Source organism: Gilliamella sp. B2838, assembly GCF_026536185.1.
Classification (GTDB): domain Bacteria; phylum Pseudomonadota; class Gammaproteobacteria; order Enterobacterales; family Orbaceae; genus Gilliamella.
The window spans coordinates 57,672-115,342 of record NZ_JAFNOO010000008.1 but is presented as its reverse complement, the minus strand read 5'-3'; the positions used below and the strand labels follow the sequence as shown (position 1 = coordinate 115,342).

General features: G+C 35.8%; 41 protein-coding genes, 1 pseudogene and 1 CRISPR repeat array. Of the genes and pseudogenes, 24 read left to right on the top strand and 18 right to left on the bottom strand.

Going from position 1 to position 57,671, the window contains the following annotated elements; translation table 11 throughout:
- Position 1 precedes the first annotated feature (1 nt).
- From aroA to prfC, 4 genes are all read right to left on the bottom strand, one after another.
- Positions 2-1,285, bottom strand: a complete 1,284-nt coding sequence (gene aroA, locus J3U63_RS09570) for a 3-phosphoshikimate 1-carboxyvinyltransferase (protein WP_416379533.1) — start codon at positions 1,283-1,285, stop codon at positions 2-4.
- Between the two features lie 19 nt (positions 1,286-1,304).
- Positions 1,305-2,177, bottom strand: a complete 873-nt coding sequence (locus J3U63_RS09565) for a helix-turn-helix domain-containing protein (RefSeq protein ID WP_267332486.1) — start codon at positions 2,175-2,177, stop codon at positions 1,305-1,307.
- Between the two features lie 100 nt (positions 2,178-2,277).
- Positions 2,278-5,151: a pitrilysin gene (gene ptrA, locus J3U63_RS09560; protein WP_267332485.1), complete on the bottom strand. Its 2,874-nt coding sequence runs from the start codon at positions 5,149-5,151 to the stop codon at positions 2,278-2,280.
- A gap of 590 nt (positions 5,152-5,741) precedes the next feature.
- On the bottom strand, positions 5,742-7,334 hold the full coding sequence (gene prfC, locus J3U63_RS09555) for a peptide chain release factor 3 (RefSeq protein ID WP_267371392.1): 1,593 nt from the start codon (positions 7,332-7,334) through the stop codon (positions 5,742-5,744).
- A 188-nt stretch (positions 7,335-7,522) separates the two neighbouring features.
- On the opposite strand from prfC, the gene ilvY reads away from it, so the two are divergent.
- Complete coding sequence (gene ilvY, locus J3U63_RS09550; protein ID WP_267332483.1) at positions 7,523-8,428, top strand: HTH-type transcriptional activator IlvY; 906 nt, start codon at positions 7,523-7,525, stop codon at positions 8,426-8,428.
- 113 nt (positions 8,429-8,541) lie between these two features.
- Positions 8,542-10,623: a 3-hydroxybutyrate oligomer hydrolase family protein gene (locus J3U63_RS09545; protein WP_267332482.1), complete on the top strand. Its 2,082-nt coding sequence runs from the start codon at positions 8,542-8,544 to the stop codon at positions 10,621-10,623.
- Positions 10,624-10,659: 36 nt separating this feature from the next.
- Here the strand turns inward: J3U63_RS09545 and J3U63_RS09540 are convergent, their stop codons facing one another.
- From J3U63_RS09540 to fsa, 3 genes are all read right to left on the bottom strand, one after another.
- Positions 10,660-11,271: an ACP phosphodiesterase gene (locus J3U63_RS09540; RefSeq protein WP_267332481.1), complete on the bottom strand. Its 612-nt coding sequence runs from the start codon at positions 11,269-11,271 to the stop codon at positions 10,660-10,662.
- Between the two features lie 17 nt (positions 11,272-11,288).
- Positions 11,289-12,077 carry a siderophore-interacting protein gene (locus tag J3U63_RS09535; protein ID WP_267371390.1) on the bottom strand — a complete coding sequence of 263 codons (789 nt, stop codon included), beginning with the start codon at positions 12,075-12,077 and terminating at the stop codon, positions 11,289-11,291.
- Positions 12,078-12,228: 151 nt separating this feature from the next.
- Entirely contained in the window at positions 12,229-12,891 is a 663-nt protein-coding gene (gene fsa / locus J3U63_RS09530) for a fructose-6-phosphate aldolase (protein WP_267332479.1), read from the bottom strand.
- A gap of 303 nt (positions 12,892-13,194) precedes the next feature.
- Between fsa and J3U63_RS09525 the strand changes: the two genes are divergently transcribed.
- Positions 13,195-14,013, top strand: a complete 819-nt coding sequence (locus J3U63_RS09525) for a helix-turn-helix transcriptional regulator (protein WP_267348275.1) — start codon at positions 13,195-13,197, stop codon at positions 14,011-14,013.
- 17 nt (positions 14,014-14,030) lie between these two features.
- On the opposite strand, the gene J3U63_RS09520 is transcribed toward J3U63_RS09525, so the two are convergent.
- Positions 14,031-14,768 (bottom strand): LysR family transcriptional regulator, encoded by a 738-nt coding sequence (locus tag J3U63_RS09520; protein WP_267344848.1) that lies wholly within the window; start codon positions 14,766-14,768, stop codon positions 14,031-14,033.
- A 107-nt stretch (positions 14,769-14,875) separates the two neighbouring features.
- Between J3U63_RS09520 and J3U63_RS09515 the strand changes: the two genes are divergently transcribed.
- From J3U63_RS09515 to J3U63_RS09490, 6 genes are all read left to right on the top strand, one after another.
- On the top strand, positions 14,876-15,403 hold the full coding sequence (locus tag J3U63_RS09515; RefSeq protein WP_267332476.1) for a DUF4865 family protein: 528 nt from the start codon (positions 14,876-14,878) through the stop codon (positions 15,401-15,403).
- 147 nt (positions 15,404-15,550) lie between these two features.
- A complete protein-coding gene (locus tag J3U63_RS09510) occupies positions 15,551-16,045 on the top strand; it encodes a MarR family transcriptional regulator (RefSeq protein ID WP_267332475.1) in 495 nt (164 codons plus the stop codon).
- An 18-nt stretch (positions 16,046-16,063) separates the two neighbouring features.
- Complete coding sequence (gene hlyD / locus J3U63_RS09505) at positions 16,064-17,053, top strand: secretion protein HlyD (protein ID WP_267332474.1); 990 nt, start codon at positions 16,064-16,066, stop codon at positions 17,051-17,053.
- A 10-nt stretch (positions 17,054-17,063) separates the two neighbouring features.
- Positions 17,064-18,794 carry an ATP-binding cassette domain-containing protein gene (locus J3U63_RS09500; RefSeq protein WP_267371389.1) on the top strand — a complete coding sequence of 577 codons (1,731 nt, stop codon included), beginning with the start codon at positions 17,064-17,066 and terminating at the stop codon, positions 18,792-18,794.
- Positions 18,791-19,909 carry an ABC transporter permease gene (locus J3U63_RS09495; protein ID WP_267371387.1) on the top strand — a complete coding sequence of 373 codons (1,119 nt, stop codon included), beginning with the start codon at positions 18,791-18,793 and terminating at the stop codon, positions 19,907-19,909. The genes J3U63_RS09500 and J3U63_RS09495 overlap by 4 nt, the downstream gene beginning before the upstream one ends.
- A gap of 19 nt (positions 19,910-19,928) precedes the next feature.
- Positions 19,929-21,044 carry an ABC transporter permease gene (locus J3U63_RS09490; protein WP_267344842.1) on the top strand — a complete coding sequence of 372 codons (1,116 nt, stop codon included), beginning with the start codon at positions 19,929-19,931 and terminating at the stop codon, positions 21,042-21,044.
- Between the two features lie 698 nt (positions 21,045-21,742).
- Here J3U63_RS09490 and J3U63_RS09485 read toward each other — a convergent pair.
- Together J3U63_RS09485 and proP are read right to left on the bottom strand one after the other, a co-directional pair.
- Positions 21,743-23,338 (bottom strand): hypothetical protein, encoded by a 1,596-nt coding sequence (locus J3U63_RS09485; protein ID WP_267371384.1) that lies wholly within the window; start codon positions 23,336-23,338, stop codon positions 21,743-21,745.
- A gap of 583 nt (positions 23,339-23,921) precedes the next feature.
- A CRISPR array of direct repeats spans positions 23,922-24,249; the repeat unit is 28 nt; unit sequence TTTATAAACCACCTATACGGCGTTAATC.
- 500 nt (positions 24,250-24,749) lie between these two features.
- Positions 24,750-26,255 carry a glycine betaine/L-proline transporter ProP gene (gene proP / locus J3U63_RS09480; RefSeq protein ID WP_267343475.1) on the bottom strand — a complete coding sequence of 502 codons (1,506 nt, stop codon included), beginning with the start codon at positions 26,253-26,255 and terminating at the stop codon, positions 24,750-24,752.
- Between the two features lie 849 nt (positions 26,256-27,104).
- Here proP and J3U63_RS09475 point away from each other — a divergent pair.
- Positions 27,105-27,962: a neutral zinc metallopeptidase gene (locus J3U63_RS09475; RefSeq protein ID WP_267367542.1), complete on the top strand. Its 858-nt coding sequence runs from the start codon at positions 27,105-27,107 to the stop codon at positions 27,960-27,962.
- Positions 27,963-27,984: 22 nt separating this feature from the next.
- Positions 27,985-28,770: a 5'/3'-nucleotidase SurE gene (gene surE / locus J3U63_RS09470; RefSeq protein ID WP_267371382.1), complete on the top strand. Its 786-nt coding sequence runs from the start codon at positions 27,985-27,987 to the stop codon at positions 28,768-28,770.
- A 63-nt stretch (positions 28,771-28,833) separates the two neighbouring features.
- On the opposite strand, the gene J3U63_RS09465 is transcribed toward surE, so the two are convergent.
- Positions 28,834-30,027: an MFS transporter gene (locus J3U63_RS09465; protein ID WP_267333458.1), complete on the bottom strand. Its 1,194-nt coding sequence runs from the start codon at positions 30,025-30,027 to the stop codon at positions 28,834-28,836.
- Between the two features lie 256 nt (positions 30,028-30,283).
- Here J3U63_RS09465 and J3U63_RS09460 point away from each other — a divergent pair, with 256 nt between their 5' ends.
- Positions 30,284-32,602, top strand: a complete 2,319-nt coding sequence (locus tag J3U63_RS09460; RefSeq protein WP_267371379.1) for a zinc/cadmium/mercury/lead-transporting ATPase — start codon at positions 30,284-30,286, stop codon at positions 32,600-32,602.
- Between the two features lie 73 nt (positions 32,603-32,675).
- Here the strand turns inward: J3U63_RS09460 and birA are convergent, their stop codons facing one another.
- Genes birA through murB form a run of 3 tightly spaced genes read right to left on the bottom strand, consistent with a single transcriptional unit; the run spans position 32,676 to position 35,770 of the window.
- Positions 32,676-33,632 carry a bifunctional biotin--[acetyl-CoA-carboxylase] ligase/biotin operon repressor BirA gene (gene birA, locus J3U63_RS09455; protein ID WP_267333456.1) on the bottom strand — a complete coding sequence of 319 codons (957 nt, stop codon included), beginning with the start codon at positions 33,630-33,632 and terminating at the stop codon, positions 32,676-32,678.
- On the bottom strand, positions 33,625-34,749 hold the full coding sequence (locus J3U63_RS09450; RefSeq protein WP_267333455.1) for an MFS transporter: 1,125 nt from the start codon (positions 34,747-34,749) through the stop codon (positions 33,625-33,627). The genes birA and J3U63_RS09450 overlap by 8 nt, the downstream gene beginning before the upstream one ends.
- 10 nt (positions 34,750-34,759) lie before the next feature.
- Complete coding sequence (murB, locus tag J3U63_RS09445) at positions 34,760-35,770, bottom strand: UDP-N-acetylmuramate dehydrogenase (RefSeq protein ID WP_267371377.1); 1,011 nt, start codon at positions 35,768-35,770, stop codon at positions 34,760-34,762.
- A 596-nt stretch (positions 35,771-36,366) separates the two neighbouring features.
- Here murB and J3U63_RS09440 point away from each other — a divergent pair.
- The 10 genes from J3U63_RS09440 (at position 36,367) to J3U63_RS09395 (ending at position 49,515) form a co-directional block, all read left to right on the top strand.
- Positions 36,367-37,596, top strand: a complete 1,230-nt coding sequence (locus J3U63_RS09440) for a phosphopentomutase (RefSeq protein WP_267333453.1) — start codon at positions 36,367-36,369, stop codon at positions 37,594-37,596.
- Between the two features lie 54 nt (positions 37,597-37,650).
- Entirely contained in the window at positions 37,651-38,367 is a 717-nt protein-coding gene (gene deoD / locus J3U63_RS09435; protein WP_267333452.1) for a purine-nucleoside phosphorylase, read from the top strand.
- Positions 38,368-38,591: 224 nt separating this feature from the next.
- A complete protein-coding gene (locus J3U63_RS09430; RefSeq protein ID WP_267333451.1) occupies positions 38,592-39,845 on the top strand; it encodes a nucleoside permease in 1,254 nt (417 codons plus the stop codon).
- 359 nt (positions 39,846-40,204) lie between these two features.
- Positions 40,205-41,368 (top strand): adenosine deaminase, encoded by a 1,164-nt coding sequence (add, locus tag J3U63_RS09425; RefSeq protein ID WP_267333450.1) that lies wholly within the window; start codon positions 40,205-40,207, stop codon positions 41,366-41,368.
- A 33-nt stretch (positions 41,369-41,401) separates the two neighbouring features.
- Positions 41,402-43,402, top strand: coding sequence for a bifunctional 2',3'-cyclic-nucleotide 2'-phosphodiesterase/3'-nucleotidase (locus J3U63_RS09420; protein WP_267371374.1), 2,001 nt, complete (start codon positions 41,402-41,404; stop codon positions 43,400-43,402).
- 4 nt (positions 43,403-43,406) lie between these two features.
- Positions 43,407-43,802, top strand: a complete 396-nt coding sequence (locus tag J3U63_RS09415; protein WP_065568119.1) for a cytidine deaminase — start codon at positions 43,407-43,409, stop codon at positions 43,800-43,802.
- A 163-nt stretch (positions 43,803-43,965) separates the two neighbouring features.
- Positions 43,966-45,267, top strand: coding sequence for a pyrimidine-nucleoside phosphorylase (locus J3U63_RS09410; RefSeq protein WP_267333448.1), 1,302 nt, complete (start codon positions 43,966-43,968; stop codon positions 45,265-45,267).
- Between the two features lie 29 nt (positions 45,268-45,296).
- Positions 45,297-46,982, top strand: a complete 1,686-nt coding sequence (gene ushA, locus J3U63_RS09405) for a bifunctional UDP-sugar hydrolase/5'-nucleotidase UshA (RefSeq protein ID WP_267333447.1) — start codon at positions 45,297-45,299, stop codon at positions 46,980-46,982.
- 144 nt (positions 46,983-47,126) lie between these two features.
- Positions 47,127-48,674, top strand: coding sequence for a YjjI family glycine radical enzyme (locus tag J3U63_RS09400; protein ID WP_416379570.1), 1,548 nt, complete (start codon positions 47,127-47,129; stop codon positions 48,672-48,674).
- Complete coding sequence (locus tag J3U63_RS09395) at positions 48,649-49,515, top strand: YjjW family glycine radical enzyme activase (protein WP_267333445.1); 867 nt, start codon at positions 48,649-48,651, stop codon at positions 49,513-49,515. The genes J3U63_RS09400 and J3U63_RS09395 overlap by 26 nt, the downstream gene beginning before the upstream one ends.
- Before the next feature lie 406 nt (positions 49,516-49,921).
- On the opposite strand, the gene J3U63_RS09390 is transcribed toward J3U63_RS09395, so the two are convergent.
- The 3 genes and pseudogenes from J3U63_RS09390 to J3U63_RS09380 all read right to left on the bottom strand — a co-directional run.
- Positions 49,922-50,413 carry a hypothetical protein gene (locus J3U63_RS09390; RefSeq protein ID WP_267333444.1) on the bottom strand — a complete coding sequence of 164 codons (492 nt, stop codon included), beginning with the start codon at positions 50,411-50,413 and terminating at the stop codon, positions 49,922-49,924.
- A gap of 62 nt (positions 50,414-50,475) precedes the next feature.
- Positions 50,476-51,798, bottom strand: coding sequence for a hypothetical protein (locus J3U63_RS09385; RefSeq protein ID WP_267346671.1), 1,323 nt, complete (start codon positions 51,796-51,798; stop codon positions 50,476-50,478).
- Positions 51,799-52,597: 799 nt separating this feature from the next.
- Positions 52,598-54,763, bottom strand: a pseudogene (locus tag J3U63_RS09380) (Tex family protein); the annotation flags it as partial.
- Between the two features lie 42 nt (positions 54,764-54,805).
- On the opposite strand from J3U63_RS09380, the gene greB reads away from it, so the two are divergent.
- Together greB and J3U63_RS09370 are read left to right on the top strand one after the other, a co-directional pair.
- On the top strand, positions 54,806-55,291 hold the full coding sequence (gene greB / locus J3U63_RS09375; protein WP_267333441.1) for a transcription elongation factor GreB: 486 nt from the start codon (positions 54,806-54,808) through the stop codon (positions 55,289-55,291).
- Between the two features lie 151 nt (positions 55,292-55,442).
- On the top strand, positions 55,443-56,546 hold the full coding sequence (locus J3U63_RS09370) for a YcbX family protein (RefSeq protein WP_267371372.1): 1,104 nt from the start codon (positions 55,443-55,445) through the stop codon (positions 56,544-56,546).
- Here J3U63_RS09370 and J3U63_RS09365 read toward each other — a convergent pair.
- A complete protein-coding gene (locus J3U63_RS09365; RefSeq protein WP_267333439.1) occupies positions 56,536-57,108 on the bottom strand; it encodes a cell division protein ZapC in 573 nt (190 codons plus the stop codon). The two genes, J3U63_RS09370 and J3U63_RS09365, sit on opposite strands and share 11 nt — an antisense overlap.
- Between the last annotated feature and the right edge of the window lie 563 nt (positions 57,109-57,671).

The following is a 57,671-nucleotide window of genomic DNA, read 5'->3' as shown; positions in this document are numbered from 1 at the left end:
ATTAATATTCGCTTAATCGTTCAAATTGTTCAAAGTAGTCTGGAAAAGTTTTCATAGTGCATTTAGGATCTAATATGGTCACCGGCGTATCGGATAGTGCAACTAACGAAAAACACATTGCAATGCGATGATCGTTATAGGTTTCGATTTTAGCATGCGTTAATTTTGCAGGCGGAACGATAGTAATATAATCAGGTCCCTCTTCAACCGTAGCTCCAACCTTCCGCAGTTCAGTTGCCATCGCATATAAGCGATCGGTTTCTTTCACTCGCCAATTGTAAATATTACGAATTGTCGTCGATCCTTTGGCAAATAAAGCAGTCGTGGCAATAGTCATTGCTGCATCGGGAATATGGTTCATGTCCATATCAATACCGTTTAATTCCCCCCGAGTACATTCAATATAATCATCTGCCCAAATCACTTTAGCACCCATTTTTTCAAGTACATGTGCAAATTGGGTGTCGCCTTGTAAACTTTTTTTACCTATACCGGTAACACGCACTGTACCGCCTTTAATTGCCGCTGCGGCTAAAAAATAAGAAGCGGACGAAGCATCACCTTCGACTAAATAATTGCCAGGAGATTGATAACATTGTTTGGCTTTAATGGTAAATTTTTGATAATCATGATTGGTAACTGTGACACCAAAAATTGCCATCATTTTGATTGTAATATCAATATAAGGTTTCGAAACTAAATCACCAATAATGGTAATTTCGGTATCTTTATCCGCTAGCGGTGCAGTCATTAATAAAGCGGTTAAAAACTGACTTGAAACCGTTCCATCAACGTTGATATTACCCCCGCTAAAACCACCATGAATATGCAGTGGCGGGTAACCTTCGTTTTCAAGATAGTCAATTTTAGCACCACCTTGACGTAAAGCATCCACTAAATGCCCTATTGGGCGCTCTTTCATACGAGGTTCGCCTGTTAATATAATATTATTGTTACCCAAACATAATGCCGCTGTTAATGGACGCATCGCTGTGCCAGCATTTCCCAGAAACAATTCCAAAGGGTAAGTCACTTGCAAGTGACGACCGATGCCCTGAATATCACAAATAGTACGATCATCAGATAGTTGATATTTAATACCTAAAGCCTTTAAAGCATCAAGCATGTAACGGACATCATCACTATCAAGCAAATTGGTCAAACGAGTATTACCTTTACTCAGTGCGGATAATAGTAATGCTCGATTAGAGACACTTTTTGACCCAGGTAAATTGATTGTCCCATTAATTTTTTTTATCGGTTGTAATGTTATAGATAACATAATCACTCTCTATAAATATTTTTTAAAATTTTTCTAGCGTCGCTTTTAACAAATCTATAGCTTGCTTATCTTTAGCACTATTTTGCCATAATTTATCAAATAAAGAACGATATCGCTTGATTGCATCAAATGATGAAGTAATTGAAGCAATACCCGTTGTCACATTGGGTAATTCCCCCAAACGAAATGGACTCATCGCTAAAGAGATCGGATTTTGATCTTGATAAAAGATTTGAAAAGCTATTGACGGAATAGCCTGCTCAGTAATAGCAATTGTTGGCGCATAAGATTGGTGTTCTAAAAGTTCAATTAAATGATAAACTTCTTGACGTGCTAATAACATTCTTTCCGATTTTTTCCCCGGCGAAATGGTTAAATTACCGACTAAACCAATATGCAAAAAACGCTCAACATTGCGTAAACTAATTAAATTAATCACTTTAGGAACAGACTGATAAAATTGCGTTTTACGATGTTTCAAAATTGATAAACTCACCGCATATTTATCTGAATCAATCGCTTCACCAGACTCCTCAAGCATCATGGCCAAATGCGATAAATAGTGTGGTGAAGTTAGCAAAAAAGAGAAGGGATCAAAGTGTGAATAAATATGGGTTGATTGTTCTTCCAACTGACGCATACGTTCAAAAAACCCTTCGCCACTTGAATAATATTCCGTATCAATACCAAGTAGGCTCGCTAAAGAAGTGTCTAACAATAGTGCTAATCGCTCTAATGTTTCAATTTTAACGATTTCACCTTTTTCTAAGCGATAAACTGCAGCTCTTGAAATTCTTAAACTCTCAGCTACATCTTCGGCTTTAAGTGAGGCGGCAATACGATAAGCGCGTAATCGCTGCCCTATTGCCAAATAATCAATTGCTTCACTAATCATAATTGACTCAAAATTTTCGAATCTTGGCAGTGTATCACAAGGTGATAACAATGCCAATTTTCGCTAAAAATGTTTAAGGTAACATCCACATTTTAGTCAACTATTTTAGCAAAACATCTTGTAAGTTTGATGCATCTGCAAATTCAGTATATTCAGTAATCGCTTCTGGTTTTTTCGAAGCTTGTGACGCTTGCCCTAATACTTGCGAAGCAAACACCAAACCTTTTTGTTTAACAATAGCGTTATTATAAAAATCAATTAAGTCTTGCTTATCAATTTTTTTCACTTCGGCTATTTTCTTATCGCGTGAATCAAACGAAAAATTCGATAAACGATAATCAGCCAGATAGCGTTCTAATTCTTCATTTAACGTTTGAGGTGGCATTGTCAATTCCTCAAGCACCGCCTTTTTATATTGCTCTATATCATTTTTGGATAATGCTTGTAATTTTTGCAGCATAATTGGATAAAAATGCTGATAACGTCCTAGCAAATAGGCTGGGTCGTATTGATTACTTTGTATAATAAAGCTAATACCTGAAGAATCGCCTACTGACATTGATACAGCAAAAACGGCATAACCTAACTGTTCATTAGATCGTAATTGATCGAAAAACCAAGGCGATATAATCTTCGAAAGCGTATAACTCAAGATGCGGCTCGAATTTCGATCATAATTAGTCGGAATATAGCTCATCATTAAAGCATTATCAGTTGCTTTCGCCGTTTGAGTAATGCGTGCTGTTAATGGTGCATTTATTTTAAGGTTATCAATTGGTGTAAATTGAGCGTTAGACACAAATTTTTCTTGAATTTTATGATAAAGATCTAACGAGCGTTGATTCGATAAATTACCTAAACTTAGCATATAAGGAACTGAATGCGTCATTAGCGCATCACGATAAGCTACAATATCGTTAACACTGATATCTGCTGTGATTTGTCTTCTTAAATTACGTTCATAATAGTGAGGTAATACAGACAATGCATTGACAGGATTGGCGGCTAACTGATAACTATTCGCATGCTCAATTGCATCTAATTTTTGGATATACCACGATTTAGCTAAGGCTAAACTTTGTTCATCAACAATTATTTGCTGATACCGATTAAGTACCGCTAATACCATTTCGGGAAGGTGCTGATTAAAACCATCAGCTGTCACCATCAAACCATTATCACGGCTAGTCGACAATTCAATACCAGCCACATTAGCTTGGAATTGAAGTTGTGCTAGATTACGACTAACAAGATAATCGAGCAAATCAAACGCAACTTGAGATTTAGCATCACTAAAAGCTTGATCATTACGTAATGAAACGACAATTGCGGCTTTAGGTTCTTGACCAAAATATTGGCTAACAAAATGGATATGATTACCGCGCTTATTAAATTCTAAAGGCTCAGATTGATTGCTATTTGGGTTAACAATCGTAAAATCATCTGGAATATAAGGATTGAGTTCAGGTAAAGTAAACGAAAAGCTTTTTGCTAAATTCGACCAATTTGATTTTTGTTCACTAGTTATAGCATCAATTTTATAAGGTGCTTCAACAAAATAGGCAACTTTATCGGTAGGTTGATTTGGTGCAATGGTCCAAATTCTAGCATTATCTGGCGTTAGGCTCTTTAAACGGTTTACTATCGCATCTTTATCAAAATGCGATGCAATAAAGTCAGCGTTTAAAATATTTTGGATTGGATAAAGCAACATCTGATCTGATAGCCATTCAACATAAGACATATCTCGTTCAATATCTTGGTATTTAAATTCAAGTGCTAATACTTTTTTAAGTTCTTCGTAATAAGTATCCTTTACCCCATCTTTTTGTATTAATTGTAAGTAATTGAAAATAGCTGCTATCACTTTATCTTTTTGAGCAAGGCCGTCATCAGTCAAACTTACATTAATGCTCAAAACACCACTATTACCATAACGAATAGGATCGCTTGATGCACTAATGTTTTCAATCAATCCTTGCTTTTGTAATTGTTCTGACAATGTGTTTTGACTACGATTGCTAATTAAATAAGCAATATATTCATCACTTTTATCGGCAAATTTAACTAAATTATTTTCAATTGGAAATTGTAAAAGCATCAATTTTTTAGGCTGAGCGGGTAACATAGTAATTTGTTTAGCTAATACGTCACTTGGCATAGCGGTTTGATCAACTTTTGGGGCTTGAATATTTTTATTAGGAATTTGACCAAAAGTAGTTTCAGCAAGTTTTGCCAATTTATTAATAGATTGATTGCTATAAACAACCCCGACCATAATGTTAGCTGAGTAATAATTATTATGAAAATTAACTAACGCATCGTGTAATTTACTCGTTGATTTATCACTTAGCGTTTCTAAATTTCCCCCTGAAAATTGTGACGCAGGGTGCTTTTGATTAATTGTTTCAGAATCAACTTGTCCAATACGAAAACCATCATTCGATCTGGCCATTGTCAGTTCAGCATTAACGGCATTTCGCTCTTTATCTGCAAATTTTGGATCTAAAACAGGATTAGCAATCGCTTGAGCTAAATAATCTAACGCATGATTAAATGCGCCATTTTCCACCTCAAAATAAAATGCAGTTCTATATGAAGCAGTACTCGCATTATAACTACCCGCATGGCGATTTAAGAATTGAGAAAAACTAGCGGGTTCAGGATACTTTTTAGACCCCATCAAGACCATATGTTCGGTATAGTGAGCTAAACCTTGTTGATCGGCAGGATCTTGTAAAGAGCCAACAGGTAAGGCGAGCGAGGCTAATGATTTCACAGCTTTAGGATCGGATACTAATAATACACGCATTTTATTGGCTAGTTCGATGACTTCGTATTGGCGATTATCGCGATCACTTTGTTGAACCTTTTCTAATAAAACGGGATGTGAAAGTTTGTTTTCAATCGCAAAAGAGGAATTGAAGTAAAAAAAAGCTAGCACAATTAAGAGCGTTATTTTTATCTTATGCATATATTCTCCGCCTAAAATGTCATATTCTATGATGAATTTAATAAATTACTAAAAAAGAAAACTGACAGCAGTTTCTAGTAATTTTTTCAAAAATTTAATCCTATAAATTTATCTGATTAAAAATTGAGGTGTAAGTTTTCTATTATCTATCTTAACTAAAAGATAATCTAGTAATTCATAATATGAAAGCACAATGTATCACTAATCTATTAGGGCAATTTACTCACCACATTTTTGACGACATGACTAGATTAAAAAAGGTTTGGTTAAATGTAAGTCATCAACTAAGTCAAAAGTTGCGTTCAATAACAATATTGGATTGAGATAGAAAAACGAGTCAATTACAACGTAATCGATCTTGATTTTCTTGGTCGACTATTTATCTAAAAATCAGGCACTTTAAATCTTGTCGTAAATGTTGACAGTCAACTGGTCAGCCATGTTATTGCAATAAATTGAGTCATCAAAGTACCAATACTAGAACTGACAGTCGCTTTTATTTTATATTGTTTCAATTTCTCTACAATATAAAAAAGCTGGGAAAACCCAGCTCTTTATTTTTTTAAACAACAATGGAGAAATAATAACAATTAATGTTCCCGTGTTTTTCTAAATTCGACATCTGGATAACGTTCTTGAGTTAGATTTAAGTTAACCATACTTGGCGCAATATAGGATAAATTATCCCCCCCATCTAACGCTAAATTTTGCTCACATTTGCGTTTAAACTCTTCGAATTTCTTCGCGTCACTACATTCTACCCAGCGTGCGGTGGTCACATTTACCGGTTCATAAATGGCTTCAACATTATATTCAGATTTTAATCGAGCAACGACCACATCAAACTGAAGTACACCAACTGCCCCGACAATTAAGTCATTGTTGGCTAATGGTCGAAATACCTGCACAGCACCCTCTTCAGACAATTGCACTAATCCTTTTAATAATTGCTTTTGTTTTAGCGGATCTTTTAAACGAATTCGGCGAAATAGTTCCGGGGCAAAGTTAGGAATACCGGTAAACTTAAGATCTTCACCTTGGGTAAAGGTGTCACCAATTTGAATAGTACCATGATTATGTAATCCGATAATATCACCCGCATAAGCCTCTTCTACATGTTCACGATCACCGGCCATAAAGGTTAATGCATCAGAAATATTGACATCTTTAGCAAGACGAACATGACGCAATTTCATACCTTTTTCATATTTACCCGACACAATGCGCATAAATGCCACGCGGTCTCGGTGTTTTGGATCCATATTGGCTTGAATCTTAAAGACAAAACCACTAAATTTTTCTTCGCTAGATTCGACTTTTCGCTTATCCGTTTGACGAGCTTGCGGTGGCGGAGCCCAAGCCGTTAAGCCATCTAACATATGATCAACACCAAAATTACCTAATGCAGTACCAAAAAAGACGGGGGTTAAATCACCGGATAAAAATGCTTGTAAATCGAACTCATTCGATGCGCCTTGCACTAATTCAAGCTCTTCACGAAGCTGAGCGGCTAAATCATCGCCAACAGTTTTATCCAATTCAGGATTAGTTAACCCTTTAATAACACGGACTTCTTGAATGGTATGTCCTTGACCTGTTTGATATAGATAAGTTTCATCTTTGGCTAAATGGTACACACCTTTAAATAACTTGCCACAACCAATAGGCCAAGTAATCGGTGCACACATAATATTGAGCTCGTTCTCAACTTCATCGAGTAATTCTAAAGGATCACGAATATCACGATCTAACTTATTCATAAAAGTCAAAATCGGCGTATTACGTAAACGCGTTACTTCCATTAATTTACGCGTACGATCTTCAACCCCTTTTGCTGCATCAATCACCATTAAACAACTATCAACGGCCGTTAAAGTTCGATAAGTATCTTCTGAGAAGTCTTCATGCCCTGGGGTATCAAGTAAATTGACTAGACATTGATTATAAGGAAACTGCATGACAGAAGTTGTAATCGAAATACCACGCTGCTTTTCCATCTCCATCCAGTCGGATTTAGCGTGCTGGGCATTCACACCTCGACCTTTTACCGTTCCAGCTGTTTGAATGGCATGACCAAATAGCAACACTTTTTCTGTAATGGTTGTTTTACCAGCATCGGGATGTGAAATAATAGCAAAAGTGCGACGCGCATTTACTTCATCTAAATAAGCTTGTTCTGTCATAAAATTAACGATAATTATCCTGCACAAAAATAATCGGGCATTTTAACAGAACTTGTTAATTTTTACCATTGCAGTTATTTGCGTTATTGGTTTATCTATGCATAATGTTTGCATAAACTAGTATTGATTAGGTGCTGTTTTGCAAGTTTGCAAAAAAACCTAGCTTTCAGTATAAATTGGATTTTGTTATGAATATTCGTGATTTAAAATTGTTCTTACATTTATGCGAAACATGCCATTTTGGTATGACCGCCGATGCTATGCATGTAAGCCCTTCGACGTTATCCAGACAAATACAACGCTTAGAAGAACATTTTGGTCATGCCCTTTTTATTCGTGATAATCGCCAAGTACAAATAACGCAAGAAGGGGAAAAGGTAAAACGTTTTGCCCAGCAAGTAATCAGTTTGCATCAGCAAGTGCGCCAAGAATTAGATCAATCCAATCAACAATTAGTTGGCGAATTAACCCTATTTTGTTCAGTAACAGCCGCTTACAGCCATTTACCTGAAATACTTGACCGCTTTCGAATTAATTATCCTCTTGTAGAAATTAAACTCTCAACCGGCGATGCGGCAGATGCGGTTGAAAAAATCCAGTCCAATCAAGTCGATTTAGCCATTGCAGGCAAACCAAAACAATTACCTTCAGGAGTCGAATTTTTAAAATTTGGTGAAATAGAGATGGTGTTACTCATACCCAAGCTCAATAGCTCATTTAGTGATAAATTACACCAAAAAAAACCGGATTGGCATAATATACCCTTTATTTTGCCGGAACATGGCCCAAGCCGGCACCGCATTGATTTGTGGTTTAAACAGCAAAAAATCATGAGCCCCAAAATTTATGCAACAGTTGCAGGTCACGAGGCAATTGTTTCTATGGTTGCACTAGGTTGCGGTGTAGCCTTATTACCTAAAGTTGTTATGGAAAATAGCCCTGAAAGAATTCGGGAAAGAATTACTGAATGGTCAACCAATTTAATGGAACCGTTTGACGTTGGGATCTGTGTTCAAAAAAGACGTTTATCAGAAAAAATTATCGCGGCGTTTTGGGGATTATGCAATCTTAATTTACCAAACCAATCCCAATAAACAAAATATCGTGTATAATCATTTACCTAGAAAATAGTTACATTATTAATACTGCAAGCAACATAAAAAATAATTTGACGACAAGCTTGGTTGTTAAAAAAGGAAATATTTTCATGAACACAAGAACTATAAAAATATTAACATCATTAATTCTGCTTACTACAACTACGATTGCTTTTACAGTACAGGCCAAAGGTAATACACGTTTAAATATTAACCGTGAAGAGAATAATACTATTGTAAAACCTCAATGGTTAACCATCGAAAGTACAAACTATTATGATGGTGATAGCGATGACTTAGCCACAGCGGGTTTAGGCTTTACACCGCTATCAACAACTAAAATCAATCTTAAGCAGGCTAACCCTACGCAACCAACAACTCAAGAACTAAGGCAATTAAAACTTAACCGATTTATTGATACTAAAACGGGAGAAGGCACTCTTTTTGGTTATCAGCGTAAAACCTTAACCCCATTATTTGATGGCAAAGTGGCAGGTACTGAGGTTTTAGCTACCCTTAAAAATAAAGAAGAAACTGTCGGTTTATTATTACAAATCCCCTTGGATTTTGATAAAAACAAACCTTGTATTGTTGCGGTGCCTGCCACCGATTCCGATGGATTATTTAATGCCCACGATGTACAAATTAGAGGATTATGGGGATTACGTCACAACTGTGCAGTTGTTTACAATGATAAAGGATTAGGCAACGGTATTTATGATATCACTAACCAGCGTGGATTTGCCATTGATGGCAAAACACAAACAGATAATCTTCTTTTTAAACCAGATATTAACAATCGAGAAAGGTATGTTAAAGCTTATCCCAACCGCTACGCCATAAAACAACTGCATTCAAGACAGAATTCAGAGCAGCGTTGGGGGGAATTTGTTTTACAATCCATTGAATTTGCATTTTATCAAATCAACACATTATATTCACCGGATAAAACAATCAAATACAACAAAGACAATACATTAGTATTAGTCTATGGAGCGAGTGATGGTGGCGGCGCAGCACTCAAAGCGGGCGAGCTTGACAAAAATAACATTATAAAAGGAATCGTTGCAGTTAACCCACAAATTGTACCTTATTCCAAAAAAATAGCCGCTAGCGTACAATTCGGTAAAAATACACCTGTTAAAATTCAATATCAATCGATAGCAGAATACAGCGCATACGCTTCACTTTATATCCCTTGTGCTGTGCCAGCAATTATCGAAAACAATAAAGATAAGTATATTCCTTTTGCCGATAAATATGTTTTTTCACAAAACCGCTGTAATGACTTAAAACAAGCAAAACTATTAAAAGAAGGCACACCTGAAGAAGCGCTTGAAAAGCTGCATAAATATGGGTGGACGCCTGAAATGGATATCCAATTACCCTATTTTTATTTTAAAGAAACGGTCAGTTTACCTTATCAATACATTAGCGCTTACGGACACTACGACATCACCGAAAGAATGTGCAACTATTCAGTTGCTAGCACACAACAAAATCCCATTTACTATACCGGTAAAGTTGCACCATTAAAGGAAGTCGCCTTTGAGCAACTTTGGGGATTATCTGATGGACATTTACCTGTATGGATTGGTAATGATTCAACTGCATTAGCATTGGTCAATAATGAAGATGTGATTTCACCTAGAAGGGATTTCTATTCTAGCTCTGAAAGCAAAGAAAACATTGATTATAATAGTAAAGGGGCTATATGTTTATATAAAAAAATAAACGATCCGCGCGTTCAATATGGTATGGGTCAGATCATTGCTTCGGCTAATTTAAATGGAATTAAAACCTATATTGTACATGGCCGTAATAATGTCAAACAATTACCGGATTACACATCACGAGCTTATGTCGCATTAAATAGCCAAGTTGAAGGTAAAAATTCACAATTACGTTACATAGAAGTTGAAAACACTAGCTATTTAGATGGTAAACCGCCATTTGAAAACATTTTACTTCCTATAGATTATTATGGTGAAGATGCAATGGAGTGGTTATGGGCAAATCTAACGAATAAAGCAACCCTGCCTGAAAGCCAAGTTGTTCATACAAAACCACGAGCAAGTAATAATGACATTACCCTTGATGCTACCATTAAAAACTTAGTGCCGATTTCACAATCACCAAATCGTAACAATGTTATTAAGAAAGAAAACGGTAAACTTACTATTCCAAATTAATAACTAAAGATTATCGGGTAAGTTGATTAACTAAACTTATTTCGATAATCGCCTGTTTTCTTGAAAATGATTGGAACTAACAAATTTTACCATTTGGGGATATAACTTAAAAAAAAGTGATTCAAGCGCTGAATAATGTAGCTTAATATCAACAATTGTCTCTTTTAATAAACTGAGTCTAGGTCTTCGCGCGGCCATACCTTTAAGTACTTTTTCAATAAATTCGATATCAGCATAATTTTCAAGCCATTTACCTTGCCACATTGACTGCATAAAATATTGATAATCGGGTGGATAATCAGTAATAAAAGGGGCAATTTGCTCTTTAGTCAACTGGTTAAATTCAGCTACGGCAGCATAAGATTTTATACCATACTCTGACCAGTATTTAGACAAAAAATGATCCCAAACAATATCTAATGCAATAGGCGCCACTCGCTGGTGAGTTTTTCTAAATAACTGTTTAGCTTGCTTCACTTCGGGTAAAGAATCGATTAGGCTATCGATTCTTCGGTGAAGCATAATGCCATCTGCAATAGTTTGTGGATAAGCTAAATAGGGATCACCTTTCACAAAATCGGCAACACTATTCCCAATCAAGGAACTGTTTGCCAATGTTGCCAAATGTAAATGTGCAAGAATATTCATACAATAAGAATAATTAATTATTCACGGTGTTTAAATTGCCCTTCAGCTAATCCTTCACGCCAATAGCTGGTAATTTGGAATGCGTCGGCTGGTAAATTACTATATTTGTCTTTTAGCGCTCGACGCAGCTGCTGTGCTAGCGATGCCTCCATTCCCCCCCAAAAAAGGAGTGGTGGATTATCCGTAAAATCTGTCGCCAGTATGCTATCAATCAGTTGACTTGGTTGTCCTTTGTCACGGACTAACCAATGAATTTGTTGGTTGTCACGAACGGGTAAGGGTAATACATCGGTTGGATGATTAACTTCAATAAAGGCATTGACTTTTTGATAATCAGGCAAGTGCTCAATAGCGAAACTAATAGTAGGCACGGCAGCGATATCGCCCATAAAAACTAACTGCTGATCATCAACGTTTAATTTAGATACAACCCCAACTACACCAACTTGATCACCAACAGTTGCCCGCTGTGCCCATAACGTTGCCAAACCTTCTGGGTGAATAGCAAAATCAATTGCCAATTGTTGTGTTGCTTCATCAAAATAACGCACACTATAAGTTCGAGCCAATTGGCGAGTTCGTTCATTAACAATAATTTTATTATTTTCATCTAACTGTGGAAAAGGAATCTGACCAGATTCAGGATCAGTAAAGAGTAATTTAATATGTGGACAAACCCAAGACTTATCAATCGTGAGTGGCTTACTACAAGTAAAGTGTAATCGAATAAAACTATGGGATATTTTTTCAATTTTAACCACTGTCAATATTGCATTAACAATCACTCTTTTATGTTGTTCTGTCATATTTAAGATCCTTTCATTCCATGTTATTAGCATTATCATACAATAAAATAACCAAAATATAGCCAACTTTTTATTTAACCGTTTTGCGTTCAATACCGCAATTAAACCTTAGCTTTACAAGCAATGCACGCAATAGTATTGACAGTTTGACTTAGTAAGTTAGGGAACCAAAAGCACGGCACCAATCTTGCTCAAACTTTACTATTGCTGCATCCACAGCTGGATCAGAAATAAATTGTTCAGCCACATCCACAGGTAACGTAATTGATTGACATCCAGCTAATAAACAATCCAACGCTTGCCGTGGTGTTCTAAAACTGGCAGCTAACACCATAGATTCAGGACAATGTAAATCTAATAATGTCTGTAACTCTTGAATTGTCTCTTTACTATTGCCGCCTTGCGCATCAATACGATTAACATAAGGCGCAATATATTTTGCCCCAGCAAGCGCACCTAAAAAACCTTGTCCCGCTCCATATACCGCCGTGCCTAAAGTTGGTATTCCTTGTTTGCTCAATTCCTTTATGGCAATTAAACCTTCGGCATTAACAGGTATTTTAGTTACAATAGTTGGCACGGCTTTTCTTAGTTGCTCAGCTTCTTTTATCATCTCTTTAGCCTGGTTCGACAATACTTGAGCAAAAAGCACTTTATCCGAACCTAACAGATCTTGTAACTCGGCTAACAATTCAAAAATCGGCTTTTCTGATTTTGCCACAATACTTGGATTAGTCGTGACACCTTTAATTGGCAATATTGCAGCAAGGCGTTTAATTGCTGAAATATCCGCTGTATCTAAATATAATTCCATACTATGCCCCTTGGTATATAGGTTAATTATCTAAGTGATAAGACACTAGCATAGTAAAAAATATTGTTTTGTTAGCCTAGAAGACGATTTTGCTATTTACTGGATTTTTGTACGCTAAATATAAAAATGAGATCTTGATCACATAATTAATACATTTAATTATAAAGATATTTTATTATTCTTTGCTTTCATCATTCACGGAATATACTCTATAAAACAGCGTGTATTTCTTGATATCATACTCACTTAAATAGCATGAAAATATCCATCAACAACACACTAACTAAGCTGGTTAACGGACAAATGAAGATCAATCACATCTTCTTTGCCGATAATAGCAATGCACCAACACTGCAAGCATTCCAGCTTGATTTTCCGAAGATAGAGATTGTGCTGGAAGGTACACAACAAATTCAATTGACTGATAATGCCGGCAATATTATTCACAAAACGCTTTCAGCCCATGATCTCTTATATACTGTGGTCCATAGTTGGAATAAACCCATTCTAGAAGAGCCTGTCACCACTTTAACCATTTTATTTGCCAAACAACAAATTAACCTCAGTTTACTACATTGGAATGGCAACCAATTTACCTCTTATGGTCAAATCAATACGTTAAGGCGCGGTCCACGAGTCGGTGCTTTTATTATTCAAGCACTCGCCGAACTAACTTGGCATAATCAACCAGCAGAAAATAATCAAACCGCGCATTTTTTGATACAAAGTCTACTGAGTAATACCTTAGATCTGCTCAATGTCAATGTCGAAACTGCATCGAAAACGGCAAGCATTTTTCAAGCGATCCGACAATATATCGATACCCATTTTTGTGACGATATCACCCGCGACTTTTTAGCCAATATGTTTTATATCTCGCCTAACTATTTATCTCATCTATTTCAACGCGAAGGCAAAATTGGCTTAAATGAATATTTAAATCATGTACGTATAGAATATGCCAAATCACTATTGAAAAATTATGATTTAAATGTCAAAGAAGTCGCACAAGCATCGGGCTTTCAAGATAGTAACTACTTTTGCCGAATTTTTAGAAAAAAAACCGAACGCACACCAACCGAATACCGCCGTCAATACCACAGCAAATTATCACAAAAATAATAAATAAGGTTTAAAAACTAAATCGATTGGTGTTGATAACAATAAAATGCAATCAAATACTGTTCATCATTAAATTTTTCAAAATTATCTTTTTGCAAAAATAACGGCAATAATGCAATTCCCTGCCCTTTTTCGACAAGGTTCAACAATTGGCTTAAAGAATCAACGGTAATAATATTACTCGTCTGTTGGTATAGAGCTAAAGTCTTAGCTCTTAGCGGACAATCAACATCATTATTAATCAAAATAGGCAGTTGTTGATGAGTGATATTTGAATGGCTTTTTAAAAAAGTAACAGGTAAATATTTTGTAGCCACTAAACAATAATCAGCATGATTAAATTTTTTAAACGTAATCACATTATCAAAAAATTGCTCATTAATAACATGGTTCATCTCACTGGTTCTTTTTATAACAATCTCTGTTGAGCCAATTGCATATTTTTGTTGTTCAATCACAATAAATTGGAAAAGAAGTTCAGAAATTAATAGCGTAGGTTGGCGAAATTTAAATGATGTCTTAAGCTGTGCAAATCTATCGAGTGTTTGAATAGCGAAATGATAAAACTGTTGCCCCTCTTCTGTAGGTATGACACCATCAAATCGACGAATAAATAAGCTTGCACCTAACTCATGCTCTATCTTTTTTAAATGAGCCGTCAAGTTTGATTGAGTATAACCCAAAATTTTAGCGGCTTTATTAAGACTATTCACCTCATAAACCGTTTTAAAAATCAATAATCCTTTAAAATTCATTTAAAAACAGTACCTATCACTTTTTTTGATACCCCAATCATAAATGAGGATTATTCAAATCTCAATTCCTTTTCTAAACTAAATCAAACATTGAAAGGAGACAAATTATGCAAGCAATGCAATATAAAATAAATTTACCGGCTGATTATGATATGAAAATAATCAAACAACGAATTATGACTAATGGCCACAAAACGGATGGTTTTAAAGATTTATTATTTAAAGCTTACTTAATTTCAGAAAAAGATAACGATAATATTGCCAATAGCTATTGCCCACTCTATATTTGGCGCCGTACAGAAGGCATGACAACGTTCATATTTGACGGTTATTATGACAATATTCTAACTTCATTTGGTTGGCAAAATATTCATATAGGCGTAGTTGCGCAAATCAATCTCAGTGATCGTTTTGTACAAAGTAAATACATGTTAGAAGAAAACTTTGTCATTGCGACTCAGCCACAATTAAAAGGGTTCGACTTCAAACACCCTACACATCAAAATCAAACAGGACAGATAGTAATCTATAATCCTGATAAATGGATGTATTGTATTTTCACTTTTTTTCATGAAAAACCGACATTAGTTAATCACAATCTCTATCAGGTATTACATCTTTCACTCGGTCAATAATCAACTAAAAGCCAACAGCAAAATAGTGCCGTTACCATTGGAAAACATTTAAATAACAGCCTGTTAATGAATGCTATAAATTGTTATTGTTAAAATTAGTTTCATTTGATATAGTTTCAATTGAAACCAATTTAATAAGGCTTTTTTATGGCGATCCCTATTACAACCGTTGAAAAACTGATTGATAAATTTAAATCTCGTGGACTTTCATTCAACTATGATGAGATTTTTTTGACTCGTTTATTGCAGTTTAGTACCGAAACACTGTTAGAAAATCTTAACCAAACTTATCAACAGTATCAGCTTGATGACAAATTATTTGCTATTTTACTGGTGATTTATTGGCATCAACCTGACGGCGTGAAGCCGTCACAAGTCAGTCAGTTAACCAATTTTTCGCGTGTCCAAGTTAGCCGTAGTGTCGAAACCTTGGTCGCAAATGGTCTGATTGAACGTCAAGATGATGCGAACGATCGTCGTTCCCACTGTCTGATTTTGACAAATAAGGGGACTAAATTTTTTAAAAAAGAGTTACCCCCTATCGAACAGAAAGTGGTTGCTGCCTGGCAAATTATTTCGCAGGAAGAACGGCAGCAGTTACGTTCAATCTTAACTAAACTTTTAAAGCACCTTACTGAATAACGATAAGCGAGAATATTTATGAAGAAAAAACAGCTCATACCTCTAATATTATTATTCATTTTGGCAATAAGTTGTATCGTTTGGTTTATTTATAAAAGCCCGGCTTCACTGGTTTTATATGGTAATGTCGATATTCGCACTGTGAATAGTAGTTTTCGTGTTTCAGGTCGCTTAATGCAGTTGAATCATGAAGAAGGCGATCATATCAAACAAGGTGATCTATTAGCTAAACTTGATGCTAAACCTTATCAAATTGCTTTAGATCAGGCGAAAGCCAATTTAATGATGCAGCAAGCGCAATTGGATTTAGTCACCACCGGCTATCGTAAAGAAGAAGTCGCGCAAGCTGCTGCACAAGTCTTACAGTATCAAGCGAGTTATGATTATGCCGAAAGCAATTATCAACGCATGGCAACATTGATTAAATCCGCCTCGATATCTAAAGATCAACTGGATAACAGCTTAACCTTGCGAAATCAAGCCAAAGCCAATTTACAGACAGCAAAACAAAAACTAGATCAACTCACTAACGGTTATCGCAAAGAGGAAATTGAATCAGCACAAGCAACCGTTGCAGTGGCAAAAGCTCAGCTTGAACAAGCTGAACTTAATTTATCGGATACCGAACTTTATGCTCCTACTGACGGCACCATTTTAACTCGCGCAGTTGAACCCGGTACGATGTTGAGTGCAGGCACACCGATTTATGCGATTTCGTTAGATAGGCCAGTTTGGGTACGGGCTTATATCGATGAAGTCAATTTAAGTCAAGCCGTACCGGGTCGAACCGTTTATGTATATACCGATTCTCAGCCGGACAGACCCTATATCGGCCAAATTGGCTTTGTGTCTCCTACGGCAGAATTTACCCCGAAAACGGTTGAAACCCCCGTATTACGCACTGATTTAGTTTACCGTTTGCGAATTCAAATTAACCAAACCGGTGAAGGGCAAGCAGATGAGATGTTACGTCAAGGTATGCCGGTAACCATTAAATTTTCACAATAATGGTGACATTATGCAAAATCATCAGCAAATTGTACTCGACAAGGTCACCAAACAGTTTGTGCAAAACAATCAACCGGTAACAATTGCTATAAAGCCGTTATCGATAACCCTTTCCGCACATGGGGTGACTGGTTTGGTGGGTCCGGATGGCGCCGGCAAAACTACCTTGTTACGAATGTTAGCAGGGTTGCTTACGCCAAGTGAAGGCAAAATTACTGTTGCAGGATTAAACCCGATAGAAAACCGCGATCAACTACGGACAATTGTAGGCTATATGCCCCAAAAGTTTGGTCTTTATGAAGATTTGACCGTGTTAGAAAATCTTAATTTATTTGCTGATCTACGTGATATCAAAAGCGAAGATCGTCAGCAAATTTTCGATAAACTGCTTAAATTTACCGATTTGGCGCGCTTTACTGAACGACTAGCCGGTAAGTTATCCGGCGGGATGAAGCAGAAACTTGGTCTAGCTTGTACTTTATTGGGCGATCCACAAATTTTGTTACTTGATGAACCGGATGTTGGCGTTGATCCGATTTCACGCAAGGAACTATGGCAAATGGTGCATCAGTTAGCCAATGAAGGGATGCTTATCATCTGGAGTACATCTTACCTTGACGAAGCTGAACAATGTAAATCCATTTTATTGCTTAATAAAGGTGAATTACTTTTTCAAGGACAACCGCAACGGCTAACCCAGCGCGTTGCCAATCGAGTTTACTTGCTTTCTTCATCTACATCAAATCGAACGTTATTACAAACAGTTTTAAAATTACCCGCAGTAAGTGACGGTGTGATTGAAGGCGATAATATTCGCTTGATTATAAAATCAGATCAATCTATTGAGCAAATATTAAAGCATCTGTCTATCCCCGATATTACCAGTAAACCCACTTGTGGGCGTTTTGAAGATGCATTTATCGATTTACTTGGCGGTATTACTCATAAAGAATCGATATTGACTAAAATTATGCCGAAAATATCGGGATCACTCGATGATATTGTTATCGAAGCCAAAGATTTGACAAAAACTTTTGGCAGCTTTATTGCCACAGATCAGGTAAATTTTACCATTAAACGCGGCGAAATTTTTGGTTTATTAGGTCCAAATGGCGCAGGTAAATCAACAACGTTTAAAATGATGTGCGGCTTATTGCCTGTTAGTCGCGGAAAAGCCTTAGTCTTGGGGTTAGATCTGAAAAAAAGTGCGATCCAAGTACGTGAACGAATTGGCTATATGGCGCAACGCTTTTCGCTATATGATAAATTGAGTGTGTATCAAAATCTGCGCTTTTTTTCGGGGATTTATGGCTTGATGGCAGATGAACAAAAACAACGCATGAACGAGATGATAACCGCATTCGATTTAGAGCCTATGTTAGCTAAAAAACCTGAATCATTGCCACTAGGATTCAAACAACGCTTAGCTTTAGCTTGTGCTTTGATGCATAAACCCGAAATTGTCTTTTTAGATGAACCGACATCAGGTGTCGATCCGATAACGCGTCGTGAATTTTGGGTTCATATTAATAGTCTGGTTGAAAAAGGTGTAACGGTTATGGTGACAACGCACTTTATGGATGAGGCTGAATATTGTGATCGTATCGCTTTAATTAATGGTGGCAAAGTAATTGCTTTAGGTTCACCAAATCAATTAAAGCAATCCGTCGCCGACAATGCAACTATGGAGCAAACTTTTATTAAACTGGTCGTTGATGCTAAATCAGGAAAAACATTATGATGTTTTCATTCAGCCGTACATTGACACTGTGTAACAAAGAGATTAAGCAAATCCTTCGTGATCCAAGTAGCTGGATAATCACCATTATTATTCCCTTGTTATTATTGTTCCTATTTGGTTATGGTATTAGTTTAGATTCCAACAAAATTCGTATTGGTGTATTAGTCGAACAACAAAGTCAGCTGGCTCATGATTTTGTACAAGAATTGAATGGTTCCCCTTTTATTGATCCTGTGTTTTCAAATAACCGCTATGAATTATCAACAAAATTAAGCGCCGGACAAATTCGAGGGATAGTTGTCATACCCGTTAATTTTGCGCAAGCAGTACAAAATCACCAAGGAACTATTCAACTTATCACCGATGGCAGTGAACCCAATACTGCTAATTTTGTACAAGGTTATTTAACGAGCATATGGCAAATTTGGCAACAAAAGCAAAATCAACAACGATTGATTGACCATCGTCAAGGTATTGAAATAACCTCGCACGTTTGGTTTAACTCAGCGGCGATAAGCAAAAACTTTATTTTGCCTGGCGCTATCACGATCATTATGACAGTGATAGGTTCAATTCTAACTGCTTTGGTGATTGCTCGTGAATGGGAACGTGGCACGATGGAAGCGTTATTATCAACGCCAATGACTAAGTTAGAGTTTTTATTATCAAAGCTTATTCCCTATTATCTAATTGGTCTACTCGCGTTAATTATTTGTGTAATTGTGACGGTGGGCATCATGCAAGTGCCTTTTCGCGGTTCGATTACACTATTATTAATTGTGAGTAGTTTATTTTTACTGGTTATTTTACAACTGGGTTTATTGATATCAACATTAGCCCGCAACCAGTTTAATGCAGCTATGATTGCATTAAACGCGGCATTTTTACCAGCCGTTATGCTTTCGGGATTCGTATTTGAAATCAATAGTATGCCGGCCATTATCCAACTCGTTACTTATATCATCCCAGCTCGTTACTACGTCAATATTTTACAAACGCTGTTTTTAGCCGGCGATATTGTATCGGTAATGCTAATTAATGCGTTTTTTTTAATCATCTGCATCTGTCTTTTATTTGTGGTGATATTAAAAAAAACCCGTATGCAATTAGATTAAGATAACCGGAACAAATACTATGATAAAATTGATTAACACAATAACCCTATATCGAACTTTGACTCTAATAAAAAAAGAGCTCGCCCTACTTTGGCAAGATAAACAAACCCGTCTTATTTTAGTCATGCCAGTTTTACTGCAAATTTTTATCTTTCCTTTTGCTGCTACGCTTGATGTCACCAATGCAACAATAGCCGTGTATAGACCAACAATAGATGAACCGAGTTCAGAGTTAATTAATCGATTTGCACATTCGAGTTCTTTTTCTAAAATATTAGTACTCGATTCACAGCAGGCCATTAGTGATACAATTAATTATCAAAAAGCCTTAGTTGCGGTGCAATTTCCAAGTGATTTCTCGCAAAAATTACTTAGTGGGCAATCCACACAAATCCAAATTATTTTAGATGGTCGCAAGTCTAACAGTGCGCAAATTGCTGCTAGCTATATTCAACAAATTATTATGCAATATCAGCAAGAACAACTAGGGCAAAATAGTAGTCAATTGATTGTCCGTCATCGTTACAACAGTAATTTAGACTATAAACATTTTATCTTACCGTCCTTAATTGCGTTAATTACGACTATCGGGGTTATGATTGTCACCTCACTTTCGGTAGCACGTGAACGCGAACAAGGTACCCTTGACCAGTTACGCATTTCACCTTTAATGACTTGGCAAATTTTTACTGGTAAAGCAATACCAGCAATTATTGTCGCCATGTTACAAGGCAGTCTGATACTGATTGCCAGCATTTTTCTTTATGGCATTACCTTTCAAGGATCACTCATTTATTTTTATTTATGTATGTTTAGTTATGGATTATCGTTAGTTGGATTTGGCTTATTTATTTCTGCACTTTGTTCAACTCAACAACAAGCATTTATTGGTATTATTACCTTTATGATGCCGGCAATATTATTATCAGGATTTATTGCGCCGGTCGAAAACATGCCAATTTTTTTACAATATCTAACAGAAATTAATCCGGTGCGCCATTTTGTCGAACTAACAAAGCAGATTTATCTAAAAAATGTCAGTTTTGCTATTATCTGGCATAGTTTATGGAAACTGTATGCCATCACAATATTATTAGGTGGTAGTGCTTACTATCTATTTAAAAAGTATGTGTAACATCTCATAACATTCGAAGATTCGAATAATGTCTATGATGATTATTGACCTATTTTTATGCCACTTATACTACGACAAGCTTGTTATTTATTATTTTTAACGCTCTATAAAACCAAATCAGCGTCTAAAGAAAAAAGATTTGGCGACCAACCGCGTGAATAACTTTCCTGCTGCTTACTGAGTTAAATAGATGTATTGCTTAAATTTTAATCTAATTGTATGCTTGCGGCTCCGACGCCCGCGCCTCGTTCGTTTGCAACGACTCGTTGCGGGCTTTTACCACAACATTTACTTCGTTAATGTTATGGCAACGTCGCGTGTATTCATCGCTATAACCATCCACACCATACTCGCACTCAAGTTGTACGCCAAATTCGGTTAAAATCACTTATGGCGAATGCTCGCTTAACTTAGTTACGAAACAAGCTACACACAAAAATCGACTTATTAAGATATGTTTCAAATTGAAATAAAACCATTTTAAAACAGTAACCTAATTACTGGTTAATGACAAATACACTTGAATTATATGTTCTTAAAAAAGTATATTCTTTAAATAAAAATACTTTATTAAAATTCTGTTGATAATCCAATTTGTGACAAATATTGATCATAAATCCTCATTGCAACATGAAATCCTTATCTAATTTATACTATTTAAATCAATTGGATAGTCATTAAATAAACACGTAGTTAAATCATTCTCTACATAAAACATAATGCATATTGGTATCGATACCCACACCAACATCACCATAGTACAAACCTATTCGAAAGTGCGCACTGTTACCACCCGATAATGTTCCCCAATAGTCTGCTGTCCAAAACAGCTGATCTAGCCAGTGTGATTTTGGATAGGTATTTTTATCTAAATGTCCCCATTCACCCAAAATACTTTCCCCAATAGACCTTGTATAAGCACTGTATTGATAAATCCAATTCATTGGCGCAGCACTACGAGGGGAATTAGTTAATTCTTTACGAGTTATCAAACTACAAAAATTAGACGCATTCTGCCAATTATATGCAAATTCATAAGGTACAACCCAAATACCTCGTGGATCAAAAGTATAATCATACGTCAACAATGGATTGTTTTTTAACGTTGCCCGAACAGTGACAGGTCCAGAAGGCTTATCATTAAGTAATACGTTGCCTAATTTATCAATCGAGACTTTTCCACCAGGATTGTTAGGAACAGAATAGTTATAATCTGTTTGCGCACCAGTTAATATTAGCTGAAACTGTGCACCAGGAAAGCCAGTAGAAGGAAACTTATTTGACGATACTGATGGCACCGCTTTAAAACCCAAATTAGGCACATAATCTGAAGTATAACCACCGCCATTAAGAGGATCAGGTTTTGTGCTGTCTGGTATATTCCACCAATTATCTGAATCTGAATCAAAGTTAAAATCGCCCTTTTGATTATTAGTTAACCATTGCTTAGCGGGTAGCACAATTGTTGCGTTAGGTTTGAGATAACATACTTCGCGTTTAGATAAAATATAATAACTGTGGCTTGCCCCCGTAAATTGACCTATATCCGGTATACCATAACGGGTTGCTAAAGCACCATCATCGGCACTAAGGGTTAATTTATAGGGAGATTTACACGCATCTAACTCACTATTCGGATTCGATTTCACATAATCGGTCACATCTTCACCATCGTACGTTTCCCATTTCACTCTCATAGAACCCGTTATGGTAAAAAGTTTATCTCCATCTGCATCACGCCAATAATTATTTGCCACTATCACATTAGCTAACGGCATTGATGGATAATTACTAAAAGGTAAATAGGTTTTAATATCATTAAAAGTTGTCGGCACTTTTTCTATCACAATGGGCTCGACTACTGATGATTTGTCTTCCAACGCGCTTATCACCTTATTATTCGGTAACGTTAACGATAAGAGTGGTAATATTGTTGTTGACACTGTCTTTCCATTGTCAAAGGTTAAATAAGGCCCTGTGCCATTAATTACCTGAGCTGTTTGTGAGTTTAAGCCATACACCTGCTTTATCGATAACGCTGTCAACATTAATAACAAAAAGAGGTCTGATAATCCTAAATTTATTATGCCCTTTCTGAAACAAATTTTGACAAAGGATTGTTTACTTTGATTAATATTTGAAAAATGTAGAAATAAATTTAAAGATGGATTTTTGAACAAAAAATTGCGATGCCCGATGCCCGATGCCCGATGCCCGATGCCCGATGCCCGATGCCCGATGCCCGATGCCCGATGCCCGATGCCCGATGCCCGATTAAGACCGTATTTTAACATATCTTTACCACTCCTTCCAGCTAATTTCATTAACTTTTTCAGAAAATACAATATATTAGATTTTATATATAGATATCTAATGCAACTTTTTTGTGCGTGATAATGTCAATAATGCGGTTCAATCGTAAGATAGAATATAAAAATTGTAATGTGTATTTATGTTAATTTTTGTTAATAATCATCAATAGCAACGTTATAAATGCATCTTAAGCCTACAATTTAATGACGAATACCTACTAGTATTAACCATTAACTTGATCAATGAATCTTTTGCATAATTATCATAGTATTTTATGGTTACCGCGATGATTATCCACCAGTGAAAAGGTCATATGCTACCTTAATCTGTTGCGTAATATATTCTAATTAATTGATTATTTTTAAGTGGACGCGTAAGTTATAACTATTTTTGCAACAAAATTGATAAGTATCAGAAAAAGTACAATGTTGCCCACTATTTCTGCGTAAGAAACTCTCTTTATACTATGAATTGCTGATCATAGTATAAAGAAAGATAGACTAAATTATCTGACATTTATACAGCCTTAATCCAGACGTTAGCGTTTAGAGTTCGATGCCAAATTTTATAAACCACCTATACGGCGTTAATCCCAATTACTGGGAATTGTGATTTTGTTTTTCCTTTATAAACCACCTATACGGCGTTAATCTCCTGATGCATATATTGCAGCACAATCAATTATTTATAAACCACCTATACGGCGTTAATCTGAAACAATCGATTTAGATAGTAATGATGGATTTTATAAACCACCTATACGGCGTTAATCAAACATAGAACTGCATTAAGGGTTATAATCATTTTATAAACCACCTATACGGCGTTAATCTTAAATCCTCACTCGTTCCTTCCCTGCGGTCATTTATAAACCACCTATACGGCGTTAATCTAGAACCAGACATACTATAACGCCTGTCTGATAAAAGACAAAATACATTTTTCTTGCTAAAAACCCTTTTTTTGAGCTTGCTTTTAATACATTGATTTTATTTAATTTAAATTTAAGGTAAAAAAAAGGGTTAAACATAACGATGTTTTTGCGTGTTAATTTAGTCAAAAAATACCAAGGATCGGTTCATTTTTATCGGTGATTTCAAGTTAGTTATTGAATTTGTGTATGAGCTTTTTAAAAAGAACAGATATGATCTCAAATCATCTGGATAATAGTTAAAACCGAGAGAGATCTTAATATAACAAAATTAAATATTACTCATATGTTACTGTGAAAATAGTTTTATCACTCTCTAAGTTTAGATAAGGGAATCATCGGATTCCCTTAATTAGACGGCTAACAGCATAATCAACATTACCGAATTAGCTACGTTTACGGTTCATTATAAAAATCAATTAATTAACAAATATTGGCTTTTTTATGATAAAGCCATAATATTAATCAAGTTTTGGATGTTGATCGACTAAATCTTGTCGTTGTTCTTGTAATGATTCAATTTGCTCATCAATATCTTCAACTTTTTGTTCAATTGAATCAAAATGTTCTGTTAGAATTTCGTTTGCTTCAGACTTGTCAGATGCCGCTGGGGTTGCACCTCTTAAAGGTTGGTTAGCAGTTTCATTCATTTTGAAACCAGTGATTAATCCTATTAATGCGACCACCATTAAATAGTAAGCTGGCATATATAAATTACCACTCTCTTCAACAAGCCAAGCGGCAGCAGTTGGTGTCGCACCAGCGATCAGTACCGAGATATTAAATGAAATAGCAAGGGCACTGTAGCGAATACTCGTTGGAAAAATAGCAGGTAAAATTGATGCCATAACACCCGTAAAACAATTAAGCAGTACGGCTAATATTAATAAACCTAAGAAGATAAGACCAATAACATCGCTATTGATCATCGCAAAAGCGGGGTAAGAAAGAACCAGTAATCCTAGACTACCACCAACAATAAAGGGTTTTCGACCAATTTTATCACTAATCAAACCAATCACAGGCTGCACAAATAACATGCCAATCATGATAGCAATAATAATTAAAACACCATGATCGGTAGGATAATTCAGATTATGTGATAAATAACTCGGCATATAAGTGAGTAACATGTAATAAGTGACATTGGTGACAATAACTAAGCCAACACAAACCAATAAGCTTTTCCAATATTTGCTGAAAATTTGTTTAAATGACAGAGTCGTTGAGGTATCACTATCGCTATTTTGCTGACTATTGGTTGAATCTGTATGCTGTTGAAATGCTGGGGTTTCTTCTAATGCATGCCGTAAATAAAGACCGATTATACCTAAGGGTAAAGCAAAGATGAATGGAATGCGCCATCCCCATTGATGAAATCTTGCTTCGCCAAGTAATGTAGAAAGAAGCACAACTAATCCAGCCCCAACTAAAAAGCCGGCAATCGAGCCAAAATCAAGCCAGCTACCCATAAATCCACGTTTGCGGTCCGGTGAATACTCAGCAACAAAAATAGCAGCCCCTGAATACTCTCCCCCGATAGAAAATCCTTGGGCTAATTTGGCCACTAATAATAAAATGGGCGCAGCTATGCCGATAGAGGCATAAGAAGGAATTAATCCAATACAAAAGGTACTTAAAGACATGATAATAATGGTAACAGAAAGGATTTTTTGTCGACCCAATTTATCACCTAAAACACCAAATACTAATCCGCCTAATGGACGAACTAAAAACGGCACCGAAAAAGTTGCCAAAGCAGCAACAACTTGAATACTCGGTGATGCATCCGGAAAAAATACTTGACCTAAAACATAAGCCAAAAAGCCATAAACGCCAAAATCAAACCATTCCATCGCATTACCGAGTGCTGCTGCAATTATGGCTTTTTTTAACTTACTATCATCGATGATAGTAATATCGTTAATATTTAGAGGCTTACTTGTCGATTTTGATATTTGCTTCATAAAATACACCTATTGAATACTAATAAAATGATATTAAAAATGCAATTAAGCAAAGTGATTAATATCGATTTAATGACCAATTAAACTCGAGTTCAAAATATGTATTGACTTAAATGTAGAACAAAATCTTGTAAAGACAAAAGAAGGTACTTGATAATAATTATAAAACGAATATTTTATTGATTACGCTAAAGCTAATTCACTGACAACAACATCCATCTATCTAGTGGAAATTGAAGACTAATTATAACAACATCATTAATTTTTGCAAAATCCACCATAAATCAAATTCGATTTTTAAGCAGTATATTCATCTTACACGCTAATTATTTATCCTGTAGATAATTAACAATCACTCAGCCAAATGATCTCGATCACTGCCATAAAATAAAAAGTGTGCCATGTTCAATGGTGAAATGATAATACTAAAACTGCTACATAAATCACTATTATGGCGTAATGATGTTGTGCTAAGCTAATTAACCAACTAATTATTCTAAATATTTTTAATGCTAACCGGTTTCGATAAATCACAGAATGAAATAATAAAATGGTAAATAATTCACTCATCGCTCTACCATCTTTTAATAAAACTGATGAGTGTTGTCAGTAATCTAAATAAAAGCTTGCTGAGAGAGTTGAGTGATGAATTGAGTTACCATGATCTAATATGCTCACAACGAAAAAGATGGGAAAAATATTAACTAGTGATTAAAGATAATAATAATCATTAGGTTATAATTAAGCAACGTTGAATTTTATCAATTTAAGATGATAATCATCACTGAACCTAGCATCCCAGTAAGTTATCCATTACAATAATCTAACTATAACTGATGAGGTACCCCTATGCGCTGGAGAGACCAAAGAGAGAGTGATAATATTGAAGATCGCCGCTCACAATCAGGAAGTGAATTGGGAACAAGGATCCCAATTAAAGGCAAAGGGAAAGTTATTTTATTTTTAGTGGTATTAATTGCTGGCTATTATGGTGTGGATCTAACGAGTTTACTTAATAGTAATTTGATTGATTCAAGTAATACTGAGCAAACAATTACTCAATATAATGACCAAGATCCCGATGCAGCAAAATTTACCTCGGTTATTTTAGCCAGTACCGAGGATTACTGGAGCCAACAGTTTAAGGCTTTAGGTAAAACCTATATTCCCCCCAAATTGGTTCTTTATACCGGCTCAACACAAACTTCATGTGGTACTGGGCAAACCTTTATGGGACCTTTTTACTGTAGCATAGATAAAACCGTCTATTTAGACACCTCTTTTTATCAAGAAATGAAGCAGCGCCTTGGTGGCGGCGGAGACTTTGCCCAAGGTTATGTCATTGCTCACGAAATAGGTCATCATGTACAAAATTTATTAGGTACGTTTAATAACATTGAGCAGCTCAAACAAACTCAACCAGATATTAATAGCAACCAGTTATCGGTAAAATTAGAATTACAAGCAGATTGTTATGCCGGTTTATGGGGTAATGCTATGCAAAAACAAAATATTCTTGAAGTGGGTGATATCGAACAAGCCTTAAACACAACACAAGCCATAGGCGATGATCGCTTACAACGGCAAAGTAATGGTTATGTTATGCCTGATAGTTTTACCCACGGCACATCCAAACAACGTTATACTTGGTTTAAAAGAGGATTCGACAGTGGATCTATTAATCAATGTAATACCTTTGATCAATAAGTAAATAGCAAAAGGAAGTGATATGTTTGATAAATTAGTAAACCGCGTCTTATTAGTTAATGATGACGGCATCGATGCTCCCGGCATTAAAATATTAGAAAATGTTGCCCAAAAAATTGCACATGAAGTATGGGTCGTTGCACCAATTATCGATCAGAGTGGGGTTTCGTGTTCAGTTAGTTTAAAAACCCCTTTTCGCGTAACCCAGCGAGATGAAAAAAGATATGCTGTTTATGGCACCCCCGCTGATTGTATGTTATTTGCAATCAAACATTTAATGGTCGATAACTTACCTGATCTGGTTTTATCTGGAATAAATTGTGGTTCTAATGTGGGGTTTGAAACCATTTTGTCTGGAACCGTAGGTGCGGCAATAATGGCAATGACACTTGGTATACCAGCCATGGCTTTTAGTCAAGTGAACACAGAAGACATGCAGCCAACCAATTGGGATTGTGCAACTCATCATGCTCAAGAGGTTATAAAAAAACTCTATACATTAAATGTACCTGACAACATCTGCTTTAATATTAACTTTCCATGTTGCTCGGCCAAAGAAACTAAAGGAATGAGAGTAACCAAACAAGGAGAAAGTGATGCCAGCCAATTAGTCCTAACGCCAACTAAAGATCCTGAAGGACATGATTATTATTGGTTTAGAGCGAAACGTAATCAACAAATATTAGGAAAAGACAAAGAGCTTGATGCAGCTAACAACAATTACATAACCATTACACCTATGGGCTATGAAAGAACTCACTATGCAATTTATGAAAAGTTAAAACAACAAATCAATACCGATGAATAAATAGCTATGTCTTCCTAATCTTAGGAAGACGCTCATTTTAATAAGCTATTATTAATGATTTTATTAGTCCTTTTTTACCAATGCACAAAACACTAATGAAATAAAAACCATCGCGAATGCAATCCAATAAATTATTTCGTGCCCATAAGATTCAGAAATGAAACCTTGAATCACGCCGGCTAAAATGATACTGCAAATAATGCCGTTATTAAATAAAGTTGATGCAACGCCCATTCTAGTCGGCAATAAATCTTGAAAATAGATAATACCAATATTAGCCACAATGCCAATAAAAAGGGCGTTAAACAACTGCAAAGCAAATAACGCAAATTGGCTGGTACACAAAATCATCCCAATATAAAATAGCAAACCACAAATTATAGCGATAAAAAATAAATTTCGTTTACCAATGGTAGGAACCAAAAATCCCGCTATCAACATAACTGGAATTTCGATGCCTGCCGCCAAGCCCATTAAATGACCAGGTAAAGATTCATATAAGTGTAATACAGAACTGACATACAATGGCATATCAATGATATACATCATATTGGCGGTCCACATAAATATCGTTGAAAGCAGTAAGAAAACCACATTTCGATTTTTATATATTGGTTGGTTAGCAGCCGCTAAATCAATAGTATTATCTGAATGTGAAATAGGATTTTTTTCAACAGAAGGTAAAAAGATTGCAACAAATAAGATCGCAACCATAAACATGCCTACTGCACATAAATACATCGAGGTAAAACCAAAACTAGTGGCTAAAGTAAAAGACAACGGTGGACCAATCACCCACGCTAAAGAGAGCTGGGCACGAATCAATGAATTAAATGCCACAACATTGCGCCCTGTCTTAACCGCATATTCCCGTGCTAAAGCAAAAATTTGTGGCATGGCTGCGGACGCTAACGCGGCGAAAAAAACACCCAATGTAATGAGAACATAATAGTGACGTGAAAAAGCGAAAATTAAACTATTGGCAACACCCATTAAACAACAAAATATGACAATATTACGTCTATCACCTTTTTTATCTGAATATTTTGCTAATAAAAAGCTACCAATAATACATCCAAATGCATTGATCGAGAAAAAAAGCCCAACTAAACTAGGTTCAACATTAACTTCTTTTGATAAAAATAGACTTAACGTTGGTGACTGTAAGGCTCCTGCAATACCAATAATAAAGGTATTGAATAAAAAAGCCGCAAAAATCACACTTGAACGTCGACGAAGCGAGTAAAAATTAGTCATATATGCTCTCAATCATTGAAATGAGCATGATTATATACTCAAAACTGTTGCTAATGTATAAAAAATCAAACTTTAATCTAGCTACCTAAAATAGATTCTTAGCGTTTTTTCTAATATTCAAGTTAGCTGGTAACACCACATTTTCAATATAATTTTATGAAAAACCTGATTAAAATCGGTCTGATTAAATAAAAAATGATTTATTTTTATTCAATTGAGAGTACAATCAGAATCATCAATAAAATGAGGTAACGTTATGTTATATAATAACAAATATGAAAATAGTCACCCTATTCATCAAAATGATTGCCATGATGATTGTCAAAATATTGCGCACAACCATGATCATGATTCTCATCATTCACATGAAAATCATCAAGCTATTGACTGCTGCGAAAATCAAAATAGCTGCAAAACTCAAGCCAATGAATATGATGAACCGACAGACGATCCCGAGCGGCAAGGCGAACACATTAAGTTAACTTGGACAATTCAAGGAATGGACTGCGCACATTGTGCTCAAAAAATCGAAAATGGTGTTAAAACGTTACCTAATGTTAGTCAAACAAAAATTATCTTTTCCACAGAAAAACTTATTGTATTTGTACCTCAAAAAAATGAACAGATTGTAAAACTTATCGAAGATAAAGTGACTGAATTAGGCTATACACCCATTTTTGAATCCTCACCAGAACAATCAGTTCAACATCAACATTCAAGTATTTTGAATAAAAAAGAGTTAATCCCATTAGCACTATTAGGGACTTTAATTGTTGTCAGCTATATTTTACTGTTAGTAAATCATCAAGTCGGACAATATGCATTTATTATAACGGCCATTATTGGTTTACTACCGATTTTAAAAGAAGCCATCGTTTTAACACGTAGTGGAACACCATTTGCGATTGAGTCGTTAATGAGTATTTCGGCCATTGGCGCACTTTTTATCGGCGCAGCTGAAGAAGCAACCATGGTCATATTTCTGTTCATGATTGGTGAAATGCTTGAAGGCGTTGCAAGCAATAAAGCTAAAAAAGGCATTTCATCGCTAGTCCAACTTATGCCAGAAGAGACAATCATTATTATTGATGGAAAACGAAAAACAGTCGCAAGTCATACCCTAAAACCGAATGATATTATTGAAATATCATCGGGTGGAAGACTACCGGCTGATGTTATTTTGATTAGCGAACAAGCCAATATTGATGAAAGTGCACTAACCGGAGAATCAATACCCGTCAATTATCTTTGCGGCGATAAAATTTTAGCAGGATCATTGGTCGTCGATAATACCGTACAACTAAAAGTTATTTCTGAAACAGGACAAAATGCCGTTGATCGTATTTTACAATTAATAGAAGATGCTGAAGATCGCAAAGCATCAATCGAACGCTTTATTGACAAATTTAGCCGTTACTATACGCCATCTATCGCCTTATTCGCATTTTTAGTCATATTCATTCCACCATTGATGATGGGCGCCGACTGGTATACTTGGATCTACCGTGGACTTACACTATTGCTTATTGGTTGCCCTTGTGCCTTAGTGATATCAACCCCTGCCGTTATTACCTCGGCCCTTTCTTGTGCGGCTAAACAAGGCGTTTTAATCAAAGGCGGTGCAGCACTTGAACATATTGGATCAGTCAAAACGATTGCTTTTGATAAAACCGGAACCTTAACCCAAGGCAAACCGCAAGTTACAGATATTATTGATGGTGACAAATCTACCAACGATTTACTTGCTATCGCCGCAGCCATCGAAAGTGGTTCGCATCACCCACTGGCGAAAGCCATTGTTGAATATACTCAACAGCTGCAAATTCAATTCAAAGAAGCAGATAACCGTAAAGCGATCGCCGGTGTTGGTATTCAAGGTCAAATTGGTCAAGAACTGATTTATATTGTTTCGCCCAATAAAATGACGACAGTATCAAATGCTATCACTGATCAAAATAAGCAGATCATTAATCAATTAGAAAACGCCGGAAAAACGGTAGTTGCTGTAGTCACAAGTGATAAATTATTAGGTATTATTGCTTTACAAGATGTGTTACGTAATGATGCCATTTCTGCAATTAATGAATTACAACAATTGGGGTTAAAAACCTTAATGCTCACCGGTGATAATCAACGAGCAGCTAAAGCCATTGCAGGACAACTTAATATGGATTACTTAGCAGAATTATTACCTGCCGACAAATTAACTGAAATTGAAAAAATTGGTCAAGATTCTGCAATTGCCATGGTGGGAGACGGTATCAACGATTCACCAGCAATGAAGGCGGCAACAGTTGGCATTGCAATGGGCAGTGGCAGTGATGTTGCACTTGAAACGGCAGATGCAGCATTAACCAAAAATAGTTTATTAAGCTTACCTAAATTAATTCGCTTAACGCGTTTTGCTAACAAAAATATTAAACAAAATATTACCATTGCATTGGGTATAAAACTGATATTTTTGGTAACAAGTTTACTGGGTTATACAGGGCTTTGGTTAGCGGTATTAGCTGATTCAGGTACGACGGCAATTGTGACCGCTAATGCATTGCGAGTGTTAAGATTTAAAAAATAAGGATTAGGATTTAATTCTTAATCACATTAATTAAAAACCTATTGACTTAGATGCAATAGGTTTTAATTTTGTATTACATTTCATCACTTCTTAGCGATATTTCGCCGCCGATGTAAGTCATGATTTTGCCATCTTGTTCAAGTTTTAATGCCCCTTGATCAGTAATTCCTTTAGCAATACCGCGTATAATATTGTCACCGATCAATAATTTTACTGGACGGTTAGCAAAATTGTCGAGCCGATCCCAATCTTTTATAAACGGCGCTAACCCTTGCTGCTCAAACTGAATCAATTTAGTTTTTAACGTTTTCGCAATTTGAGCAACCAATAAATTACGATCAAAATTACCTAAATTAGCCCATTTTTGATTAACAATGTTAGCATCGGGATTGGTCATATTTAAATTAACACCCACACCAATAACCACATGCGCACTATCGCCGGTTTTACTCGCAAGCTCAACTAAAATGCCTGCTAATTTTTGATCTTTAAGATAAAGATCGTTTGGCCACTTTACTCTCACATCTTGCCCAGATATTGATCTTAATGTATCGGCAATAACAATCCCAACAACTAAACTTAATCCCATAGCAGCAGCAATACCTTGCTCCAATCTCCAATACATTGAAAAATAGAGATTTGTTCCAAAAGGCGCAAACCATTTACGCCCCCGCCGCCCTCTTGCTTGAGTTTGAAATTCAGCGGCACAACCATCACCTGATTTTAACGTTGTAATACGATCAAGGAGGTATTGATTAGTTGAATCAATGATAGGTAAAACTTCAACAGCACTATCTGCTCCATAATACTTATCGATTTTCTCTTTTTTCAAAAGTTCGATAGGTGCAGCCAAGCAATAACCTTTTCCTTGAACAGAAAATAGCTCAATTCCCCATTCGCGCAGAATTTTAATATATTTGTTAATCCCTGCTCGGGTGATACCAAAATACGAAGCTAATTCTTCTCCCGAATGAAACTCACCATCAGCTAATATTTCGATCAATTTAAGCGGATTTTGGTTATTACGCATTAGTGCCTCGCTTGATTAATAATAAAATAAAAAAATAGATTGAAACTACTGTAAAACTCACAAATAGATAACTATTACTTGTTTTATCCATAATAAATGCTATTACAGCAGGTGCAACAAGACTACCTAACGTATTGGTCAATAGCATAGCTTGATTCATAGCAACAATGTCTTGCTTTCTTACACACGAGCAAGCCCATGCCATTGAAATCGGGTAAATGGTATAAATTGTTGCACCTAATAAAATAATGGCAACAATATCAAATAAATTAAATACCAACATTAGGCAAGCTATTATCATTAGAAACGATTCAACCAGTAAAACAAGACGACGACCATATTTATCAGCACACCAGTTAGCCGGCATTTGTGCAACAACGCCAGATAAAATAAGAAGAATCATCCAATTGGCAACTTCATTATCACTGTAACCTAAATGGGAATAATAAGCTGGCATCAGTGAATATAAAGAACCAATTAACATACCGGCAATAACGCACCCCACTAACCCGAGTCGAGAGGGTTTATTTACAATCATAGGTACAATATTAAAACTACTGTTTTTTCGTTTAGGCAGTTTATAGTGGGTCAGTAATATAAATAAACTCGCTAGTCCCATCAAGACTGCCACTACAAGGCCAAAATACAGCACATTTTGTGGAAAATACTGTAATAGTGCTTGCCCTAAAACGGTGCCTAAATAGTAGGTTGTTAAATAAACCGCTAGCATTTTACCCCGTGTTCTAACGGTGCCTGTGACAAGTATACAACTTTCAATAACCACCCAAGTTACAGCACAAGCAATACCAATTAAAAATCGCCAAATTGCCCAGCTATAAAAATCTATTGAAAAACTCAAACCTATGGTTGCAATGGCAAAAATAATACAACTATAGGTATAGGTATACCTAGCGTTAAATCGGTTAATAAACCAATTCGCCATAATCGTCCCAATTAAGTTGCCAGTAAAATAACTTGAGCCCACTAAGCCGATTTGACCAAGTGAAAACTGGTGCCCAACTAACCACAGCGGCACTTGTGTATTTAACGCCGACAACGAAATAGTCACAAATAACAAACTTGTTAATAAAATAGGAAAAGAATAAGAGTGTTTCATGAATAATTAATTATAAAAATTTATCTACATTAATTTCACCAGTACGGCCAATAAAACGAATTTCAGGTGATAAAGTCACTGAAAATTTTTCCAATACTGCATTTTTGACATAACGCGCCAACGCCACAACATCTTGCGCTGTTGCATTATTTTTATTGACCAATACTAATGCCTGTTGTTGATGTACTGCTGCTCCACCAATTTGAAAACCTTTAAGACCACATTGATCGATTAACCATCCAGCGGCTAATTTGACTTGATTGTCAACTTGTGGATATATAGGCATTGCTGGGTAAATTTCAAGTAATTTATTGGCAATAATTTTATCAACAACGGGATTTTTAAAAAAGCTTCCACCATTACCTAAAATTTTAGGATCGGGTAATTTACTGCGTCGAATCTCACAAACTTTATCAAAAATTATTTTGGACGTGACCGTTTGGGGATCAAAGTTTTTTAATTCACCATACGTTAATACTGGTTGCCACTGTTTTGATAATCTAATGCCGACATATATAACAGCATAGCCATTGCTATAACGGCGCTTAAAAATACTTTCACGATATCCATATTGACCATCAGTAACAGTAATAATTTTACCTGTCGCAAGTTCAAGTAACTGCACATAATCAGCCACTTTTTGAAACTCAATGCCATAAGCACCAATATTTTGGATTGGCGCCGATCCAACACACCCAGGAATTAAAGCAAGATTTTCTAATCCTGCTAACTGTTTTTCTACCGTCGTTGACACCAAATCATGCCAGATTTCACCAGCGCCAACGTTTAAAAGCCAAGACTCTTGTGTTTCAGTAATCGTGATGCCTTTAATACGATTGACAACCACAATACCGTCATAATCAGCGGTAAACAGTGTATTGCTCCCTTCACCGATGATCATAATGGGCTGATTTTCTTGATTTTGATCCCAAACTTGTTGTAATTGCTTAACGGTTGAAACGGTAACGACACTTCGAGCATAAACCGTCAGCCCAAAGGTATTTGGAATTTTTTGTTTCATCACTCACTACCTTTAATCTCTTTATAGAGATGTGCTAATTAAAATTAACCTGCATCATAATTGAATTAAGAGCGTTTTTATTATTTGATTAATTAACTTTAAGATTTTTAGTCTATATACGCTTTTTATTCGAAATAAGCTCAGCATTTAAATATCGGCAAAGCATTGTGTAATGCATTATATTTTGCATAAAAATGATTATTTTACCACAACGATAAATGATGTTTTATTAATTATTCAAACGCTGATAAATAAGCGAATTAAAGTAAAATACATTCAATAGGTTATAGTGCATTTAAAACGCGTTGTGCTAAGTTACCTGTCGACTAAAAAAATAAGAATAACTGACCAATTTTGAATAAATAATCGACTAAACTGATGGTTTGATCTTTTTTGTTTTCATTTATCATGTATCATAACGAGCTAGCGATCTTTTTATAAATCGTAGTAAAATTCTAGCTTGAACGATTGAAACATAGCTATAATGATTTAAATCATATTTATATACTTAATAAATGAGCACATAATCACGGTTTTAGGGGCTGTTATTCCTTATATTGTAGTGAAGTTAAGTTTATTAGAAGTCAGAGGAAATTATGAAAAGAGTTTTTATTATGATCCTTGATTCCTTCGGAATCGGCGGTGCAGAGGATGCAAAAAAATACGGGGATGAAGGTGCTAATACACTAGGTCATATTGCCGAAGCTTGTGCATTAGGTAAAGCAGATCACGGTCGCAAAGGTCCACTAAAATTACCAAACTTAGCTAAACTAGGGTTAATTGAAGCTGCATACGAATCATCGGGAAGTTATCCAAAAGGCATGAAGACTGAAGGTAACATCATTGGTGCTTATGGTTATGCTAGCGAAATTTCTTCCGGTAAAGATACCCCGTCAGGACATTGGGAAATTGCCGGTGTGCCTGTATTATTTGATTGGGGCTATTTTACTAACACCACAAATAGTTTCCCCCAAGAATTGTTAGATAAAATTGTCGCACGTGCTAAACTCCCAGGTTATTTGGGTAATTGTCACTCATCAGGTACGGTCATTCTTGATGAACTAGGTGAAAAGCACATGGCTAGCGGAAAACCAATTTTTTATACCTCAGCTGATTCAGTCTTTCAAATAGCTTGTCATGAAGAGACCTTTGGTTTAGATAGACTTTATGAAATATGCGAAATCGCACGTGATGAACTTAATAAAGGTGATTACAACATTGGGCGTGTTATAGCTCGCCCATTTATTGGTAAAAAAGCGGGTGAATTTGTTCGCACAGGTAACCGCCATGACTTAGCCGTTGAACCACCATCACCAACAATGATCAAAAAACTGGTTGATGAAAAACAGGGTACTGTAGTATCAATCGGTAAAATTGCCGATATTTATGCAGAGGTTGGCATCACTAAAAAAGTTAAAGCAACAGGCATTGAAGCATTATTTAATGCATCGTTAGAAGAGATCAAACAAGCCAAAGATAACACTATCGTGTTTACAAACTTTGTTGACTTCGATTCGTCATACGGTCATCGCCGGGATATTGCTGGTTACGCCGCAGCACTTGAATATTTTGATAGTCGACTACCTGAAATGCTAGCTTTAATTCAACCGGGAGACCTACTTATTATTAGTGCCGACCATGGTTGCGATCCAACTTGGGCAGGAACAGATCATACTCGTGAGCACATACCTGTTTTAGTGTATGGTGATAGTGTTCCAGTTGGTTCATTAGGTCATCGTAAAACCTTTGCAGACATCGGGCAAAGTGTTGCGGACTATTTTGATTTATCACCAATGGATTATGGTCAATCATTTATTAAAAAGTAACCATTTTATTTAAAGTAGGACAATTTTTTAGAAAAAGATATTCAGGAGATTTTGATGTCTACCCCACATATAAATGCTGATGATAATGCTTTTGCCGAAACAGTTTTAATGCCAGGCGATCCGCTTAGAGCAAAATTCATTGCAGAAACATTTTTAGAAAATGCAAAAGAAGTGACGAATGTCAGATCTATGCTAGGCTTTACCGGCGACTATAAAGGTAAAAAAGTTTCGGTTATGGGGCATGGAATGGGTATTCCATCATGTTCAATTTACGCAACAGAACTCATTAAGTTTTATGGTGTAAAAAATATTATCCGAATCGGTTCATGCGGTGCAATTAGCCCTAATGTGAATGTTGGTGATGTCATTGTAGGGATGGGAGCGTGTACTGATTCAAAAGTAAATCGTCAACGTTTTAAAGACAATGATTTTGCAGCCATTGCTGATTTCGATCTGACTTGTCATGCGGTTAATGCAGCAAAAAAATTAGGTGTCAATGTTAAAATTGGCAACTTATTTTCAGCAGATTTATTTTACAGCGTTGATGCTGAAATGTTTGATGTAATGGAAAAATACAACATTTTAGGTGTTGAAATGGAAGCGGCAGGTATTTACGGTGTCGCAGCTGAATATGGCGCCAAAGCCTTAGCTATTTGTACTGTATCAGATCATATTCGTAAAGGTGAAGCTATGTCGGCAGAACAACGACAGCTCGGCTTTAAAGAGATGATCACTGTTGCTTTAGAGTCGGTATTACTGAATTCAAATTAAATTAATGGCAGAATTTCTGCCATTTTTTTTGATCAATAATTTATGTAATAAACAGTGTTGGCATTGAAATAACTCAGTAACATTTCATTACTAACCTGTTTTAAGTTACCAAACTGCATAAGTTAATTGTCTGAAAGTTGAATACTTATCAGACGTAATAGTTAAAATTTGTTCATTAGTTTTAACAATAGGGTATAAAAGATCTCGCTTAATAAGGAATCGAAATGAATATCAAGGTACAACTTAAAGTCATATTTTTCTTACAATTCTTCATCTGGGGTAGTTGGCTTATTACTCTGGGTTCTTATATGATGGAGACACTAAAATTTAGTGGCACAACTGTAGGTTCAGTCTACGGCACAATGGGGATCGCTTCTCTATTTATGCCGGGCTTACTTGGTGTAGTAGCAGACAGATGGATACCGGCTAATCGCCTATTTATGCTTTGTCATTTAATTGGTGCAATTACACTATTTATTGCCGCATCAATCACATCTCCATTTATGATGGTGGCAGTCATGCTAATTCATTGCCTAGCGTTTATGCCTACAATAGCAATCTCAAACTCAATTTCGTACTCTTGTTTAGAATCAAAAAACCTTGATGTTATCAGCCAATTTCCTAGTATCCGAATCTTCGGCACCATTGGTTTTATTGTGGCAATGTGGTTAGTGAGTTTTTTAAAATTAGAACTGAGCAACATGCAACTTTATATAGCAGCAGCAAGTTCTATTTTACTTAGCCTGTATTCACTAAGTTTACCTGTTAGCGCAACAACTAAAAATGACAGTCAAGAAAAATCATTGGTCAGTTCATTAGGATTAGATGCATTTGTACTATTTAAACAACCAAGAATGGCAATATTTTTCATATTTGCTGTATTACTCGGTGGTATTTTACAAATCACCAATACGTTTGGTAACCCTTTCTTACGTTCATTTGCCGAGATTCCACAATATTCCGATAGCTTAGTGGTACAATACCCATCAGTATTACTTTCCATTTCGCAAATTTCAGAAGTTGTATTTATCCTATTTGTTCCATTTTTTATGAAACGTTTAGGTATTAAATATGTCATGTTAATCAGTATGTTGGCATGGGTATTACGCTTTGGCTTATTTGCCTATGGTGATCCTTCTCCAGTTGGTTTTGTACTATTGCTATTATCAATGATTGTTTATGGTTGTGCATTTGATTTTTATAATATTTCAGGATCAATGTATGTTGAAAAATCGGTTTCACCAGCGATTCGTAATAGTGCACAAGGTCTATTTATGATTATGACTAATGGTCTTGGTGCTTATTTAGGTTCAACTATCAGCGGCATTGTTGTTGATCATTACACGACTGCTGGCATTATTGATTGGCGTACCATTTGGCTTATTTTTGCTGGTTACTCATTAATTCTTGCTATTATCTTTTTACTGATATTTAAAAACGATACAAGTAAATTAACCACAGCTAAAACAGTAAGTTAAATTACTAAACCAACAATTAAGTTATCATTTTGTTAATGATTAATGGTAATACCTAGTAGAAATGCTAAATATTACCTTTATTCAATTAAAAAACAGCTTAATGATAACTTGATTGTGAAAATTCTATTTACACTATATTAAGGCAACAAATCAATTCGTTGCCTGTTTATGACTCATAAATGGTTAGCCACCTCACAAAATTACTAAGAAGTCACATAAAATGTATGGAAATGTTGATCCTTATCAAGGTAGAATAAAGCAAACAATGTAGATAACTTAAGATTCACGAAAATGTTTTAAAAAACTGATTAATCATGATTCCAGCGCTCAATACGCTTAGTTAACAAGATAAAGACTCGATGAATAAGCTAATAGTTCCAAAAGTAATATTACATGAACACGTAGAAGGTAGCATAACGCCTTTAATGGCTAAAACGTTAGCCGATAAAAATCATATGCCATTTTCCCCATCATTATGTTATTCATCTGGCGAATATGATAAAGATGCTTACCCTTACGGACGATACCGATATGACGAAACTGATTTTGTTCAGTTTATTCAGACTTATGATACTGTTTCCAATTTTGTAAAAACGCCCGAAGATTATTACCTGATTACCTATGATTTTTTGTATCGAAACGCCAAACAGGGATTAATTTATTGCGAACTCTTTCTTTCGCCTTATCATATCTGCGCAACAGAAAGTGAGGGTGAAATCATTTGGGATCAAGATAAATTTCATCAAACATTACAACAAATGGATAACGCCATTATTGATGTACAAAAACAATTTAATATCACGGTAAGATACCATGTTATTGGTGTAAGACATCTTGGCGCTAAACTAGTTTACGATACGTTGCGATTTATTGAAAGGAATCCTCATCCATTTATCACCGGATTTAATATTGCTGGTAATGAAAAGTCAGGGCATTTTGATGATTTTGAAAAAGCTCATCAGCTCGCATCAAAATTAAACTTAAAAAAATCTTATCACGCTGGCGAAATTGAATCGGCTGAAAGTATCATTAATGCACTTAAACATGGAGCTAGCCGCATTGGGCACGGTATTCGCGCCATTGAAGATCAAAATTTAATTCATCAATTAGTGACTCAAAACGTCACGTTAGAAATAGCACTAACCAGTAATCGTATTTTAGTCAATGAATTACAAGGTGACCTTCACAATCACCCAATACGACAACTGTACGAAAATGGCGTTCGTATAACCCTTAATACCGATGATGCCGGCATTTTTGGTACAGATATTGAGAAGGAATATCAACTTGCCCAATCAATGTTTCATTTTTCAAGATTAGAATTACTCGATATCACCCTGTGTGGTATTGATGCCGCTTTTATTGAAGATTCAATCAAAACACAATTAACTGATTATGTTTTGTCATGCTTTACACTAGCCGATAAACAGGACCTGAAACAGGCCATTGCGGGTACAAACTATCATCCTGCAATTGTTGCAAGATTTACTCAGTACCAAAAATTATTATTCAAAACAAGTTAATGGATAACAAAGCCAGAGCAATAGGAGATCTACATGAAACAATACAAAATCACATTACCCCTTTTAACTCTATTAATTTCTGGCTCACTACAAGCAGCAACAGTTGATTTAAGAATTATCGAAACAAGTGATCTTCACGGCAATATGATGAATTATGATTACTTTAAAGATCAATATATTGATACTTTTGGGTTAGTAAAAACCGCTAACTTAATTCATCAAGCAAGACAAGAAGTCAAAAATAGCGTTTTGGTTGACAATGGTGACCTTATTCAAGGTAGCCCAATGGCCGATTATGCTAAAAATAAAGGGCTCAAACACGGTGAAATCCATCCAGTATATAAAGCATTAAACACCCTTAATTACACAGTTGGTAATATCGGCAATCACGAGTTTAATTTTGGTTTAGACTTTTTACAAAAAAGCTTATCGGGTGCTAAATTTCCTTATGTTAATGCTAATGTATATGATGCAAAAACCAATAAGCCTTTTTTCAAACCCTACATTATTGTTGATACCCCAGTAATGGATACTGATGGGCATAAACATACAATCAAAATTGGTTATATCGGCTTTGTCCCACCGCAAATCATGCAATGGGACAAACTAAATTTAGAAGGTAAAGTGGTTGTAAAAGATATTACCGAAACGGCTAAACACTTTGTGCCAGAGATGAAACAGCAAGGTGCAAAGGTGATTATAGCTATTGCACATTCTGGTGTATCAGCAGACCCGTATAAAGCCTTAGCCGAAAATTCTGTTTATTATTTAAGTCAAGTCGATGGTATCAATGCTATTATGTTTGGTCATTCGCATGGTGTTTTCCCGAGTGACGATTTTAAATCCTTACCTAATACCGATATTAAAACAGGCAATATCAATCATGTTCCTGCGGTCATGCCGGGCCAATGGGGTAGCCATTTAGGCATTGTTGATTTAGTACTCGATGGCAATAAGGATCATTGGCAAGTCACTTCAGGAAAATCCGAAGCTAGACCAATTTATGACATCAAAAATAAAAAAGCACTGGTTGAGGCCGACCAAAATATTGCTAACGTATTGAAACAAGATCACCAAGCTACCCGTGAATTTGTCAGCAAACCAATTGGTAAAGTATCAACCGATATCAATAGTTATTTAGCATTGGTGGAAGATACCCCCGCTTTACAAATCATTAGTGATGCACAAATAGCTTACGTAAAACAGTTTGTTCAAGGCGATCCTGATCTGGATGGATTACCTATTTTATCAGCAATTGCACCCTTTAAAGCCGGTGGTCGAAAAAATGATCCTTCAGCTTATGTGGATGTAAAACAAGGTGATCTCACGTTTAGAAACGCAGCCGATATTTACTTGTATCCAAATATCTTATCTGCGGTAAAAATTACAGGTCAAGATGTCAAAGAGTGGCTGGAATGTTCAGCAGGAGTCTATAATCAAATTGACATACAGTCTGATAAACCGCAATACTTAATCAATTGGGAGCACTTTAGAACTTATAATTTTGATACCATTGATGGTGTGGATTATCAAATAGATGTAACACAACCCGCACGTTACGATGGCAATTGCCAATTAATCAACGCCAATGCTGAACGTATTAAAAATCTCACTTATCAGCAAAAACCAATCGATGTTAAACAGCCATTTTTAATAGCAACTAATAATTATCGGGCTTATACCGGTAATTTTCCTGGCACGGGCGGTAAAAATGTTAAATTCAATTCGCCTGACGATTTAAGAGTCATTCTTTCGGCATATATTACAAATACCACAAAAGAAAAAGGCGTGGTAAATGTTAACGCCGATAATAATTGGCAAATAGCGCCAATATCGAGTCAAACCAAATTAGATATCCGCTTTGAGTCTTCACCAAGTAACGAAGCAAAAGCGTATATTGAACACAATTCGCTTTATTCAATAAAATTTATCGATAAAGACAATTTAGGCTTTGGTGTATATCAACTAGACCTACAATCACCGGCAAAAAATCAATCCCAAATAACTAGTACAATTGAAACTAAAAAGGACTAACACCATGAAAATTGAAAAATTGATTGAACTTGCTAAAACTGCCCGTTCAAAAGCCTATGTTCCTTATTCTAAATTTCAGGTGGGTGCAGTACTTATCACCGAAGATGACGAAGCGATTTTAGGTTGTAATGTTGAAAACGCCTCTTATGGATTAGCTAACTGCGCAGAACGCACCGCCATTTTTAAGGCCGTGTCGGAAGGTAAACGAAAATTTAAAAAATTAGTGGTTATTGGTGATACAGATGGCCCTATTTCACCTTGTGGTGCTTGCCGCCAAGTGATTAGCGAATTTTGTGCTAAAGATATGCCCGTTATATTAACTAATATGCAGGGAAAAATTCAAGAAACCACAGTAGGTGAATTATTACCTTGGTCTTTTTCACCGAGTGATTTAGATTAAATCTTATTTAGTGAATAAGATTGATAATAAAATAATTTTAATAACCTAGCTATTATTAAAGTTATGTTAATTATGTCGACACTGTTCGACAAATATAAAGTGACTCACTTTATATAAATTTAAACATACTAACTTAATTTATTGATATTAAGAGAGAAATTTAATGAGATTTGTAGATATTATTGAAAAAAAGCGTGACGGTCATCCCCTTACAACCGAAGAAATCCAATTTTTTATCACCAACTATACTAATGGCACCATTCCTGACTATCAAGTTAGTGCACTATTAATGGCGATCTATTTTCAAGGAATGACATCAAAAGAGTGTGCCGATTTAACTAGCGCAATGATGCACTCAGGTGATACGGTTGATCTATCCTCGATTAAAGGTATAAAAGTCGATAAACACTCAACTGGCGGTGTGGGTGACACGACAACTTTAGTTTTAGCACCTTTAGTTGCGGCATTAGATATCCCTGTTGCCAAAATGTCAGGACGTGGCCTTGGTCACACAGGTGGAACCAATGACAAATTCGAATCCATTCCAGGATTTAAAATTGAATTAGGTAAGCAAGAATTCATTGATCAAGTTAATGAAAAAGGCGTTGCGGTAATTGGGCAATCAGGCAACCTAACACCAGCAGATAAAAAATTGTATTCACTACGCGATGTAACAGGAACAGTCGGTTCTATTCCGTTGATTGCTAGTTCCATTATGAGTAAAAAACTAGCCGCCGGCGCCGATGCCATTGTGCTTGATGTCAAAACCGGTGATGGTGCATTAATGAAAACCATGGAAGACTCTGAAAAACTAGCACACGAAATGGTGAATATTGGTAATCAGATTGGGCGTAGAACCATGGCGATTATCTCGGATATGTCACAGCCACTAGGTTTTGCTATTGGTAATGCCCTTGAAGTCAAAGAAGCCATTGATACCTTAAAAGGTCATGGTCCAGCTGATTTAACCGAACTGGTCTTAACGCTTGGTAGCCAAATGGTTGTGCTTGCTAATAAAGCTAAAACATTAGAAGAAGCACGAGAAAAACTGCAAGAGGTCATCAAAAATGGCAAAGCTATCCAAAAATTCAAAGATTTGATTGAAGCACAAGGCGGCGATAGCTCGGTTGTTGATCACCCAGAAAAACTCGCTAGCGCGCCTTATCAAATCGCCCTACCAGCATTAAAATCGGGTTATGTTTCAAGAATTATTGCAGATCAAATTGGGATTATTGCTATGCAATTAGGCGCAGGTCGTGCAACTAAAGAGGATATTATCGATCCAGCTGTAGGCATTGTATTACATAAAAAAGTAGGCGATAAAGTCACCGAAGGTGAAGCGCTACTCACTATTCATGCTAATACAGACAAGTTAGATGCCATTAAGCAAAAGCTTTATGACAATATCACTATTAGTGATAGTGCTAAGCAACCTCAGCTTATTTTTAAAGTAATAACTGAATAGGCGTTTTGCATTAGGATTTAGGAGACACCATGAAGTATTTAAAATTAAATAAAAAACTATCACTGCTGATTATTTTAGGCTTATTTTCGGTTAATGCAATTGCTGTTGTGGCAACTAAACAGCCAATTGGACCTAACTGGGAAAAAAATAAAACTTATCAATTTACTATTTTACATACCAACGATCATCATGGCCGATTTTGGCAAAATGATATTGGCGAATACGGACTTGCAGCCCAAAAAACGGTGGTGGATGAAATTCGTAAAGAAGTAGCAGATAAAGGGGGTAAATTACTGCTACTATCTGGTGGTGATATTAATACAGGTGTTCCTGAATCTGATGTACTACAAGCTAAGCCCGATTTTATTGGTATGAACGAGATTGGTTACGATGCAATGGCTGTTGGTAATCATGAATTTGATCACCCGCTAACGATTATTCGTGAACAGCAAAAACTAGCGCACTTCCCTTTTCTATCTGCCAATACTTATTTTAAAGATACTGATAACCGAGTCTTTGACGCCTATAAAATGTTTGATTTGAACGGCATTAAAATAGCCGTTTTTGGCTTAACAACTGACGATACTATCACGCTTGCTTCACCTAAGAATACCGATGGTATCGAATTTCGTAAAACATTACCCGAAGCGCAAAAAGTTATTTCTCAAATAAAGCAAACTGAACGCCCCGATATGATAATAGCCGTCACACACATGGGGCATTACGAAAATGGTGAACATGGTTCAATGGCGCCCGGCGATGTTGAATTAGCCAGAGGTTTACCAACCGGTGAATTGAATATGATTGTCGGTGGGCACTCTCAAAACCCTGTTTGCATGGCAAGCCCTAATAAACGTATTACTGAGTATGTACCCGGCACGCCTTGTGCACCAGATCAACAAAATGGTACTTGGATTGTTCAAGCTCATGAATGGGGCAAATACGTTGGTCGTGCGGATTTTATCTTTTTAAATGGCAAAATAACCTTACAAAATTACCAACTGATTCCAATCAATCTTAAAAAAGAAGTGGATAATGGTAATGATACTAAACGACTTGAATATTACACTAAAGAGATACCACAAGATAAAAAATTATTAGAAACCTTACAACCTTATCAAGAACAAGGTAAACAACAATTATTGATTAAAACAGGTGAGCTCACCGGCCGATTAGAAGGTGACCGTAGTGTAGTGAGATATCAACAAAGTAATATGGGACAACTCTTATTAAGTGCATTTATTGAAAAAACCAATGCTGATATCGGCATCATGTCTGGTGGTATGATTCGTGACTCACTCATTGAAGGCGATATTACTTATCGTGATATTTTAAAAGTTGAACCATTTGGCAATAGCGTTGTTTATTTTGAATTAACCGGCAAACAATTACTTGATTATTTGAAAGTCGCATTAAGTAAAAAACCGGGTTCAGGTGGCTTTACTCATTTAAAAAATATTAGTTTAACGCGTACTGGGGACAGTATCGATAATGTAAAAATTAAAGATGAACCCATTGATTTACAAAAAACTTATCGAATTACCACACTTGACTTTTTAGCTGCGGGTGGGGATGGCTATCCGATAACCAATACCTTACCAACTTATGTTGATACTGGATATCGAGATGCCGACGCAGTAAAACAATATTTTGAGGCACATTCGCCTATTAATGCATCCGATTATGAGCCTAAACCATTCATTACGGATAAATAAACAAGAATTGATACGATGAAAATTTTGTTGTTAAGTTTAGTAAAAAATCATTAAGCATAAAAATATTTATATTTTTAACTAGTTAGCAACAAAATTTAATATTAACCTAAGTTTGCTCTACTTAATGTAAGTATCGAGGTAATAATGGACATGACTGAATTTCAACAAAATTGTTATAACATAGTGACAGATCCCAATTTGTCGCCAAAACAAAAATCTAACTTACTCGCTTTAGCTGCCGAAAATAATTTACCTTATGTTGACTTGGATAGTGAGACTAAGCAAGCTTTAGAAGAGCGTGTAATTTGTGATATGTATGAAGGTCATGCCCCTTACAAGCCGCGATATGTATTACCTGATTATGCAAAATTTCTTAAGCAAGGATCAGACTATCTAGAACTTGAGCCGGCAAAAAGTTTTGATGATGCATTAAATATGCTGACAATTGCTTATCATCATGTTCCATCTGTCACCGGCATGCCCGTTTATTTAGGTTGTTTAGACCAAGTGCTCCTTCCTTATGTTGGTAATTTAACACAAGCCGATCTTTACCCGCGATTAAAACGTTTTTGGATTATGCTTGATCGCAATTTACCTGATGCGTTTATGCATGCCAACATTGGGCCGACCGACAATGTTATTAGTCGAACAATTTTACGCGTCGATCGCGAACTTAAACAAGTTGCCCCTAATTTAACGTTTATTTATGACGAAAGTATCACACCCGAATCTTTACTAAATACCGCCATTGAAAATATTTGCCAAACAGCCAAACCACATATTGCCAATAATATGATGATAAAAAACGATTTTGATGAAGAAGGCTATGGGGTGGTAAGCTGTTATAATTCGTTACCCGTTGCCGGAGGTGGCAGTACCCTTTCAAGAATTAATTTAAAGGAAGTGGCACTACGCAGTAAAAATATTGTCGATTTTTTGCAAAATACCTTACCTTTCTACTGTCAATTACAGCTGAATTTAATTAAAGCCCGCTCTGCATTTTTATATGAAAAATCCAATTTCTTTCAAAATAGCTTTTTGGTAAAAGAAGGGTTGATTGATGCCAATCGTTTTGCGCCTATGTTTGGGGTCTATGCCATGGCTGAAGCGGTGAATATTTTACAAGAGAAATCTCACTTAACCGGTCGCTACGGTGTCGATGAAGATGCCAATGAGCTGGCTGCCACTATTTCTAAACAACTCGCTGACTTTGTTGATAGTCATGAAATTAAGCATGCATGGCAGGGTAAAGCCATGTTACATGCACAGTCAGGCATTAGTACTGATAGAGGAGCAACACCGGGATTACGTATCCCTTATGGGCATGAACCGGATCCGGTTACCCACATTATGGCACTGTTTAAACACCATAAATATTATGCGTCTGGTATCAGCGATATTTTAACGATTGATGAGACCATTAAAACTAATCCATTAGCCTTAGTACAAATTTGTAAAGCGGCATTCAAATTTGGTTTTAGAGAATTTACCGCGAATATAAGTGGTAATGATTTAGTTCGAGTAACCGGTTATATGGTGAGATTATCGGATATCAAAAAGTATAAACAAGAAGGCTCACGGATTAATACCACATTTTTAGGTAGTGAAGCGGCCGAAGATACTGAAAACAATAGCTATCTATGCCGTACACCTCGGGTAATTAGTCATGAACAAGTCATGGGCAATCGTTAATAAACTGTTACCTTTTTCTTGTGTTGATGGACCAGGCAATCGCTTGGTCATCTTTTTGCAAGGCTGTAATTTTAGATGCTTAAATTGCCACAATCCTTACACCATATCGTTGTGTAGTAATTGTGGTAGTTGCGTCGATGCCTGCCCACATCAAGCATTAACTTTTGATAATCACAACGTCATTTGGCAAGCGTCGACTTGCCAGCAATGTGATACCTGCATAAATACCTGTAGCCATAGTTCAACGCCCATGACTTACCGTTACAGTGTTGAAGATATTTTGCAAACAATTCGAAAATACCTACCTTTTTTGACAGGAATTACCTTTAGTGGTGGTGAAGCCACGATACAACTCCCTTTCATTACAGAACTTTTTAGTGCTATTAAACAAGACCAAGATTTAAAGCACTTAACCTGTTTTATAGACAGTAATGGTTATTTGTCACAATCTGGCTGGCAAAAAGTACAACCTGTACTTGATGGTGCAATGATTGATCTGAAAGCTTGGGATAGCCAAATACATAAAAAACTAACCGGTCGAGATAATTATCGAGTAAAGCAAACTATCGCCTACCTGGCGAAAATCAACAAACTCTACGAAGTGAGATTTTTAATCATTCCTGAGCATACTGACTTACAACACAATGCCACACATCTTGCACAATTTTTAATAGATATCGATCCGAATATCAAAATTAGAATAAATGCCTTTCATAATCATGGGGTACACGGCATAGCCAAAACTTGGAAACCCGCCACGCAAGATCAAGTCGAACTTTTTGCCATGCAATTAAAAAATAATGGCTTACATAACATTACGCTCCCAAGCGTCTATTTGTAAGATTGATAAGGAGTAACATAACGATAAAATTCCTAAAATTAAAACGTCCCCAATCTGTTTCAGTCATTCTTCACGGCCCAAAAGATCGACAAAATACTCAATCGATACCACAAGCTTTACGTTATACATCGGGAGAATGGCAGAATATTGGCAGAGCTCAAATTGTTCAGATAAAGTTATTATTCGTCAGCATTGGTAAGGTAAATTCGCAACTGGATCACAGGATCTTTTACCCGCCTTATTACAATAAATTCAATGTTAAGTAACCATGAATTGAGCAATAATCAAACTTTTCATATTTTTTAAGAAAATAATCTGCATTTTATCAGTGACAATTATCAACTTAAGGTTGAATATTGTATCTGATAATTGTGATAACTTTTCTTATATAACTCAAATATGGTATTTAATGAAGGTTTACAGTGGTGTGTAAACGGCACATACGGTTGAGATCAAAATGATTGAGTTCAAACATCCTTGTTTGATACCTCTGTCCTTGTTCTGTTATTGTTTCTGATTTGGTAAAAAATGTGATTGGCTCAGATAAATAACAACAAATATAGTATTCATTATCGAAGTGAGTATTTTTAACGATATCACCTTCATCACTGTCTACTTGTTTGAATGTTGTTTTTTGAGTTTCGGATAAAGGCAAATAGAGTATATCCGAATAAAAACAACCTATATTCATCACTTGTTGGGAATAAGTGATGCTTTTCTTAATCGCATTAACCTCGGCTGAAGATAATGCTTTAACATCTTGCGTATTAAAAAAAAGATGAAATACGAATATCGTAAAAAGTAATGTAAAAAACATTTGTTTTTTTTGGGTAGTATTGGAATCAAACTTGAATATATTTTTATTAATAAAATACATTATCGATCTCTTTTTTATCATAAAAATACCTTCTCATGTCTAATATAAACTTTCTGATTTGATAAATTATAAATTTCATCAGATTAATATTTAACACATGCAGTATAGGCCACATCAGGTTCAACAATAACATTACCCTCGACTATCCCTACACTATAATATTTGTTATTACCCATTACATCTTTTACTGATGATTGTTCATTTGTGAAATAGAATTCATAATAGATTAAATTTTTCAAATTTAGCAATCCAGACATCATATCTCGACCAATAATATCTAAAGGTGCATAGAAGTAGACTTTCCCCCATTCTGGTGTTAACCCTTCACCGATTGCTCTTTTATACCCATTACCTTTTATATAATAGTTATCGTTAGTTGTGGGTATGTATGATAAAGGAGAATTGGAGATCTCAGCTCGTGTTGGCAATCTATCATTATTTTGTTGACATAATTTATTTGAGTTTGCCCAATTACCAGGGGGATTATTTAAGAAATATAACCAATGATTAATTGAAAAAGTATAATAAAATTGTGCTGAAGTGCGGTTATTTGTGACTAAAATTACAAATTCATCACCTTGATTAGGTACATTATTGGTAAATTTAAATTCACTTTTAGAATCAGCGTTTGAAGCACGAGCAGTATTCACTAAGGAATTATTAGGATTTTTGACCAAGGTATAACTATAATCCGATATTGGATTGACGGGTACAATTCTGAAACGAGCCTCTGGAAAACCATAAGTTGGAAAATGATTTCCATTTGAATCTGTTGCTGTTGCCTTGAAGCCTTGATGAAAGGCAAATTGATCACTGTTATAAGGAGGATCAACACTTATTGTATCAGCGCCATAAGGAGCATAGTTATCCCCTTCATTCCAACCATTGTTTGTAATCAATGCCAGTACGCCCGGTCTGATATAACAGATACCATCATCAGCACTGACTTCAAATGTTTTAGACACTTCTCTTGGTTTTGAGGTGTCAGGCATACCGTATTGGGTTTTAGCAATAAATGTAATGGTTACCTTCACCGATAAATTTGCATTAGTCGTCGATGAAGTGCACACATCACGACCAAGGGGTGCAGTGGAATCAGAAGCAATAATGTTATTGTTTTGGTCAAGCCATTGAGCATTAATCGATTGAATAATGAAACTATCGGTACTCGACAATTTATCACCATCCACATCATGAATATCACTGTCATTTAAACTCGAAATATCGACACCAAATGAATAAAGGCTAGGTGAAGTATTGTAAGCAACAGAAATCTTATTTGCGCTACCTGGCGAAATAACGACTGGATCGAGATCATCTAATTTAAATTTGATTTGAATTCCGTTTAACACTTTAGTTTCAGCGCTTGCAAGAATATCTGGTTGATTACCATGAATAGAGTTCACTGTTACAACACCGTTACTCGCTATTGTTGTATGATTAAAAAATAATAATATAAATAAAACTAGAATTTTTATGTTAAATCGAACAAAACACACTTTTTTTGTATAATATATAATGTTATTCATTTCTTAGCCTCTATTCATTAACTTATCCAAAGTGTTGAGCAAGATTATTGAGTTGAAGTTTGAACGAACAAATTAATCATCATTTGATAAAAAATTGTGAAGTTTTAACAGTTATCGATTATTGCTTTTTGTTAATGTTTAACGCTATGCATCTAAGTATAAATAGATGTTGTTTTGAAATTACTGCTAGATGCAAAAATAGTTACTATTTTTTTAAAAATCCAATCTTATGTTTCATTTAAAACTAAAATAATGACATTAAAAAAATACAAAAGAAAAGCTAACTAAAGAAAAGAATATGTTGGTTATACTAGAGTATAAAATTAATCTTCTATTTGGCGCAAAAAATTTAAACCGACTAAACTTATTCACTCAAAATAGAATATAATTTGTACAATTATATTCTAAAAAAAGTAGATTTCAAAGTTATTTCTACAAACGATAAAAATGTAAAAAATATCAAATAGATTGAATAAAAGGATGATAAATCATCATCCTTTTAACACGCTAGAATAAGTTAAAGCAGATAGAAAAGTCATTATTTTCCTTTTTTAAAAGCAGCAGCAAATGCATTGCCCATTGCACTATTGGTGCTTAAAGGTGCATTGTGATTTTTTAGCGCTTGATTGCTACGATGCTGGCTTTTATTTGCTTCGGCTTTAGTGGTCACCGCATCATCTAAACGCATGGTTAATGCAATGCGTTTACGTGGTATGTCGACTTCAACTACTTTAACTTTTACAATATCGCCAGCTTTGACAACCGATCGCGGATCTTCTACAAATTTATCTGAGAGAGCTGAAATATGCACTAAACCATCTTGATGAACACCAATATCAACAAATGCACCAAAATTAGTCACGTTAGTAACAGCACCCTCCATTATCATACCCACTTTAAGATCATCTATTGTCTCGATATTATCGGCAAATTGTGCTGTTTTAAATTCTGGTCTTGGATCGCGACCCGGTTTATCAAGCTCTTTAATAATATCTGTGACTGTTGGCACACCAAAATGATCATCGACATAATCAACCGCTTTTAATGATTTAAGATAACTGCTATCACCCAAAATCTCTTTTAAGGATTTATGATTTTTTTCTAAAATCCGTTCAACTACCGGATAAGCTTCAGGATGCACAGCTGATGCATCGAGTGGATTTTTACCGTCCATGATCCGTAAAAAACCTGCACACTGTTCAAAAGCTTTTGGTCCTAATCTTGCAACTTTGAGTAATTGTTTACGGTCAGAAAATTGACCATTGTCATTACGCCAATCAACAATATTTTGGGCAATGACTTTGTTAAGCCCAGCAATGCGCGCGAGTAACATTACAGAAGCCGTATTTAAATTAACCCCAACCGCATTTACCCCATCTTCGACCACTGCATCAAGCTTTTTAGCTAATTGTGTTTGACTTACATCATGCTGATATTGTCCGACACCAATTGATTTAGGATCGATTTTCACCAGTTCAGCTAATGGATCTTGTAACCGGCGCGCAATCGAAACCGCGCCGCGTAATGATACATCAAGATCCGGAAACTCTTGCGCGGCCAGTTCCGAGGCAGAATATACCGATGCCCCCGCTTCGCTAACAATCACTTTTTGTGCTTTCACTTCTGGATATTTTTTTTGCACATCAAGATAAAAACGCTCGGTTTCACGCGATGCCGTGCCATTACCAATCGCCACTAATTCGACTTGATACTTAATGCAAAGGGCTGCAATCATCATGGCAGCTTTATCTGCCTGTCCTGTATGCGGATAGATTGTTTCGGTCGCAACAAGTTTACCAGTAGCATCAACCACCGCGATTTTAACGCCGGTACGTAAGCCGGGATCCATCCCCATCGTGACTTTCATACCAGCAGGCGCAGCCATGAGCATATCATGTAAGTTAGCGGCAAAAACATTAATTGCTTCTTCTTCAGCTCGCTCACGTAAGGTAGTCATCAGTTCAGTTTCCATATGCATTAAAATTTTAATGCGCCATGTCCAATTAATTACTGCTTTTCGCCATTTATCAGCAGGTTGCTCATTAAAATGAACACCCAAATGCTCGGTAATAATCTGTTCACAATAACTTTCTTTTGGCGGCTCTTCAAATTGGGGATCTGCATTTAATGACAGTTGTAAAAAACCTTCATTGCGACCACGGAACATCGCTAACGCGCGATGAGAAGGCACTTTAGAAATAAGTTCACTTTGCGCAAAATAATCACGAAATTTAGCGCCGTCTTCTTCCTTACCCGCTACAACTTGCGACACCAAATGAGCATTATTCCATAAGTAATGACGGACTTTGGCAAGAAGCCCAGCATCTTCAGCAAATCGTTCCATTAAAATATAGCGTGCACCATCCAGCGCTGATTTGCTATCAGCAATACCTTTATCATTGTTGATATATTTTTCAGCTTCGGATTCTGGATTAAGGTGTGGGTTTTGCCATAAATCATCAGCAAGCGGCTCAAGCCCTGCTTCAATAGCGATTTGCCCACGTGTACGACGCTTAGGTTTATAAGGTAAATAAAGATCCTCAAGCTCAGTTTTGCTAAGCGTTTGTGTGATTTTGTCACTCAATTCTGTGGTTAATTTACCTTGTTCTTCGATTGATTTTAATATTGTTTGTTTACGATCTTCAAGTTCTCGCAAATAACTTAAACGACTGTCTAGCGTGCGTAGTTGGGTATCGTCTAATCCGCCCGTTACTTCTTTACGATAGCGGGCAATAAAAGGGACGGTACTTCCTTCATCTAATAATTGAATAGCCGCTAAAACTTGTTCTGGTTTTACCGTCAGTTCACCGGCTATAATATGGCTAATTTGATTATTTATCATGGTATCTCTGTATATCGTCGATTAACGGAATAGAATTTTATTATGCAAAAAGCTAATTATATAACAAGAGAAGGCTATTTGGCACTCGATCGTGAACTGAAATATTTATGGAAAATAGAAAGACCTCAAGTAACACAAGCTGTTTCGGATGCCGCAGCGCTTGGCGATCGCAGTGAAAATGCAGAATATATTTATGGCAAGCGGAGATTACGTGAAATCGATAGGCGCGTACGCTTTTTGACTAAACGTTTAGAAACGCTGACAATTGTTGATCCCGATCCTAAGCAGGAAGGTAAAGTATTTTTTGGGGCTTGGGTTAAGCTAGAAGATGAATCTGGTCGCATACATGTTTATCGAATTGTTGGAACCGATGAATTCGATCCGAAAAAAAATTGGATCTCAATAAACAGCCCTGTTGCCCGCGCATTAATTGGTCATAAGGTCGATGATGAAATATCGGTTATGACCCCTAATGGTACAAATTACCTCTATATCGTGGCGATTAGCTATCAAGAATTAACCCTTTAACCTATTTAATTGACTAAAATAACACTTTAAAAAATCGAACAATTTGTTATGTTCAATGAGATGTTATTAAATATTGTTTGACGAATAATTTTCTTAAACTTGCAGGCAAATAAAGCTATAATTTATTAATTGCTTCTAAATTACAATCATTATGATGTTAGTTGATCAGTTATATATTTATCCCTGTAAGTCCATGAAAGGCATTCCAGTAAAAAAAGCCACCACCACTGAAGGCGGCTTTCAATACGATCGTGTTTTAATGATAAGTGAACCCGATGGGACTTTTATTACAGCAAGACAATATCCACAGTTATTAAAAATCGAAACCACACTGGTAGATAATAAGATCCATCTACTATTACCCTCTAAGCAAGCGATAACGATTAATTTAGATGATTTTTCTCAAGATGTTGAACCCACTCAAGTATGGGGAAATCATTTTACTTCGCATATTGCGCCAATTAGTGTCAATCAATTTATCAGTCAATTCTTGCAAAAAGATGTACAAGTACGTTGGGTAGGTAACCATTTATCACGACATACAAAACGCTATTGTGATGTAGCGGTAAGCTTTGCTGATGGATACCCCTATTTATTACTTAATCAATCCTCTTTTAATTATTTACAACAACAATGCCCGGAAAAACTCGATATTCGCCAATTTCGCGGCAATATTATTATTAAAGATGCGTTACCTTTTGCTGAAGATGGTTGGAAAACAATTAAAATTGGCCCAGTTATATTTGATATTGTCAAACCCTGTACACGATGTGTTGTAACAACCATGAATGTTAAAACCAGTAAGTTATCAACCGATAATGAGCCATTGAAAACGTTACGCTATTTCAGATCTGATAGTGAGGGTAAAATTGATTTTGGTATGAATATGATTGCTCGTAATCATGGTACCGTCTGTTTAGATGATCCTATAGAAGTACTGGAGCGACAACCGGCTAAAAATTATATTAAATCATTCCCAGCTGAAATTAAGCAAAATCAACAACCTTGCACAATCGCACTTAATGAACAAATAATTCAAGGCAATAATCAGCAAACTATTTTAGAACAATTAGAACAGCATCAAATAGCTGTGCCCTATTCTTGTCGTGCCGGAGTTTGTGGACGTTGTCAGATACTGTTGAAAAGTGGTGAAGTAACCGCGATGACTAAAGCTGCTATTAAAAGAGGAAATCGAATTTTAGCTTGTAGTTGTATACCCAAAAGTAATATTGAAATTGAATTAGTTAAGAAATAGCTTCTAACTCAAGTGGATGTTTGCTAAGACTATCCTCAATTGAACAAGTTGAAATTGGCATTAATCTATCGTTCATGACTTTAATCGCTTCTGAAAAATAGAAAGTTTTATTCATAGCACCAAAAGTAGGTTGAGCAATAATACACAACGATGCGTTTTCGCCGGCTTCAACGACCATCAAAAACACTGATTGACCACCTTCTTGCATATTTACTACAACAATATCGGCCATTTTAGGTCGATATGCCGTTATTTGCTGCGAAAAATACCAACTTTTTGGCATTTGTGGCTTTAAAAAATTGGCAGCAACAATTGCATTTATCGACAATTCAATTTTTTGCGAATCGTTAAGATTCAATAATTGACAGCTATCAAAAAATTGATAATAAGCGGTTGCATCACTGACAGAAAAAGGAAACTCGCCAAAAACATCGGGAATCAACATTTTACTAGGATAACATGAACGAAATAGCATTTCGGGCGATACTTCAAGCATCAAGCTATCATAATCACTATCAAAATACCAACGCCAACTATCAGTTGGTCGAAAAGCTAATTTCATTGAGATATTACCCTTTTTAAAGTTGAACTAAATTTGCACAAAAAGATAACATAACTTAGATAAAAAATAAATAATAAATTAAAATAAAAACTTTTTAATTGCTTAATTTTTAAAAAATTTATCAGTAATGGGTAAAGATCAAAACGATCTAACTTGGATCTTTTTTAAGGATCATTGATCCGATTCGATCCGACTTTTTTTATATCTTAACATATAGCTTTAATTAAACTTCTTTACAGAATATCAATGCGAGATAGGATTATGATCGATTTAGATAATTTTAAATGATGATGAGATAATTAATAGGAAGAAGATTACCTTGGTTTATCCAAGGTATAAAATGGTTGTAAACCAGATATTAATCACAACTAAATTTTTGTAGAATTTTAAACTCTGCCTACACGGCAGTGAACCGTTAGAGAGCATAAAGAGGCATCACGCTATCTTTCTAAACTACCTACACGGCAGTGAACGAATTTTTTTTATGAATTCCGGAAAACACTCCTTTCTAAACTACCTACACGGCAGTGAACTAGAGTTCGACCTACTATAATCGTTGTTCA

Coding starts and splice junctions, on each gene's coding strand:
- J3U63_RS09565 (WP_267332486.1), bottom strand. CDS start 2,177: ATGATTAGTGAAGCAATTGATTATTTGGCAATAGGGCAGCGATTACGC.
- ptrA (WP_267332485.1), bottom strand. CDS start 5,151: ATGCATAAGATAAAAATAACGCTCTTAATTGTGCTAGCTTTTTTTTAC.
- prfC (WP_267371392.1), bottom strand. CDS start 7,334: ATGACAGAACAAGCTTATTTAGATGAAGTAAATGCGCGTCGCACTTTT.
- ilvY (WP_267332483.1), top strand. CDS start 7,523: ATGAATATTCGTGATTTAAAATTGTTCTTACATTTATGCGAAACATGC.
- J3U63_RS09545 (WP_267332482.1), top strand. CDS start 8,542: ATGAACACAAGAACTATAAAAATATTAACATCATTAATTCTGCTTACT.
- J3U63_RS09540 (WP_267332481.1), bottom strand. CDS start 11,271: ATGAATATTCTTGCACATTTACATTTGGCAACATTGGCAAACAGTTCC.
- J3U63_RS09535 (WP_267371390.1), bottom strand. CDS start 12,077: ATGACAGAACAACATAAAAGAGTGATTGTTAATGCAATATTGACAGTG.
- fsa (WP_267332479.1), bottom strand. CDS start 12,891: ATGGAATTATATTTAGATACAGCGGATATTTCAGCAATTAAACGCCTT.
- J3U63_RS09525 (WP_267348275.1), top strand. CDS start 13,195: ATGAAGATCAATCACATCTTCTTTGCCGATAATAGCAATGCACCAACA.
- J3U63_RS09520 (WP_267344848.1), bottom strand. CDS start 14,768: ATGAATTTTAAAGGATTATTGATTTTTAAAACGGTTTATGAGGTGAAT.
- J3U63_RS09515 (WP_267332476.1), top strand. CDS start 14,876: ATGCAAGCAATGCAATATAAAATAAATTTACCGGCTGATTATGATATG.
- J3U63_RS09510 (WP_267332475.1), top strand. CDS start 15,551: ATGGCGATCCCTATTACAACCGTTGAAAAACTGATTGATAAATTTAAA.
- hlyD (WP_267332474.1), top strand. CDS start 16,064: ATGAAGAAAAAACAGCTCATACCTCTAATATTATTATTCATTTTGGCA.
- J3U63_RS09500 (WP_267371389.1), top strand. CDS start 17,064: ATGCAAAATCATCAGCAAATTGTACTCGACAAGGTCACCAAACAGTTT.
- J3U63_RS09495 (WP_267371387.1), top strand. CDS start 18,791: ATGATGTTTTCATTCAGCCGTACATTGACACTGTGTAACAAAGAGATT.
- J3U63_RS09490 (WP_267344842.1), top strand. CDS start 19,929: ATGATAAAATTGATTAACACAATAACCCTATATCGAACTTTGACTCTA.
- J3U63_RS09485 (WP_267371384.1), bottom strand. CDS start 23,338: ATGTTAAAATACGGTCTTAATCGGGCATCGGGCATCGGGCATCGGGCA.
- proP (WP_267343475.1), bottom strand. CDS start 26,255: ATGAAGCAAATATCAAAATCGACAAGTAAGCCTCTAAATATTAACGAT.
- J3U63_RS09475 (WP_267367542.1), top strand. CDS start 27,105: ATGCGCTGGAGAGACCAAAGAGAGAGTGATAATATTGAAGATCGCCGC.
- surE (WP_267371382.1), top strand. CDS start 27,985: ATGTTTGATAAATTAGTAAACCGCGTCTTATTAGTTAATGATGACGGC.
- J3U63_RS09465 (WP_267333458.1), bottom strand. CDS start 30,027: ATGACTAATTTTTACTCGCTTCGTCGACGTTCAAGTGTGATTTTTGCG.
- J3U63_RS09460 (WP_267371379.1), top strand. CDS start 30,284: ATGTTATATAATAACAAATATGAAAATAGTCACCCTATTCATCAAAAT.
- birA (WP_267333456.1), bottom strand. CDS start 33,632: ATGCGTAATAACCAAAATCCGCTTAAATTGATCGAAATATTAGCTGAT.
- J3U63_RS09450 (WP_267333455.1), bottom strand. CDS start 34,749: ATGAAACACTCTTATTCTTTTCCTATTTTATTAACAAGTTTGTTATTT.
- murB (WP_267371377.1), bottom strand. CDS start 35,770: ATGAAACAAAAAATTCCAAATACCTTTGGGCTGACGGTTTATGCTCGA.
- J3U63_RS09440 (WP_267333453.1), top strand. CDS start 36,367: ATGAAAAGAGTTTTTATTATGATCCTTGATTCCTTCGGAATCGGCGGT.
- deoD (WP_267333452.1), top strand. CDS start 37,651: ATGTCTACCCCACATATAAATGCTGATGATAATGCTTTTGCCGAAACA.
- J3U63_RS09430 (WP_267333451.1), top strand. CDS start 38,592: ATGAATATCAAGGTACAACTTAAAGTCATATTTTTCTTACAATTCTTC.
- add (WP_267333450.1), top strand. CDS start 40,205: ATGAATAAGCTAATAGTTCCAAAAGTAATATTACATGAACACGTAGAA.
- J3U63_RS09420 (WP_267371374.1), top strand. CDS start 41,402: ATGAAACAATACAAAATCACATTACCCCTTTTAACTCTATTAATTTCT.
- J3U63_RS09415 (WP_065568119.1), top strand. CDS start 43,407: ATGAAAATTGAAAAATTGATTGAACTTGCTAAAACTGCCCGTTCAAAA.
- J3U63_RS09410 (WP_267333448.1), top strand. CDS start 43,966: ATGAGATTTGTAGATATTATTGAAAAAAAGCGTGACGGTCATCCCCTT.
- ushA (WP_267333447.1), top strand. CDS start 45,297: ATGAAGTATTTAAAATTAAATAAAAAACTATCACTGCTGATTATTTTA.
- J3U63_RS09400 (WP_416379570.1), top strand. CDS start 47,127: ATGGACATGACTGAATTTCAACAAAATTGTTATAACATAGTGACAGAT.
- J3U63_RS09395 (WP_267333445.1), top strand. CDS start 48,649: ATGAACAAGTCATGGGCAATCGTTAATAAACTGTTACCTTTTTCTTGT.
- J3U63_RS09390 (WP_267333444.1), bottom strand. CDS start 50,413: ATGATAAAAAAGAGATCGATAATGTATTTTATTAATAAAAATATATTC.
- greB (WP_267333441.1), top strand. CDS start 54,806: ATGCAAAAAGCTAATTATATAACAAGAGAAGGCTATTTGGCACTCGAT.
- J3U63_RS09370 (WP_267371372.1), top strand. CDS start 55,443: ATGATGTTAGTTGATCAGTTATATATTTATCCCTGTAAGTCCATGAAA.
- J3U63_RS09365 (WP_267333439.1), bottom strand. CDS start 57,108: ATGAAATTAGCTTTTCGACCAACTGATAGTTGGCGTTGGTATTTTGAT.